The sequence below is a fragment of the Mesorhizobium sp. WSM4846 genome (assembly GCF_055811415.1).
This window is the reverse complement of the sequence record NZ_JBVVPZ010000002.1, coordinates 229,303-286,506: the sequence shown is the minus strand read 5'-3', so window position 1 is coordinate 286,506 and position 57,204 is coordinate 229,303. Positions and strand designations below refer to the sequence as shown.

Below are 57,204 nucleotides of genomic sequence, written 5' to 3'. Positions count from 1 at the left end.
GCCATCGGGCTCGGCGTGGCGTGGCGCGGCACGGCTGCCGGGCTGCTGGTTGTTGTCGCCGCGCTCGTGTCGGCGTCGACGGCGCTGGTTGGACCGATTGCGTTTCTGGGGCTGCTGGTGGTTTGGCTCACTGGGCGCATCGTCGGCACCGACCGGCACGCCATCCTTCTGCCGGCAGCCGCGCTCACGGCGATAATCGTGCTCGTCGGCGGCCAGACAATCCTCCAGCATGCTCTGGGCGGGGAAGGCAGCCTCGGCATCGTCGTGGAGTTTGTCGGTGGCATCGTGTTCCTCGCCATTCTATTGGCCGGGGGCCGGCGATGATCGAGATTGCAGGCGTCTCCCTGGCTCTTGGCGGCAGCCGCATTCTGGACAATGTCAGCCTGACCGTGCCGAAGGGCGGCGTCACGGCGCTTGTCGGACCGAATGGCGCCGGCAAGTCCAGCCTGTTGTCGTTGATCGCCCGCCTGCGGCCCCTGCAAAGCGGCCGCATCACCGTCGACGGGCTGCCGGTCGACACGACGTCGAGCCGGCAGTTGGCCAGGACCATGGCCATCCTGCGACAGGATCCCGGCGTCGCAAGCCGCCTGCGTGTCGCCGAACTGGTGGGGTTCGGTCGTTTCCCGCACAACCGCGGGCGGCTGACCGCGAAAGACCGCGAAATCATCGCGGCGTCGCTCGAACAGTTCGATCTCAGCGACCTGGCGCTGCGCTTTATCGACACCTTGTCAGGCGGGCAACGGCAGCGCGCCCTCGTCGCCATGACCTTCTGCCAGGGGACGGATTACGTCCTTCTCGACGAGCCGCTGAACAGCCTCGACATGTTTCATGCAAGAAACCTGATGCGGACGCTGAGACGAATCGCCGACGAGCACGGCAAGACGGTGCTCATCGTGCTCCACGACATTAATCATGCAGCCTCGTACGCCGACCGCATCGTCGCGATGAAGGACGGCGCCGTTATCGCATCGGGCGAAACCGGCGACATCATCCGGCCGGATATACTGGAGAGCATTTTTGGCTTCTCGATGCGGGTCGAAAACATCGCCGGTCGACTGACCGTCCTGCATCACGCCTGAGAATCTGCACCACGCTGAGAATGCTTTCGCGACTGCAGCGCTCGAAGAGCGCAGCAGTTACAACGGCTTGCATAACTGGATTTTTATTATCAAGTTTATTGCCGCAGCGCAACCGATGGGTTAAGGCAGTCCCAACAGGCGCGGTTCGCGCCAGCCGGGGCTACCGTATTCGAGGGGATTTAGCCGATGTCATCAGATCTGTTGCGAGCGCTGACCGTCAGCACCGCGATGTCTATTTTCTTGTGTCCCGAAGCGCTGGCGCAGTCTGCCCCCGCCCCGGAAGCGGAAGCCGGGACGAGCACGACCGAAGAAAATGAAACAGCTCAAGTTCCCGGCGGGGGCACGCAACTCGACACCATTCTCGTCGTCGACGTGGGGGCGGGCGCCAACGCGACGGCCGGCGCCAACCTGATCATCATCGACCAGCAGGAGATCGACCGCAAGAAACCGCAGGATTTGAGGGAGGTGTTCTCCGGCGAGCCGCAGATCGCCGTCGGCGGCGCGATCCCCAGCACGCAGAAGATCTACGTCAACGGCGTCGATGAGAACAATCTGGCGGTGACCGTCGACGGGTCGCGACAGAACAACAAGGTGTTCCACCACAACGGCACCTATCTGCTCGACCCGGCACTTCTAAAGGCAGCGTCGGTACAGGCTGGCGTCGCGCCGGCCGACGCCGGTCCGGGCGCACTCGCGGGCTCGCTTGGTTTCGAGACCAAGGATGCGGTCGACCTGCTCGAACCCGGCCGCAATTTTGGCGGTTTCGTCACCGGCATATGGGACACCAACAGCGAGACGTTCACCACCGGCGTGAGCGGCTTCGGCCGGCAGGACGGGTTCGAGTATCTCGGCTACATCAACTACGGCCGTGGCGGCAACTTCACCGCCGGCAACGGCCAGGAGATGCCGGGGACTGGCACCGATCTGATCAGCGGGTTGGCCAAGATCGCCTACGAGAGCGTCGATGGCCATCGCTTCGAGTTCAGCCACGAGCAGGTCCGCGACGACGCGCTGCGCCCCTATCGCGCCAATGTCTATATCAATCGGCCGGGCCGGGAACCCGAATTGCGGAACTACGATCTGCGCCGCCAGAACACGGTCTTTACCTTTACGGATACATCGCCGGAAGGCTGGTGGGACCCCAAGATCGTGCTCGCCTATAGCAAAACGCAGATCGCGGCACCTGAATATTTCGTCGACGTTGTTTCGCCGACGGAAGGCGCGACCAGCAGCTTCAACGGCAAAGTGGAGAACCGTTTCGCGCTCGACATCGGCAGCGTCACTGCCGGCTTCGATTTCTACAACGACAGGGCCGACCTGGACTACATCAACCCGATCGAGCCGTTCTTCACGGACGAGCGCGCCACCAATATCGGCGCCTATGCCCAGGCGCGCCTGGAGCCCTTCGACCGCACCAGGATTTCGTTCGGCGGGCGCGCCGATCACCAATGGTTCACCGGCGTCGACGACTCGGACTGGAACAACGCCGGCATCAGCGGCAACATTTCGGGTGAGTATGACCTTATGCCAGAGTTCCTGACGGTAAAGGCTGGGACCTCGCATGTTTGGGGCGGCGTTCCGTTGGCGGAAAACTATCTGCAGAACCCGCTGTGGACCTATGGCGACGGCCCGGAACCGGTGACGTCAAACAACTATACGGCCGGCCTGGAGGCGCGCTACAACGGCTTCACCTTCGAAGCGAACGTGTTTCGCACCGACATCAACGACGCGCGCCTGCCGGTGTTCGGACGTGGCGCGCCGGTCCCGGAGGTGACATCGATTCGAACGCTCGATCTCGTTTCCAAGGGCTGGGAAATCGGCGGCCGCTATGATTGGGAGGCCAGCTTTGTCAGTGTGAAATATGCCGACATCAATGCCGACGTCGACGGCAAGCCGGCCGATACCGAGATCGGCCGCTATTTGACGACGCCTCTCGGCCAGATAGTGATGATCGGCGCCGGCTACACATTCGACGATTGGGGCGTCAAAGTCGGTGGCGACATCGAAATCGCCTTGAAGACCGACAGGACCCTGGTGCGGCATCCAACCGACCCGGCAAGCGAGAAGAAGGAACTGCCGGGCTATGAGGTGGTGAATGCCTATGTCGAGTGGACGCCGCCTTCGAAGCCGAACTTCACGCTGCGCGCCGACGCGCTCAACATTTTTGACGAGGCCTATACCGACCGCGCGGCCTACGGGCAGGATTTCGACGGGGTGGCGCCGCACTTTGATCCCGGCCGCTCGTTCCGGCTGAGCGCCACCGCGCGCTTCTGATCCCTGGCAAGACGCCGGCCTCGGCAATCGCCCAGCCGGCTGCAAAAACGATGTCTGCGTTGGCGCCTTCGGAACGGATCGTGCGCCAAAGTGCTACAGCGCCCTTTCGGCATCCATAAGGACGCGCGGCGCTGTCGATGCTCAAGCGACGCCGGCGCGAACCGGTGCTTCGCGGTCCGCCCGTAGCAGGCGCATGTTGCGGGCGTCGTTGGCGAGTATGTTGAAGCAGTCGCCGCCGAACCATTCCAGCGAGGCATCCACCTCCTCGCGCTCGAACAATTCGTCGAGGAATTGCAGATAGTCCACCGCGCCGTCGAAAAGCGCGGTCATGCCCGTCCGCTTTCCGGCCGCGGCATAGACGTTTGCCGGCTCGAAGACGGCGAGGTCGGCACGCGAGCGGACATTTTTCAGATGATAGTGCCGGATATGCGGCAACAGGGCGCGATGCGCGGCGACCGGATCGGCGCCGCCTTCCCAGACGTGCAAGGTGTCGAAATTGATGCCCAGCGCCGGATGGTCGACCTCCTCGAGCAGGCGCTGCGTCGACGACAGCGTATCGGCAAGCGTTCCCGGATGTGTCTCCACCAGTAGCTGGCAGCCCTGGTCCTGCGCCATCATGCAGGCGTCCTTGAGCCGCGCCGACAGTCGCCAGCGCGCTTCGGGCGAGGTGTCCCGGCTTGCCGACTTGCCGGCGAACGTGCGCACCTTGCGGGCGCCCCAGCGGCCGGCCAGGCGGCAGAGGTTCGACGTGGCGTGACGCAGCGACGCCAGATCCTCATCGAGAGGCAGATAGTCGCTGAGCATCGGCACCGAAAGGCCGAACGCCGCCATCCAGTCGGCGTTGCGCTCGGTTATATGCTGCATGTTGCGCGCGTGTGCGCCCCAGAGCTCGATGCCTTGGAAATCGTTCGCCGCCGCCCATCGCGCGATGTCCTCCAGCGACAGCAGGTGATGGCGGAAGGTGATCGTGCAGAGCGACAGCCTCATGCGACGGCGTCTTCGACATCGTGGCGCGGCGCGTGCAGGAGGCCGCGCGTGTCGCACCACGCCCGATAGATTTGGGCAAGGCGGCGCTTCAGCGAGCGCTCCATCGCGTCGAGCATGTCGAGTTTTTCGAACACCCGCGACGCCAGGGCTTCGTCGCCTGTCTGGCTGATTTTCATGATGGCGTAGTGAAGCGCCTTGAATTCCTGGATCAGAGATTCGATGTCGTCGCAGATCGTGTCGAACCCGGCGTTGGAAAGCTGCAGCGATCGCCAGAAAAAGGCGAAGCCATGCTCCAGCGCGTATTTGCGGATCGATATGACCGGCAGCTCGCGCAGCGCCATCGACAACTCGGCCAGTTTCAGGCCGTCGCGGCCTTCCAAGTGCGCCCGAACGACTTCGCGCGTTGCGCGCGTCAGCAGATTGTCGTCTTCATGGAAACAGGCAAGGAAATAGTCGCGCAGATCGACGGCGGACGGTTTCCTGATGTCGGCAGCGTCGAAGATGAAGCCGCCGGCAACCGTCGGCTGCATGATCGCATTGATGACTTTCTGCTTCTCGATCCTGCCTTCCCAGCGGAAATCCGGATCGAGGACCATCCACACCGCCGGATCCTCGGTGTGTTCCAACATCAGATAGTGCGGGAACGGGTTCTGGTTGAACTTGTTCTCGCGCTCCGGCAGGTGGAAGAGATCGAGCATGACCATCAGGTACTCGCTCTGCTTCTTGCGATCCAGAAGCTCCAGCATCGTCGCCAGGTTCTCTACCTTGGCTGCGTCCGGCCGATACCATTGGCGGACCTTGGCGCCGTACAGGCGCTCGAACCAATCGCGGAAGAAGTCGTGGTTGATTTCAGGCGCGTGATACGCCAGCCGCCAGCTTTTATCGACGGCGAAACCAGCATCCCAGACGCCGAAGAAGAAAGGTCGATGATCAAGCTGCCTTTGCTTCACCGCGTGGCAGACATTGCTGACGAAGCAATGCACCTTGATGTCGACGAAGTCCTCGCCATGCACGCCGATCCGCTCAACCGCCTCTCTTTCGGCGCGAGCGAGAACAAGTTCCTTTGCCGGCTTAACAAGTGTTCCATTCAGTTCCGAGACGTTGACGAATAGCCGCGCCAGATCGTCCACCGTGTCCAGATCCTGACGGCTGATCACCTCCTCGGGAAGCGCGACACCGTGGTCGAGTTCAAGCGCCAGCATGATCTCGAGAATGATCACGGAATCGAGATACAGATCCTCGTTCAGCCTGGCTTGCGGCGCGAAGTCATCCATGTGCTGGTTGTCGAGTCTGTCGCGCAGGATCGTTCCGATCGCGTCGAGTATTTGATCGTAGGTCATCAGGCTGCCTCCGTCCGTACCGGCGCGAATTCGCCCGTGCCGTAGCGCACAGCCACGTCGCGCCGGCTGATCTTGCCGTTCGCTTGGCGCGGGATCCGCTCCACCTGGACGATCTCGGTTGGCATCTGGTGTGCTGCAAGCCGCTCGGCGCACCATTGCCGAAGCTGCGACCGGTCGACCGCATGTTCGGCGCTGAACAGAAGCGCGACGCGCTCGCCCGCGAACGCATCCTGCTTGCGGAACACAACGGCGTCGCCAATGCCGTCGAATGTCATGACCACGTCCTCGACCTCCTTCGGATAGACGTTGAGGCCCGAGACGTTGATCAGGTCGTCGAGACGCGACAGGAAGACCAGCATGCCGTCGTCGCGGCGGTAGCCGAGGTCGCGCGTCTCGACGACCACGCCTTTGCGCTCGACGGCAATTTCCTTCGGGTCATTGGAAGTGCCGGCGTCTCGCAACGCGAAGCGCGGCAGCACATAGCCGACTTCATTAGCCGCCTGCACATCCGGGTTGATCGCTATGCAGCCGGCTTCCGAGCACCCGTACTGCTGGAACATGTGCCTGGACTTGGCCCTGATCTGCCCGAACCAGGGGTCGGGCAAGAGGGCGCCGGATGTCATCGTTGCGTGGATCTGCTCGCCGGCCGGTAATAGCCTGGCGAGCGTGTGAAGGATGGCCGGCGACGAGATCAGATAGGGGCGCTCCGTTTCGCGCAGCTTGCGCAGCAGGAATTTGGGGTTCCCGGTGTCCAGTATTGCGGGCGGCTGGCCGCGCTTCAGCGCCACCATTACGCCGCAGATCAAGCCGTAGGAATGGGTGGTTGGACCGGCGATCAACGGCGTCATGTCCTTTGGCTCGACAAATGCCGAGGTGTAGCTCTCGATCTCGTCGTCTATGTCGCGCCAGGCGCGCGCGATGCATTTCGGCTCGCCGGTCGTGCCAGAACTCATCTGCAGCAGCTGTCCAGCTTCGCTGGCGCGCTCCTCGCAGATCGGCTCGCCATCCAGCCGGTTGTAGAAAAGCCAGTTGCACTTCGCCGTCTCCGCCTGCCGGCGCGCCGCGGCATATGGCGTCGAGGGATGCAGCGGCAGCACGCTGGCGCCGGCCGCGCGCGCGGCAAAGAAGAACGCCAGCCAATCCTGCGCCTCGGAGAAACAGACCGCAAAACGGTCGCCTGCGCGCTTGTCGAGTTGCACCGCGGCCGCAATGCGATCCGCCGCGTCGCGGAAATAGGTTCGATCAAAGACCGTGTCGTTGATGGTGATCATTTTTCTGTCTCCTTACGCGACTGCAAGGCTGTTTGGGATTTCGTGAGCGCATTCGGTGCCCGGTGGCGCGAGCTTGCGTCGCAGCAGCGATTCCGTGCGGATGCGTGGCTGGAAAAGGCCAAGCGCGGCCTGGCGGTGTGTCAGTCCGAACTGCCGGCAATGGTCCTGCAACTGCCTGCCGACGCCTGACCAGAAGCTGTCTTCGTCGAGGCCGTAAAAATGCCGCAGCAGATGCGAGATCTCGGCGAGGTTGTAGACGAACAGCGCGTCCAGGCAGAGCTCGCCGAGCAAATCGGCGCTCTCCATCCAGTAGTACTGGTTGGGCGCGGCGTCACGATAGGCGGGATTCAAGGCGAGAAAGTCGGGAACAATGGAGGGATCGCGCAGGAAGCCCGGCGCATATTCGACGCTGTCGTGGAAGTCGCGCATCGCCAGCCTCACTGGCAAGCCATCGCGATGGATCAGGATCAAGTTCTGGCCATGCGCTTCCGTGGCGATGCCATGGCCGACGAGCAGGTGAAACACCGGCATTACCACCGTAGCCACAAGCTTGTCGAGCCAGGCGTCCAGCCCGTACTGCTCGACCCAGTCCGCGACGAACGGCCGGCCGTCACTCTCCAAGCCCATCAGCGCGTTGAGCGGCACCGCGGTTTCGCCCGGCTGGAGGCTGCTCGTAACCTCCTCCCGCCAGATCGCGGCGATCTGTCCTGCCAGCGGTCCTTCCCGATCTGCGATCGTGCCGGCATATTCGGCGAGGATCGTGAGCGGATAGCGCGCCTCGAACAGCGTATCGCTGGCGACAATGTCCTTGAGCCAGCGGCTGATCGACGGCGCGCTGCACACCGAATGCGGCTCGATGATGCGCCTGGCCAACGAGTTGACGAGATTCATCGGCAATTTGAGATTGGCGCGTCGCGGGTGATCGCGATTGAACAGCGTCCGCACGGATTGGCTGGCGCTATAGCGATCGCCGGCATGGCCGAGGAAACCGGCGGAGCCCTCCGCCAGCCAGCGCGACAGCTCCGAGCCCTGTAACGCTTTCCATTGCCAGGGATGCAGCGGCATCAGGCCGAACCGCCTTGCATTGTCGCCGAGCCGGGCACGGCGCTCGTCCAGCAGCGCGTAGGTTTCGGTGCCGAGTTCGTGCATCCAGAAAGCCTGCTCGTCCGTGGGAAACGCCGAGTGCAGACGTTCGGGCGCGACCGCCAGCCAGGCCAGTTGGAAGGCGTTGCCTGCTTCCGGGCCGTACGCCGCGTGGTCGGCGTAATCGAAGCCGGTGCGCGCCTTGAAACACGGATGATAGGGATGACCCTCATCGATCGCGCTGTCGAGTTGCGCAAATGGCAGATCGCGGCGCGGTCTGGGCCGGAGATTTAGCTGGTTCCAGGCGCTGAAATCGAGCGTCCGATCCAGTTCGGACGTGAGTTGCGCGCGCCGTTCGGGGCAGGTGTCTATGCTCGCAAGCAGATCGCCGAGCGTCGCCGGGCGCCATTGGTCGGCGCAGCCCCGCTCGATCGTCTCGGCGACAACCCTGACCCGGCCGAAGGCGCCGATCGATCCCTCGCAGCGTATCGAGGCGCCGCCGCAGCGCCATTCGAAGCGGGCTTTCCCGCCGTCTCGCGACACCGCGCAATCGACCAGGCCCTCATAGACCAGGGCTTCCGCGAGCTGGCGCATCACACGCAGCTCGGGGGTGCCGTGGAGATCAAGAGGCAATGGCATGTGCCTGCTCCGCGGCGACAAATAGCCCGACACGGCTGAGTGGATTGGGAAAATGCGTGTAGAGGGCGCTGACGCCCTCGGCCAGCTCATCGACATCCTGCAGCCGGATCGCCAGGTTGGCCTTTGCGGTGATGTGCGGCTTGTCCAGCAGGCTGGTCGCGAATTCCCCGCCTGCGCCAGTAAGCTCTTGCGCCAGCTTCTTGAGCCGCGCACTCAGCATGGCGAGCAGTTCGGCCTCGCTTGCCAGGCCGTCATGCCCGGCGCGAGCGACGACCGAGAAGATCTGGTTGACGATGAGGTAGTAGGAGAGCCGCTCGCGAATCTCTCTGTCATCGAAGAAGAGGCTGCGGATCTGGACAATGTCGGGCATCAGGCAATACCACCGGGCCCTGAAACTGTTCGAGAGGTAGAACCCCTGGCTGTCGCGATAGAGGTATCGGCTGGGCAGCCCCTGCTGCGACAGGTCAAGCAAGCTGTTTTGCTGATGCGCTTCCAGCGCGACGCCGAACCGATCGTAGAGTTTGACCAGCGGATCGAGCGCACAGTCGAGATAGCATTCGAACCAGCGACGGCACGCCTGCCGCACCGAGATATCATGATCCTGTGCGACGCGCCGGACGATGGTTTCGAACAATGAGCTGTGCCCGGGACGTGGTTCGGCCGTCAGTGCCGAAACGGTGACCACGGGGTCGCCGGCGCGGCCCCGGAACGGGTTTTCGCGGAAGATGACTTCGAAACCGCTCTCGGCCTGTCCGGAAAAATCCAGCGTCAGGTATGCGCTGTCGTGGAGAAAGCCGAGGCGCGGCTCGAACATGTCGATCCCGGCGCGTTCGAACAGGCGCGCCACCGCAACGCCTGCCTCCAATTCGTGCCGCCTGTTGACGCGCTTCGAGTTGGTGATGCGGACGGGCAGCGAGAATTTCGGCATCCAGGCGGCATCATCGCTGTAAACCGTGCGCACCGAAGAAGTCGCCGTGAACACCGGCCCTGCCGGGCCGAGATACCGGATCTGCCCTGAATCCATGAGCGCGCGCACCGCCGGGTCGAGCATCAACGCTTGCGCCTGAAGCGGATGCATGGGCAGGAGCATCTCGCCGTTACCTGCGGCGACCTTGCCGGCGTCATTCCCCAGCAGTGAGCTGACGATCGCGGTCACCGCGATGCCGGCGGAATCCTCGCGGGCGAGGTCGGCAGCGGCGGCGAAATAGGCCAGCTGGAAACCGCCGCGCAATTCGGGGGCATAGACATCCTGCTGCCAGTTCGACATGCCTTGCAGGCTCTTGGGCGTCGGATGCAGCGGATGTCCGAAATACAGGGATTGTTCCGCGGCTATAAAGCCGATCGGTGGCGGCGCCCGATCGGCGGCGTCGAGGTAACGCTTCGTCGCCTGACAGCTCTGAAGAATCCGTTCGAGGAGCTCCACATCGGCTTGTCGGTGCGTGGCCGATCCGGCTTCTCTGGCTCCCAGCACAAGCAGATGCACGGCCAGGACCGGTTCTATCTCGTGCCAGTTCGGACCTGCATCCTGACGCATCCAGATCTGTCCGAACAGGTGCATTCCGCAAAGCGATCGGGATTTGATTTCGATGCGCAGCACGGCATGCCGCGACGGCAGGGAAATCTCCACGCAATCGAAGTTCCGTTCTCCGATGCGGTGGAACACCGGGTTCCCGGAATTCAGCTCTCGCAGATAGCTGTTTGCGAAGGCTCGAAACGTTGCCTGTTCTGCAGCAATCTGATTCTTGTCGATCATTCGTTTCGGACGCCATGTCACACAGACGCCGGGCAGGCGCTCTGTGCTGAGTTTCAAAGGTTTTGATGGCGCCGCGCGTGAAGGGCCAGCCTTGCTGCGGCCGCGGCTAAAACTAAACTACGATTGTCATGTTATCCTAGTCAGCTGCGCGGATCAACCTCCGAAGGCGGTCATCTGGGCAATGCCACGGCGGCTCATCTGGACAGTTCGATCTCGGCCGCGATTGCCCTTTTAGCCGAAACGGTTGGCGCGGAAGGTTGCAAGCATGGGGTGCGGATTGCCGGCGGCGATTTCTTTGGCCAGCAATTCGCCGACGATCAGTCCAAGCGTGGCGCCGCTGTGGCTAAAGACGACGTGAAGATCGGCGACGGTCTCGACGGAGCCAAGCACCGGCTCGCCATCGCCGGGGATAGGCTTCGGGCCAACGGCGTAGGTTGCGAGTTGGAGCCGCGGATTGCCGTCGAGCACCGCGCTAGCTTCGTCGAGCAGTCCCTTTACGGTTTTGTCGTGCACGGTGTAGGTGCCGTCTGAGTTGACCACGACTTCTTCCTCCGACCATGCCGAATCCAAAACAAGTGCGCCATCCGGCGTCGGGCGCACCGCAACACGCGGCGTATTCAGCACGGCACGGAGGTCGGTCTTGATCGGTTTGGTCTTCAAGAGAAGTGAAATCGGCGTGGCGTCGGGGACATGGACTCCGATCTCCGCGAGCATGCAAGGCGTCGCTGGCCCTACGGCAAGGACGACTGCATCCGCCTCGACCGGAGTACCGCCAGCAGTGACGACGCCACGTGCGCGACCGCCTGCGGCAACTATCCGCACGCGTCCTGCGTCCTGAACAAGCTTGCCGCCGCGGGAGCGGAATTCATTGAGCAGCAGATCGATCAAAGAGGGCAGGTCAACCCATCCTTCGCCAGGATTGAAGATGGCGCCCTGCGGGGCGATCGCACTGGCATCGATGCCGGGCGTCACTGCGCCAACTTCGGCAGGGTCGAGCAGAAGCGAGGCATAACCTATATCCTGCTCCAACTGCCACATCGACGCGATCTGGTTCGCCTCGTCATCTGCATCCCAGGTGAGGCCGCCGTCAAAGCGAAGCCACGATGCGGCTTCCGGCCTTGTAGCGGCCAGGGTCCGATAACGATCGATGCCTGCAAGCCTCAAGCGGTGATAGGCTGTGTCCGCGCGTCGCGCTGAGTTCAGCCAGGAAAGTGAACGGCCGGATGCACCGTTGGACGGCACGCCGTCGTTGACAATGGTCACATCAAAGCCAAGCCGGGCGAGGTGCAGCGCGGTCGAGGTGCCAAAGATGCCTGCGCCGACAACGACGACATGACGCGGCTTTGGGGATGCAGTCATAGAGAAATCCTTTTACGCGGAAGATGGGCTGGGAGTGTGAGATCGCCACACGCGCGGCGGGACTAGTAGTCCGACAGCTTCTTCATGTAGCGCCGGCCCTCGATCATCGGCCGATCGCGCAAACCGGCCAGCTTGTAGGCAAAACGCCACAGAGTGTCGAAGAAGACCAAAGGCACGAGATAGGGTTTGATGTGTTCGGACATACCGCTGAGGTCGAGTTCGGCTCCATCGAGCACCAGGATGTTTTCCCGGCTGCCGTACTCGATAAGGAAATCGCGGGCGCGTTCGGAAAGGCTCCGCGTCTCGTCCAAACCCAGCAAGACAATGAAGCAAGCATCCTTATCCACGACTTCGAATGGGCCATGAAAGAACTCGTTCGCGTGTATTGCCTGCGAGTCGTACCACTGCATTTCCATGAGCACGCAGATGGCGTAGGAATAGGCCGCACCGTAGCTGGCGCCGCTGGCTAGTGTGTAGATTGCCTCTCGAGGTGCGAAGCGAGGGGCAAACGCCTCGAACCGGTCTGCGTAGGCCCGGTGCGCGCGCTCGATGGCCGGTTGAAGATGGCCCAGGGAGATCAGCAGGTCGTCGGTTAGCCCGCCATCCTCCCGAGCATCGATCAAACCGGCGAGCAGCATGTAGAGCACGCCGTAATTGCTGTAGGCTGCATCGATTGCTTTGCCCGTCGTGTACGAAGCCTGGTAGGCAATCGGGTGGTCGACCGCCCGCGCGAGGGGCGACGTCTGGTCGAGCGTCATGCCGATTGTCGTTGCGCCTCGCGTCCTGGCATGATTGGCCGCCCGCACTGTCTCCTTGGTGGTTCCTGTCTGCGAGCAAAGGACAACGAGCGTGTCAGGTCCCAACCGCCGCGGATCTCGGCAGACGAATTCATCCGCGTTGTAGCTGTCACAGGCGAATGTCCCATTGTGGCGGTCGAGGAAGTATTTGCCTGCCATCATGATCGAGAGCGAGCCGCCGCACGCCACGAGAAAGAGGTGCGAAAACTGCCTGCCCGCGGTGGCGTTCAGAGCGCGTTCTACGTCGGCAGGCAGGGCGGAAATCATGAGCATCCTCGTCTCGTTGACAGAGTTGGGGTCGGCGCGCAATTGACAGGTAGCAGTCATCGTGCGAACGTTATCACATCCTATAAGCTGAAAGTCCTGCAATGGTCAAGATTGCCGCGATGGGCGATAACGTGGTCGATTGCTACCTTGATCGCGGCGAGATGTATCCTGGCGGAAACTGCCTCAATGTTGCAGTCCACCTGAGCCGCTTCGGCGGGCAGTCGGCCTATGTTGGAGCGATCGGAAAAGACCGGGCCGGGGACCTGATCTGCACCGCACTGGCGTCGGAGCGCGTTGACATCACCCGATTGCGGCGCCTCGAAGGGCCGACCGCTTACTGCCTCATAGGTCACCACAACGCCGATCGGATTTTCCTGGATTTCGACCTCGGTGTTTCGATGTTCACGCCGACGCATGAAGATCTGGATTTTCTCTCAGGCTTTCAGGCCGTGCATATCGGCCAGTCCAGCGGATTAGACCCGTGGATTGCCTCAGTGTCAGGTAACTCTCTATTATCTTATGATTTTTCTACGCGACGGGACCCGGAGCACCGGCGCAAGATTGGACCTTTTTGCTATCTGTCTTCCGTCTCAGGGGATGGTCTCGACGACAAGGAATTGGCCGCAATCGTATCCGAGCTGCTTGCATGTGATTCAAAATGGGTTTTGGTGACTCGCGGTCGAGCCGGCGCGGTGCTTCACAGAGACTCTGTCTCCTACCACACTCCGGCGCGGCTGGTCGAACCCGTCGACACCTTGGGCGCGGGCGACACCTTCATCGCCCGAACGCTACTCGGCCTGCTTAACGAAGAGGCGCCTCAGGACATTCTCCGCCATGCCGCAGAGGCGGCGGCTGCAACCTGCCAGTACTACGGCGCGATCGGCCATGCGTCAGCAATAGATATCGGGAACATGACGCCCGAGATCCTTAGCGGGGCCCGGCACGCTCCACCCGGGAAAGCTGTCTAGCCGCGAAATTCTCCGAAACAATTGACGCAAGGAACGGATAATGCTAGGGGAAGTGATAACGTTCTCATCCGCTCAACGAAACGCCGCCTAAGAGCATTTTTGATGGATCAGACGTCGAGTGGAACCGCAAGGCCGGGTTCGGCCGATTAAGAGGAGAAGACATGCAAACAAATTCGAGCAGGCGCCACCTGGTGAAATGCGGTCTGGCGCTGACCGTCGCGTTGGTGACAGGATTTGGCACATTGGCCTGGTCCACGCAGGCAAAGGCGAGCGACAACCCTTACAATCTAATCGACCCGATGGCGATCAGCGTCGGAACGATGGGCGATGCGAAGCCCTACGTCTTCACCGACGCCAATGGAAACTTCACCGGCTTCGATGCTGAACTCTTCCGCGACGTGGCGCGCCGGCTCGGGTTCAAGGAGGAGCAGATTGTTTTCACCGGCCAGGAATTCTCGGCGCTGCTGCCATCCGTCGCCAACGGCCGCTTCGACGTCGCTGTCGCCGCGATTGGCACGACTGCGGAGCGCAAGAAGACCGTGGATTTTAGCGACGGATATATCGCCGGCTATCTGTCGATCATTTCGGCCGATCCGGCTCTGACGAGCAATGAGAGCACCGCCGGAAAGCGCATCGGCGTCATCCAGGGGACGCTGCAGGAAATCTATGCCGAGAAGAATCTGAAGGGCGACATCGTCAAGTTCCCCGATAACAACACCGCAGTGGCGGCGCTGAACAACGGGACGATCGATGGCCATTTCACCGACTATGAGTCGGCCAAGCAGTATGTAGAACGCTACAAGAACCTGAAGATAACAATGAACGTACCGTCCTTCGATGCGCCAGCCGGGTTCGTCGTCAAGAAAGGCAACGATAACTTCCGCGAGGCACTGAACAAGGCGCTGCGCGAGGCCATGGATGATGGCACCTGGAAGCGGCTGCACGAAAAATGGTTCGCGGGCACCCCGATGCCGGATCAATATCTGCCCAAGAAGTGAATTCGAGCGACTTCGCTGTGTTTTCCGGCCGGGCCCGTGAGCAACGGTGCCCGGCCGAGTTATAGATGGACCTGATATGAGCTGGTTCGATACCTTCTCCCGTAGCTTCCTTGATTTCCAGGCGATGGCAGACGTTCTGCCAAACATGGTGATGGTCGGCCTCAAGAACACCCTGATCCTTGCCGTCGCCTCGACGTTTTTCGGGACGCTGATCGGTATCGTCCTCGCCGTGATGGGGATTTCCGAAAACCGGCCGCTGAAACTCCTCGCACGGGTCTACACCGATATCTTTCGTGGGCTTCCCGCCATTGTGACTATTCTGATCATTGGCCAGGGCTTCGCGCGGTTGGGCCGCGATCTGTTCGGTCCATCGCCTTATCCGCTGGGCATTCTGGCACTCAGCCTCATTGCCGGCGCCTACATCGGAGAAATTTTCCGGGCCGGCATTCAGAGCGTCGAGCGTGGTCAGATCGACGCCACCCGTACTCTCGGAATGACGTATGGCCAAGGCATGCGCCTGGTGGTGATCCCGCAAGGCATCCGCCGCGTCCTGCCGGCACTGGTCAACCAGTTCATCGGCAACGTCAAAGACTCCAGCCTGGTCTATTTCCTTGGCCTGCTCGCCTCCGAACGCGAACTGTTCCGTGTCGGCCAGGATCAGGCCGTGCTGACCGGCAATTTGTCACCACTCTTGCTGGCCGGCGTGTTCTATCTCGTGATCACGGTGCCGCTAACCCACCTCGTCAATTACATCGACGCGCGCATGCGCGTCGGCAAGCGTATCAGCGGCGTGCAGAGCGGCCTCAAGGAAGTCGCCGAGCTGGCTCACGCCGGTTTACCGGGCGCAGCCAAGGCGCCCGCACGCTTCAAGGGTGGCAGCATCGAGGTCAAGAAAATCGACATGGCCTACGGCGCCATCCAGGTGCTCCATGACGTCAGTCTGAAAGTGGAGCCCGGGACGGTCACCTGCCTGATCGGGCCATCCGGCTCGGGCAAGTCGACCTTGCTGCGTTGCCTCAACCGCCTCGTCGAGTGTCGAGCCGGGGACATCCTGCTCGATGGCGAAAGCATCTACAGCCAGACCCCTGACCAGCTCCGGCGGCGTGTCGGCATGGTTTTCCAGCAGTTCAACTTGTTCCCCGACCGCAGTGCGCTCGCCAACATCACCCTGGCGTTGCGCAAGGTAAAAGGCATGTCACGCGAGGAGGCTGAGCGCGCGGCCTTAGCGAGGCTGCATGAAGTCGGACTTTTGGAGCGAAAAGACCATCGGCCGGCAAATCTTTCGGGCGGACAGCAGCAGCGGGTGGCCATCGCGCGAGCCCTGGCCCTCGAACCCGAAATTATGCTGTTCGACGAAGTCACCAGCGCCCTCGATCCGGAATTGGTGAAGGGTGTCCTGAACTTGATGGCCGACCTCGGACGGGGCGGGATGACGATGGTCGTCGTTACGCACGAGATGAACTTCGCTCGCAAGGTTGCAAACCAGGTCGTATTCATGGACGAGGGACGGATTGTCGAGGCAGGGCGACCAGCGGACCTTTTCGACAATCCGCAAAGCCCACGTCTTCGGCGCTTTCTGTCTGAGGTGCTCTGATTGCAATAGTGTGTGCAACGGCGAGTGCTGCTGAGTTCGGGCTTGCGGGGCGGGCCTAACTGCCACTAGCTCGTCTTTGCGACGCACGAATGGGCGGCGGGGCTTGCTGAGTGATTCAAAGATCGTCAAAAAACGCAACCATCATAGAGGTTGCTCGCCGCGCCGGGGTCAGTTCCGCCACTGCGGGGCGTGTGCTTGGCGACTATGGCTACAGCAGCCCCGAGGTTCAGGAGAAAGTGCGCGCCGCCGCAACTGCGCTCGGCTATCGCCCCAATCGCCTGGCAAAAGGTCTGATCACCGGTAAGACGCAGACTATCGGAGTTGTGGTCGGCGACATCGAAAGCCCATTCTACGCGAGCGTCTTGCGTGGGATAGGGGATGTTGCGCGCCGTGGCGGCTTCGGGGTTATCGTTACGAATAGTGACGAAAATGCCGAACTCGAGCGAGAGGCAGTGCAACTGCTGCTGGAAAAACAGGTCGACGGTTTGATCGTCTCGTCGACCTTCGCGGATCAGCCGGATCATCTTCGTGAGGCAGTCGCGGCCCGCTGTCCCGTGGTGCAGTTCGACCGCATCGTGGCGGGCCTGGAAACCGATACCGTGGTGGTCGACAACGTGTCTGTAACGCGCAGCAGCATCGCTGCAATGATTGAGGCCGGACACAGCCGCATCGGCATACTGGCCGAACTAGGTCCGGGCCAGCGCGATGATGTCGGCTCGTTTGTGGCGAACGCTGACCTCTCCAGCGCCGAGGTTCGCTACCATCATCCAAGCTGGCAACGGCTGTTGGGTTATCTGGAAGCTCATCGTGCCGCAGGAATCGAGCCGGATCTGCAGTTGATCCGCCGCGTGACGGTCTATTCCAGCGAGGCGGCCCGCAAAGAGGCGCTCGATCTGCTGACGATGCGCAATGCGCCGTCCGCTCTATTCACCGCCGACGGTGTGATGTCGACAGGCGTTCTGGAGGCGACTTCCGCACTGAAGCTTGCGATTCCAGGAGACGTTTCGCTGCTTTGCTTCGACGATCTCGACTGGATGCAGTTCGTGGCACAAGGTATCACAGCCATCGCGCAACCCGCCCATTTGATCGGAGCGGCGGCGGCGGAGCTTCTCTTGAAGAGGCTGGCGGAGGCCACCTTACCTTTCGAGCACCGTGTCCTGGCGGCCCGCTTGGTGGAGCGCAATTCGATTGCCGTGCATGTCTAAGGCTGGACGATCTGAAGTCCCCTGAGAGGGGAAGAAGGCCCGTCCCTGACATTCAATCCCTGCCTGCCTTGACCTACAACGGTCGTAGGTCATTCAGGAAAGCATCGCCAGGTCAGTTGAAACCGCTGACCTGAGCTTGCCTGGCTGTTCAATCACCAACACTGGCGACCCTAACGGCTTCGGCGCCGGTCCTCGTGAACGAGGACGGCCGCTGCGATGGCGACGCTTGTCGTCTCGGTCGGCCAGGCGCACCAAGCAGGCGTGAAATATATTTCTCTATGTGAATTTTATTGACACTCGAGCCAACTGCTGCGAATGATCAACTGCTGGGCCTCGGGAGGAGGTTCGGCCTCATCAACCACAAGCGGCGGCACGCAAGTGTCCGACCGCCCAATTGACCAGGCTTCGGCCGAGGGAGGACTCTTGCGCAAATTTTTGAGCATGCTCGCCATTTCGGCAGCCGCCACCACAGTGTTGGGGGCAAGCCACGCCGCTGCCCAGGCCGCTAACCCGTTCAAGTGCGAGCCGGGTGAAAAATACGTCATGAACGTCATGGTTTCCGGCGTCGAATACTGGTTCCCGGTCTACGAGATGTTCAAGCAGGCTGGAAAACAGTTCGGCTGCGAGACCGAATATACCGGGACCCCCGAATACGACGTGAACAAGCAAATAGCGACGTTCGACCAGGCGCTGGCTCAGAAGCCGGCTGGCATCCTGGTCCATCCGATGAACTCCGATCCCTTCATCGAGCCAATCAATCGGGCCATTGAGCAGGGAACGGCAGTAGTCACATTCGCTGCAGACTCGCCCAACTCCAAACGCGTATCCTACATCACCTCCGACAACGTCGCCGAAGGCACCTATGCTGCCGATGCAGTCGCCAAGGCGATGGACGGCAAGGGCGAATACGCGGTCCTCGAAAACCCCGGACAGGACAATCACGACAAGCGCATTGCCGCCTTCATCGCCCGCATGGAAGCCAAATGGCCGGATATGAAGCTCGTCGGCCGCGCTGCGTCGAACCAGGATGCGACGAAGGCCTATCAGGCCGTGCTCAGCCTTGCTCAGGCGCATCCCGATCTCGGCGCGGTGTTCATGCCGGAAGCCAACTCGGCAATCGGCGCAGCTCAGGCCGCGAAGGAAGGCGGCGGCAAGATCCGGGTCATGCTGGCCGACGTCAACGCCAAGATCCTCGACATGATCAAGGCCGGCGAGATCTTTGGCTCAGTCAACCCGAACCAGGGGATGCAGGGCTATATGGGGTTCATGCTGCTGTGGCTGGCCAAGCATCCTGAACTGATCGATCCGATGAACGACGCCCGGCGGTCGGGCTTCAACGGCATGAGCGTGCCCTTCGTCGACAACGGCTTTTCGATCGTCACCGCGGAAAATGCCGACGATTTCTATTGGGACGCCTACCTCAAGCGGCGCGGCACCAAGGGCATCGAGGAATAAGGCCCGCCGCTCTCGGAACTCCTTCGGAATGCTCGACCGGACGGGGCGGGTTCGCGCCCCGTCGACCCGGGCCATATCATCAATTTCAACGCTGAAGGGGGACGGAGTGACTGCCGCCGCCATTCTTGAAATCCGCGACATCTCGAAATCGTTCGGCGCCATCAAAGCGCTGACCGGGGTCGATTTCACGCTGCAGCGCGGCGAAATTCATGCGCTGTGCGGCGAGAACGGCGCGGGCAAGTCCACGCTGATGAATATCATCGCCGGCATTGTGCAACCCGACGAAGGCGCCATTCGTCTCGAAGGCAAGAACGTCACCATCACATCGCCATCCGCCGCGCAGCGGCTTGGCATAGGCCTCGTCCATCAGGAAATCGCGCTCTGCCAGGATGCCACGGTGGCCGAGAATATCCTCATGGCGGCCGTCAACAATCGGCGCGCGCCGCTGATGAATTTTCGCCGGCTCTACGCCGATGCGCAGAAGATAATGGACCTGCTGGCGCCGATCCCGGTCGAGACGCCGGTCGCCGACCTTTCTATTTCCAACCAGCAACTTGTAGAAATCGCCAAGGCGCTGACGCTCGAATGCCGGGTGCTGATGCTCGACGAGCCGACGGCCGCGCTGACCGAGACCGAGGCGCAGCGCCTTTTCGCAATCGTCCGCGATCTCAAGGCGCGCGGAATTTCAATCATCTACATCAGCCATCGCATGGCGGAGATCTTCAGCCTGTGCGACCGCGTCACGGTGTTTCGTGACGGCAGATACGTAGCGACCGATTCTATCGCTTCGGTCACTCCCAATGATGTCGTGCGCAAGATGGTCGGGCGCGAAATCACGCAGCTTTATCCCGAAAAGCTCTCGCCTGAACGGCGTAGCGACCGCCCTGTGCTGTCGGTCGAAAATCTCGCCTATCGACAGGGTTCCGCTGGCGTTGGGTTCACGCTTCGAGCAGGCGAAATTCTTGGTATCGGCGGGTTGATTGGCGCCGGTCGCAGCGAGATGGTCCAGACCGTTTGCGGCTTGCGCCCGAAAGTGTCGGGATCGGTCGAACTCAACGGCGAGCCGGTCAGCATCAGGACCTACAGCGATGCGGTGCGCGCAGGCCTGGTCTACCTCTCGGAGGACCGCAAGGCGTCCGGCCTGTTCCTCGACCTGTCGGTTGCATCCAATATCTCCGCGCTCGACCTTCGGAAGCTGACCACGCCGCTTGGGCTGCTCGATCGCCGCGCCGAGGCAAAGCAAGCCACCGACCTGGTCCTGCGCCACGGTGTGCGCATGGGCGGCATCGAGACACAGGTGTCGACGCTTAGCGGTGGCAACCAGCAGAAAGTCGCCATCGCCAGGCTTCTGTCAGTCGGCCCCAAAGTGGTCATTCTGGACGAACCCACACGCGGGGTCGATGTCGGCGCCAAAGTGGAAATTCATCGCCTGCTTCGCGATCTCGCCGAGCGGGGCGTCGGCGTCATCGTGATTTCATCCGAGCTTCCGGAATTGATCGGGCTGAGCGACCGGGTGCTTGTCATACACGAAGGTGCCATCGTCGGCGAACTGGGGGCTGACGAATTGACCGAAGAGGCAATCATGCTGCTGGCTTCGGGTCTCCGGCAGCAACGATCAAACGCAAGGCAGGTTCAGAATGTCGCTTAGACAGACCGGAGGAACCCTCATGGACGCCGAAATCAAGGCGAGCGCCCCCGGGCTTGGCGGGCGCAACTGGCTGCGTCTTGGGTCAATGCGCGAGGCGGGGCTGATCGCAATCATGCTGGCGCTGTGCATCGCCATGACATTCGCTTCGCCGCATTTCCTGACCTGGGGAAATTTCCGCGCCATGCTGATGAGCTTCTCCATTGAAGGCATCGTCGTGGTCGGCATGACGATACTCCTCATTGTAGGCGGCATCGACCTTTCCGTCGGGTCGGTGGTCTGCTTCTCCATGGTCGTGTCAGGCGCTCTGTTCCTGATGGGTCTGGACCCATGGACCGCGAGCCTCATCGGCATAGGCGCCAGCGCGCTGATCGGCGCGGTGATGGGTTTCTTCGTGACCGTTATCGGGCTCAATCACTTCATCACGTCGCTGGCGGCGATGGTGATCGTGCGCGGTCTCTGCCTTGTCATCACCAAGGGAACCCCGCTGTCGCTGTTCACCCTGCCGCCCGGGTTCAAGGCGATCGGCCAGGGCAGCTTCGGCAATGTGCCTTATGTCATCGTCATCTTTGTCGTGGTCGTGGCCATCTTCGATTTTCTGCTTCGGCGTGCCACGGCCTTCCGCAAGGTCTTCTATACCGGCAGCAACGAGAAGGCGGCCCAATTTTCGGGCATCAAGACCAAGCAGGTCACATTCTGGGTCACGGTTCTCTGCTCCACCCTCGCGGGTTTTGCAGGCGTCATCTATATGTCACGCTTTGGCGCTGCGACCCCGACCTTCGGCGCTGGCATGGAGCTCAACATCATCGCCGCGGCGGTGATTGGCGGAGCATCGCTCAATGGCGGCTCGGGTACCATCTTCGGCGCCATACTGGGCATGGCGCTGCTCTCGGTCGTCACAAGCTCGCTGATCCTGCTCGACGTTTCCGTCTATTGGCAGGACATGATCAAGGGATGCATCCTGCTCGCGGCGGTATCGATCGACCACTTCCTGCACCGCAGGAAGTCCTGAGCAGCAGCGCGAGAGTTGAGCATCCATCATGTCACCACCCAATTCGCGGGACGACGTCACGATCGTCCGCCAGATGTATCAGGCTCTTGTGCTTCATTACATGGAAGCCAAGACGCAGGCGGAAATCGCCAAGGAGCTCGGCATCTCGCATGCGACCGTCAACCGCCTCATCAAACGCGGTCATCAACTCGGGCTTGTCGAGATCAAGATCAAGTCGCCGGTCGAGCAATTGATCGACATCGAGGCGCGACTTGTCGCGATCGGCGGACTCCAAAGGGCCGTCGTCGTCCCCTCCGTTTCGGACAATCCGCAGACTGCGCTTCAGCGTGTCGGTGAGGCCGCAGCCAGGCTGGTGCTCGAGACGATCAAGGACGGCGACACGATTTCCATTACCGGGGGCAAGGGGGTGAGTGCCGTCGTCGCCGGCCTCAAGCCGAGCCGCGGCTACGACGTCGAGGTAGTTCCCGCGACCGGCCTGGTCCAGGGCAAGCATTACACCGACGTCAATCATGTCGCGTCTCTGATGGCCGACAAGCTCGGCGGCCGCGCCTATCAGATCCACGCGCCGCTGTTTGCCGACAGCCCGGCCCAACGTGACATGCTGATGGGCGTCCGGGCGGTTTCGGACGTCTTCAACAAGGCGCGCGAAGCAACGCTTGCGGTGGTCGGCATCGGCTCCATCCTGGCTGACGATTCGAGCTACTACGATCTGCACCCATCCTCGAGCGCCGACCGGCTGGCCATCGAGCGCTCGGGGGCGGCGGGCGAGCTGCTCGCCCATCTCATAGACGGCGACGGCAAGCTCGCCGACTACAGCCTCAACCGCTCGCTGGTCTCGCTGACGCTCGAGGAATTCGCGACCATTCCGCAGTCGATCGGGGTCGCCAGCGGCGCCAGCAAGGTGGTCCCAATCCTCAGTGCCATGCGCGGCTCTCACCTCGATACTCTCGTCACCGACGAAACCACCGGCTTGAAGATCCTCGAGCTCGCCGAAGGAAATGCAGCATGAATTCTCGACAAATCAACCGCTCAATCGGCAAGTCCGGCGTTGTCGCTTCGGCGGTGGGACTCGGCACCTGGGCCATCGGCGGCTGGATGTGGGGTGGCACGGATGAAGCAGAATCGATCGCCGCCATCCAGGCGTCCATCGATGCCGGCGTCTCGCTGATCGACACTGCGCCGGCTTACGGCCTCGGCCGCAGCGAAGAGATCGTCGGCAAGGCCATCAAGGGCCGGCGCAACCGCGCGGTCATCGCCAGCAAATGCGGCCTGAACTGGCATTCGAAAAAGGGCAACCACTTCTTGGATCAGGATGGAACGCCGGTGAACCGATATCTGGGCGCCGACGGCATCGCTTACGAAGTGGAACAGAGCCTGCGGCGGCTCGGCACCGACTATATCGATCTCTACATCACCCACTGGCAGGACCCGACGACACCCATTGCCGAAACAATGGAAGCGCTCGAACGCCTCAAATCCGCTGGCAAGATCCGCGCCATCGGCGCAAGCAATCTCAATGCTGCCGAGCTGCAGCAGTATGTCGCCGCTGGCCAGCTCGACGCGATCCAGGAAAGATATTCGATGCTGGATCGCGACATCGAGCAGACATTGCTGCCGATCGCGCGCCAGCATCAAGTTGCAGCACTCAGTTACTCGTCGCTTGCACTCGGCCTGCTCTCAGGCGCCATCGATCCGGCGCGTGAGTTCAGCGGCGACGACCAGCGCAAAGACAATCCGCGCTTCTCTCAGGCTAACCGGCGCAAGGTAGCTGCGTTAAAACATGCCCTGACCCCGGTCGCGGAGGTCCACCAGGCAAGCATGGCGCAGATCGTCATCGCCTGGACGCTGGCGCAGCCCGGCATCACCTTCGCGTTGTGTGGAGCGCGAAAGGCCACGCAGGCGCTCGACAACGCCAGGGCAGGGGAGATTTTACTGAGCGCGGCGGAACTGGGGACGATCGATGCGGCGGTGGCCGGGCATCTCGTAGCGATAGACGCGTGATCGAAAGCGCGTCCTGAGATGAATCGCATCCAGACGATCGCCGGCTTGCGCGAGAACCCCGATGTTGACGTCCTCGTCATAGGCGGCGGCATCAACGGCATCAGCGTGTTTCGCGAACTCGCTTTGCAGGGCGTCGATGTCCTGCTCGCCGAAAAGGGTGATTATTGTGGCGGCGCCAGCGCAGCCCTCTCGCGCATGGTTCATGGCGGCTTGCGCTACCTTGAAAACGGCGAGTTCAAGCTGGTTCGCGAATCTCTGCTCGAACGCGATCGGCTATTGAAGAACGCGCCGCATTACGTTGCGCCACTGCCAACCACAGTGCCTATCTTCGACCTGTTCTCAGGCATGGCAAATGGCGCGTTCCGCTTCCTTGGGCTAAGCCGTCGTCCGGGTCGGCGCGGCGCATTGGTCATCAAGACCGGCTTGGCGATGTATGATTTCTTCACCGCCGCACGGCGTATCGTCCCGACGCACAAGTTCAGGAGCCGCGCTGAAACACTCGAGGTCTGGCCCGCAATAAACCCTGCTGTCCGCAATTCGGCGACATATTTTGACGCCTGGGTCAGCCACCCCGAGCGGCTGGGTACCGAGATGCTGCGCGACACCATGAAGGAAAAGCCATCCGCTCGAGCGCTCAACTATGCACGCGTATCGCTCGGTGACGCGGGCCTTGCGCTTAACGACGGACTGTCGGGCGAAACAGTTGCCGTGAAGCCGCGGCTCGTCGTCAACGCCACAGGCGGCTGGATCGACCTGACCAATTCGGCTATCGGAGCCGTTGCGCCCAAGTTTATGGGCGGCACCAAAGGATCGCATCTGATCGTCGATAATCGCGAGCTTCACGACGCCCTCGACGGCCACATGATCTATTACGAGAACGAGGACGGCCGGATCTGCATCCTGTTCCCCTATCTCGGCAATGTGCTGGTCGGCTCGACGGATATCCGTGCCGACGATCCCGACCAGGCGCGCTGCGAGGACGACGAGCGGCAATACATCCGGCAGTCCGTGTCCTTCGTGTTTCCCGGGATCGAGATCGCTGATTGCGACATCGTCTTTCAGTTCACCGGGGTGAGGCCGCTACCGATAAGCCAGGACAGTTTTACCGGGCGCATTCCCCGCGATCATTTCTGCGAGCTCATCGAGGGCGCCGGTATAGTGCCGCCGACGCTGTGCATGATCGGCGGGAAATGGACAACCTTCCGGTCGTTCGGCGAACTGGCAGCGGATATCGTGCTCGGGCGATTGTGCCGACAGCGCATCGTCGGCACCGAAAACATGCCGATCGGCGGCGGCCGGCATTTTCCCATGGCCCCCGAAAAATGGTGCGCAGAGCGCGCGGCGGTGCATGGCCTGTCGCTTGACCGCATGCGCAGCCTCTTCGAGCGCTACGGCACCGTGGCGGATGCCGTCGCCGCCTTTTTGGCAGCGGGACAGGACGAGCTCTTGCCTGGCAGCGACTACTCGGTCCGGGAGATTCAGTATCTCATCGCCAATGAATATGTCGAGCAGTTGGAGGACCTGCTGCTCCGCCGCACGACAATTGCCATCACCGGTGCTCTCTCTTGCGACCTTCTCGATGCGGTTCTCGATATTCTCGCAGTCGAAAAGAGCTGGGACGCTGCGCGCAAGACATTCGAGCGCACCGATTTCCTCGCCCTGCTGCAGCGCCAGCACGGCGTCGATCTCGACCAGCTATCGCAAAAAGACCAAGGAAGGAGCGCCGAATGCGCATCAACAAGAAAGTCCGCATGAACCGGCTGTTCGGCGGGGCGCGTTGTCTCGACGTCGCAATCGACCATGGCGTATGCAACGAGCCGTCGTTCCTGGAGGGGCTGGAGGATATGGCCGGCGTCGTCGGCCAGCTGGTCGCCGCGGGGCCGGACGCCATTCAGATGAATTATGGCCAGGCCGATCTGCTGCAGTCCCTGCCCGGCAAGGACAAGCCGGCATTGGTCATGCGCATAGACATGGGCAATCCATACAACAAAACCCGCCATCGCTCGATGTGGGCCATCCTGCAGAACGAAGCCGAGCCGCTGATCGGCGCGCTGGAGATGGACGCGGCCTGCGTGGTCGTCAATCTATTCATGCTGCCCGACGAGCCGGACCTGTTTCGGCAATGCGTCCACAACATCGCCAGGGTTCGCGCCGACTGTGAAAGATATGGCTTGCCGCTGATGATCGAGCCGCTGGCAATGCTGCCCAATTCAGAACGCGGAGGCTACATGGTCGACGGCGACCCAGAAAAGATCGTCACCCTGACCCGGCTCGCCAGCGAGATGGGCGCCGACATCATCAAGGCGGATCCGACCACCGATCCGAGCGACTTCCACCGGGTCGTGGCGGCGGCGCGCTGTCCTGTCCTTGTGCGCGGTGGGGGCAGGGAGGATTTGCGCACAGTCTTCGACAAGTCGGCGGCGCTGATGGCACAAGGCGCGGCAGGCATGGTCTATGGCCGCAACATATACCAGCATTCCAACCCTCGCGCCGTCGTGAGAGGACTGATGGCGATCATCCATGAGAATGCCGACGGTGCGGCGGCCTGGGAGCTCTACCAGCAACAGTAATCTTTGCAGCTTGGGAGGAGCTTCAATGCAGCGATACATTCTTGGTCTTGATGCGGGCAATACCGTCATCAAGGCCATCATCTTCGACACCGCAGGTCGCGAGATGGCGCTTGCCACTCGCGACGGCCGCTCCTGCATGCCAAAGCCCGGCCATGTCGAGCGAGACCTCGGCGAATTGTGGCGTAACGCCGTCGAGGTCATCCGCCAATGCCTCGACCAATCGGGCATCGACTCTGGCGATATTGCGGTGATCGGCTGCGCCGGCCACGGCAACGGGCTCTACGCGCTGGACCGCGGCGGCGACCCGCTGCTCGGCATCCAGTCGCTCGACACGCGCGGCGTCGGCATCGTCAGCGAGTGGGCGGCCGCAGGCGTTGGCGACCGGACCTATATGCATTGCCTGCAACGGCCCTGGGCGGCGCAGACGCCGACTCTGCTGGCGTGGCTCAAGCGCCATGATCCGGCACTTTTTGCCAAAATAGGCACCGTCTTCCTGTGCAAGGATTTTATCGTCAACCGCCTCACCGGCGCGCGCTCGACCGAGACCTCGGATATGTCGGGCTGCGGGCTTTTGCGCATGCCTGATCGACGCTACGAGCGAGAGTTGCTGGCCGCCTACGGTCTCGACGATTGCATGGAACTGCTGCCGGACGTGCTGGAAGCCTCCGACATCGCCGGCCATATCACGCGCGATGTCGCCGCTGCCACCGGCCTTCTTGCGGGTACGCCTGTGGTGGCGGGCCTGTTCGACGTCGTCGCCAGCGCCATCGGTTCGGGCGTCACCAGCACCGGCGCCGCCTCGATCATTGCCGGCACCTGGAGCATCAATCAGGTTATCACCCAGGAGCCGATCCGCGATCCGTCGATCTTCATGCTGTCGACGTTCGATCCGGTGCGCTATCTCGCCATCGAATCGAGCGCCACTTCGGCCGCAAATCTCGAGTGGATCGTGCGTGAGTTCTTCGAGCATGCGCCGCCGGCAGGCGCATCGCCATTCGAGATCTGCAGCGAGCTTGTTGCTTCCGTCGATCCCGCGGGAGACATGCCGATCTACCACCCATTCCTTTACGGCTCGCAGCAGAACGGCAAGGCGCGTGCCGGTTTCTACGGCATCGCCGGCTGGCACACGCGGGCGCATATGCTGCGCGCACTGTTCGAGGGCGTCGTCTTCGAGCACCGGCGCCATGTCGAGACGCTGCGTCGAGCGGGAGCCATTGTCAGCCAGGCGGTTCTTTCGGGCGGCGGCTCGCGCAGCGCCGTCTGGCCGCAGATATTCGCCGATGTGCTTGATGTGCCGGTGACCGTGGCGCGCGGCCGCGAGACAGGTGCGCTGGGAGCTGCAATTGCAGCTGGGACAGGCGTCGGCTTGTTTGCCGACTTCTCTGCGGGCGCCGCCGCGATGACCGCGCCCGACCGCTGCTACCAGCCCAATAGCGCGATCGCACCGGTTTATGAGCAGCGCTATCGTCTCTATGGCGAGATCAACCAGGCCATGGGCCCGCTATGGGACAGGATGGCAAGCGAACGGACGGCCCATTGACACAGACAGCTGCCGATTTTGGACAGTACGACTTCATCATCGTCGGCGCGGGTTCAGCCGGCTGCGTGCTGGCCAACAGACTGTCGGCCAATCCAGGCATGCGCGTGCTGCTTCTGGAAGCCGGCGGCAGCGACCGCTACCACTGGGTCAACATTCCCATCGGCTATCTCTACTGCATGGGCAACCCGCGCACCGATTGGCTGATGAAGACCGAGCCGGAGCCCGGGCTGAACGGTCGTGCGCTCAACTATCCGCGCGGCAAGCTTCTGGGCGGCTGCTCGTCGATCAACGGCATGATCTACATGCGTGGCCAGGCGGCCGACTATGATGGCTGGCGGCAAGCTGGGAATCTCGGTTGGGGTTGGGATGACGTGCTTCCGTATTTCCGCAAGTCCGAGGACCATTTTGGTGGCGCCAACGACCTCCACGGCGCCGGTGGCGAATGGCGCGTCGAGCGCCAGCGCCTGTCCTGGCCGATCCTGGATGCCTTCCGCGATGCTGCCGAGGAACTCGGCATCCCTCGGACCGAGGATTTCAACGGCGGGACCAACGAAGGGTCGGGCTATTTCGAGGTCAACCAGAGGAAGGGCGTGCGCTGGAATACCTCGAAAGCATTCCTGCGGGGCGTGCTTCGGCGGCCGAATTTGCGCGTCGTCACCGGCGCCGAGACCGAGACGCTGGATTTCGACGGAGCTTGCGTCACAGGCGTCGTCTTTCGCATGGGCGGCCAACTGCATCGTGCGCGGGCAGGCGAGACGATCCTTGCCGCTGGCGCGATCAATTCGCCGAAGCTGCTCGAGCTTTCCGGCGTCGGCCGACCTGCCGTGCTTGGCGCAGCAGGAATCCCGGTTCGCCACGCGCTGGAAGGCGTCGGCGAGAACCTGCAGGATCATCTGCAGATACGCACAGTCTTCAAGGTCGCCAACGCCTCGACGCTAAACCAGCGCTACCACAATCTGTTCAGCCGCGCGGCCATGGGCGTCGAATACGCTATCCGTCGCAGCGGACCGCTGTCGATGGCGCCGAGCCAGCTTGGTATCTTCGCCAGAAGCGACCCACGCCTGGAGACGCCCGATCTCGAATACCATGTCCAGCCGTTGAGCACTGACCGGCTTGGCGAGCCGCTGCATCGTTTCCCCGCGGTCACGGTTTCGGTCTGCAATCTCAGACCGGAAAGCCGCGGCACCGTCCACATGGAGGCGTCCGATCCGCAGGCGGCTCCGAAGATCCGGCCGAACTATTTGTCTACCGGGGGAGACAGGGCTGTGGCTGTAGCATCGCTCCGCCACGTCCGCCGCTTGATGAAGGCGCGCGCCATTGCCCGTTTCGCGCCTGAGGAAATGCTGCCCGGTGCACATTATGAAAGCGACGAAGATCTCGTCCGCAAGGCCGGCGATATCGGCACGACGATTTTCCACCCGGTCGGCACCTGCAAGATGGGCGCAGGCTCGACGGCAGTGGTAAACGGCCGGCTGCGGATGCACGGCATTTTTGGCCTGCGCGTCGTCGACGCTTCGATCATGCCGACGATCGTTTCCGGCAACACCAACTCTCCAGTGGTCATGATCGCGGAGAAGGCATCGGAGATGATCCTGCAGGACGCCAACCAGAAGAAATAATCCGCGGTGGCGCATCTGAGCTGACGCAGACCGGCAGCTATTGCCTGTCGTGCCGCGCCCGCTCCATGCAGCGCCGAGTCGTTTACTGCGGCTTTGTCGCGCAGATCGCGAAGCGGTGTTGAGTGGCGCGTTCGAGCGCCTTGGGCCAACTCATCTGTCGAGCCTGGGCGCGATGGATCGCGCCCAGTTTCCAGTCCACGACCGGCTGCTCGAACCCGGCTTCGGCCAGCAAGCGAACTATCTCGTCCGCCCGTGCGCCGCCTGAGAAATAGACACGGGCAAGAATGTTCTGGTGACGTCTAGCCATGGCGGCGCCGTCATTGTCCGAGACCCGGGACTTGCCGGCCGTGAGCTTCTCCCAAAATTCTCGCAAAAGCGTCGCCCAGTTGCGGCTGACAAAATCGCCGTCGATGACCAGCAGCCTGCCGCCGGGCTTCAGCAGCGAGAACCATTCGGCAAAGGCCGCCTTCGGATCGAGCAGCGTCCAGACCAGGTGACGGGTGACGATGACATCGTAGCTCGCCCTGTCTTCGAGCGTCCGTTCTGCATCCCTCACGATGAAGCGGATATCGGCGCCGCGTTTTTGTGCCTTGGCACGCGCCTTGGCAAGCATGGCTTCCGACCAGTCGAGGCCTGTCACCACAAAGCCCAGATCGTGCATCAGATGCGAAATGACGCCAGTCCCGCAGGCGAGATCCAGAGACGCCCGCCCGGTGCCTGGCCCAAGGTGCGTGGTTAAGAGCGCGTGCCAGGCGGCACGCTCCTGCTCGGAAAAAATCTCGTGGCCGACCTGCAGGTCGAATGTCTCGGCGCGGTCGGACCAATAGTCCCGAATCTCGTCGCGCAGCGAATAGTTTGCGTGAGCCGTCATTGCCCGAAACGCACTCCCCAAAGCGGCTACATTGGAATTGCTCTAAAAGAAAATTCTTGATTATACAATTCATGTTTCTTAAGCGAGGCCGGCAACTGAATTGCGAGAGCCCAATGATTTTGAACTCGATATTTGCGGCCGCGGTCGTGCTGGCGGCCTTGATGCCGCTTACCCCAGGCGCGCGCGCCGAGACCGTCACCGACATTGCCGGCCGCAAGGTCGAGGTGAAGACGCCGGTCGAGAAGGTCATCCTCGGCGAAGGCCGGCAGATCTACCTGATCGCCGCGCTCGATACCGGCAACCCTTTCAAGCGCATCGTTGGCTGGCGCGAGGATTTCTCCCAGGCCGATCCGGACAATTACGCCGTCTATCTGGAAAAATTCCCGTCGATGGCGGCGATACCGACCTTCGGCGGTTTCAAGGACGGCACCTTCGACATCGAGCAGGCCATCGCACTTCAGCCGGACGTGATGATCATGAACATCGAGTCCAAGCAGGCAACCGAGGACGCGCAATACATCGAGAAGCTCGCCGCCGTCGGCATTCCGGTGGTCTATGTCGATTTCCGCGAGCAACCCTTCACCAACACCGAGCCGAGCATGCGCCTGATCGGCAAGCTGCTTGGCCAGGAACAGCGGGCCGAGGCGTTCATCGCCTACCGCGCGGCCCAGATCGCGCGCGTCACCGATGTGATCGCAGAGAAGAACCCCAAGCGCCCGACCGTGTTCATCGATCGCGCCGGGGGCTATTCCGATGATTGCTGCATGAGCTTCGGCAACGACAATTTTGGCAAGTTCGTCGACATGGCCGGCGGGGGCAATATCGCGGCCGACCTGATCCCGGGCACGTTTGGCGCGCTCAATCCCGAACAGATCATCGCCAGCGATCCCGACCAGGTGATTGTGACGGGCGGCAATTGGGAGGCCTATGTGCCGGGCGGCAAATGGGTCGGCGTCGGTCCCGGCGCCGACGAAGCCGCGGCACTGAAGAAACTCAAGGGCCTGACCGAGCGGCCCGCGCTAACCGGCATCAAGGCGGTGGAGAACGGGCAGGTCCACGCCATCTGGCACCAGTTCTACAACAGCCCCTATCAGTTCGTCGCCATACAGCAGATGGCCAAATGGCTGCATCCCGACCTGTTCGCCGATCTCGACGCCGAGGCCACCTTCAAGGAGTTGCACGAGAAGTTCCTGCCGGTCGGGTACAGGCCTGGCCATTGGGTCTCGCTCTCCGATGAGCAGTGAACCGGCCGCACTGTCAGCCAAACAAGGGCGCGGGCTCTACCGCGCCCTTGTCCTGCGCAAGCAGCTGATCCTGGCGGGGCTCGCCCTGGCGCTGCTGCTGAGCCTCTGCATCGACCTCGCGCTCGGGCCCGCAAGCTATAGCCTCGACCAGGTGGTGCTCGCCCTGGTTTCTCCCGGCAGTGTGCCGCTTCAGGTGCGCGTCGTGTTGTGGGACATCCGGCTTCCCATCGCGCTCATGGCAGTGGTCGTCGGCGCAGCACTGTCGGTCGCCGGTGCGCAGATGCAGACCATCCTCAACAATCCGCTCGCCAGCCCGTTCACGCTCGGCATTTCGGCGGCGGCCAGCTTTGGCGCAGCCCTCGCGCTCGCCTTCGGCGTCGCGCTGATCCCGGCGGCGATCGAATATATCGTGCCGCTGAACGCCTTCGTGGTGGCGATGCTGACCGCGCTCGTCATCCACCTTCTGAGCCTCAAGCGCGGCGTGACGGTCGAAACCATCGTGCTTCTCGGCATCGCGCTCGTATTCACCTTCAATGCGCTGCTGTCGCTCGTCCAGTATCTTTCCTCCGAGCAGGCGCTCGCCGCGGTCGTGTTCTGGACGATGGGAAGCCTCACCAAAGCCACCTGGCCCAAGCTCATCATCACCAGCCTCATCCTTCTCGCAACACTTCCGATATTCGTGCGCCGCGCCTGGGCGCTGACGGCGCTGCGGCTAGGCGAAGACAAGGCCGCGAGCTTTGGCGTCAAGGTCGCACGCCTCAGGCTCGAAACCATGATGATGGTGAGCCTCCTTGCTGCCATTCCCGTCGCCTTCGTCGGCACGATCGGCTTCATCGGGCTTGTCGGTCCGCACATCGCCCGCATGCTGATCGGAGAAGATCAGCGCTTCTTCCTGCCCGCCTCGGCGCTTTCGGGGGCGCTCATCCTTTCGGCGAGTTCGGTTGCCAGCAAGTCGCTCGTTCCAGGGACGATCTTCCCGATCGGCATCGTCACCTCGCTTATCGGCATTCCCTTCTTCATCTCGCTTATCCTCTCGAATGTGAGGCGCACATGGTAACGATCAGGCTCGATGGTCTCGGAGCCTTCCACGGGGCGCGGCTCGTCCTTTCGGATGTTTCAACTCCCATTTTCCGGGGTGGCGAGGTTGTCGCCGTGATCGGACCCAACGCAGCGGGCAAGTCGACGCTGTTCAAGCGCATCGCAGGACTTCTGAAGGGCCCGGGACGCGTCTGCCTCGAGGGAGCGGTGAAGGGGCCGGACGGCATCTGCTATATGCCGCAGGATACGGCAGCCAACGCGGTGCTGACCGTCTATGAATCGATTCTGCTCGCCCGCAAGCAGGGCTCGGCATGGTCGGTCAGCGACGGCGACCTCGCACTCATAGACGGCATCCTGGCCGCGCTCAGCATCTCGGATCTTGCCTTTCGCAACGTCGGAGAATTGAGCGGCGGGCAAAGGCAGGTGGTAAGCATTGCCCAGACCCTGGCTCGCGAACCTGAAATCCTGCTGATGGACGAGCCGACGTCCGCGCTTGACTTGCACCGGCAGGTCGAGGTGCTGACCTTCATGCGCGCGCTTGCGCGCAAGCACGGAATTGCGGTGTTGATCGCAATTCACGACCTCAATCAGGCCCTGCGCTTCGCCGACAAATGCATCGTCATCGCCGAGGGGCGGATGGTCGCCTGCGGCGCGCCGGAAGAGGTCGTCACGCCGGCGCTTTTGCGTGATGTGTACCGCGTCGAGGCGAGGATCGAGCGCTGCTCGCGGGGCATCGGTCATGTCATGGTGGACGGCGTCGCCGCCGAAACGGCAGCGACTGCATCGATAGCAGCCTAAGGCATCTGTGGTCGAAAGCCAAAAGCGTAGAAAATAGATCGAAATTATGGCATAAATCTTTGAATCGAATACGTTTTATATCACCATGGCGGCTGCTTTGGCGACGAATGGAGGCATTCACTCACGACCACTGCACGTCCTTCGACGAGCCACTGTCGTACGAGATGCCTTGGGTAGACAGAGGTCATGAAAACGCGCGATAAGGTTAGGCTGCGCTAGATTCAGAGATGGCCGGGGCACCAGATGATGGCACGCCGAATGTGCAACGCAATGCTTGGCTTCGCGGCGCTTGCCATAACCGCGTGCCAATCGGCGCCTGAAACGCCGCGACCCACTGTCGAACCTGCGTTAGGACCTGGACCCATTCCTGCCCAAACCGCCTCGGATCCTGCCGCTGTTCCTTCCGGCTCGGCAATTATTGATCAATCCGTGGCGGTCACTCCCCCTGCCAAGACCGTCCCGACAAAATATGCTGCTTTTTCGGGTCTATGGGCCGGACGATTGGAGGGGATGTATGATGCCAAACTTGCCGTCCAGACAATTTCTTCCAATGGCAAGGTGACGGTCACCTATGCGTGGGGAACTCTGGGCGACAACCATCCGGGAGAGGCCGCCGGCGTTGGAAGAATTGTGGGGACTACGTTGAAGCTCGAGCGCCTGCCGAATGGCGCAGACGTCAGTTTTGTCATGCGGCCCGACAGAACCCTGGCCGGAACCGTCAGGCTTGCCGGCCAGACCTACACGGGCGCGTTCGTCAAGCAATGATCGAAGACATGCCCGGAAGGCTATGTTGCTGTTGCCCGATCAGCCCGCGACGTTCTTCCATGGGCGCCGACTCCTGATCGAGAGATGACCGCGGGCGGTTGGGTTTGTTCGACGCGCGCTTGGTCGCCAGTCTAGCCGCTGTTTGCGCTGACCGCGTCACCAAGCACCCTTGTGCGGGGCTGTATGCGCGCGGCGGCAGGCGCGAACACCGAAATCGCCTTCGGGTGAACCTTGAAATGCGCCGGGGTCGAGGTGACGATCTCACCGTCGGTGTTCACCGGCATCGGCCTTTTCGTCTCGATGTCGAACTCGACGCATCTGGCCGTGCGAACCTCGCTCCAGGCGCCGTGCGTGCCCGAGCGGAACGAACGCAACAAGAGCGCCATCTTCCAGAGATTCGTCATTTCCAGGCTGTACAGGTCGAGATGGCCGTCATCGATCTCCGCGGTCTCCTCGACGACGTTGCCGCCGCCATAGTGGCGGCCGTTGCCGACCGCTATCTGGTAGGTCTTGACTTCGGTCGTTGCGCCCTTTTCGGTAATCCTTGCTTCGAAGTGGCGGGCCTTGGTCAACACTTTCATGGCCGCCAAGGCATAGCCAAACCTGCCGAAACGCTTCTTCAGCGCCGGATCCAGCCCCTGGGCAAGATCGGTGCTGAGGCCGATGCTCGCGACGTTGAAGAAAGCGTGTCCATTAACGGTCCCGATATCGATCAGACGTCGTCCGCCCTCTACTATGACGTCGGCCGCCTTCCCAAGATCCAACGGAATTTCGAGGGTGCGCGCCAGATCGTTCGCCGTCCCCATCGGAATGATGCCCATCGGCAGTCCGCTTTCCATGACCGCGACCGCCGCCGAGGACACCGAGCCATCGCCGCCGCACACGATCACAAGATCGGCCCTATGGCGAAGGCGCACGATGTCGCGTGCTATCTCGGGCAGTGCCTCAAATGTCTCGACGCTGACGCGGAGCCCTCCGGTTTCCAGCCGCTCGACGACCGGTGCGAGAGATTCCTGCCCGCGTCGTGCCTTTGGATTGATGAGTAGAAGCGCGCGTCTGTTCGTGATGTCATTCATGCGGCGTAGATAGGGTGCGTGCCTGCGGATTACGACGTCGACAGGCGCGCCTGGGAAAACAAGTCACAAAATCATGGCTTTGGCAGCCGCTTGCGGAGGTTGAAATTCGCCTGACATGGTAATACCTTGTGGAAAATGGGTATTACCAACGTGCAAGATGAGATGACCAACACAGTCACAGCCAAAGGACAGGTGACCATCCCGAAGCCGGTCCGGGACCTGCTCGGAATCGTTCCGGGCAGCAAGGTTGATTTCCGCCGCACCGATGACGGCAATGTGGTGATTATGCGTAGTGACAAGAAGCAGCCCGTGAGCCGCTTCGCGAAATTGCGCGGCCATGCCGGCAAGGGGCTCGACACCGACGCGATCATGGCACTGACGCGTGGCGACGCGTGACGCTGGTCGACACCAACGTTTTGCTCGATCTTGTCACGGACGATGCGAACTGGGCGGATTGGTCGATCGCCCAGCTTGAGGCGGCAAGCCTCAATGGGCCGTTGTTGATCAACGATGCGCTCTATGCCGAACTTGCCGTCCGCTATGACCGCATCGAGAGTATCGACGCGTTTCTTGACGAAGCCGGTCTCCAAATGGCTCCGATGCCCGGGGCAGCACTGTTCCTCGCCGGAAAAGTCTTTACGCAGTATCGCGAATCGGGCGGATCGCGCACTGGCGTGCTGCCTGACTTCTTCATTGGCGCCCATGCGGCCGTCAATGAACTGCCGCTGTTCACCCGCGACGTTGGCCGCTACCGCACCTATTTTCCATCGCTGAAACTGATCGCACCGGGCGCCTGAACAGCCCGCCTGCCCGAGAAACACGATTTGGCGGCAAGGCAGGAGGCCTTTTGATCGGGTCCGCGTGTGCGCGGGCCCGTGGCTCGGGTCTGCGCCATCGTGGCGAAAAGAATTGCAACTCCACCGAGAATAATCCTGGTTCAACCGCGTTCTCCCCCAGGTAACAGCGCCCCCTTGGTGACCGGACAGACCACAATGGAAATTCTTGACTGCGAACGCATCGCGAAGGCCAAGCGGGCTTTCACGACCCGCCGAATTCCCACTGAGCGCATGCGGAAGTTGCTTTCGCCTCTCGCCGAACCGAAGGCAGGCGACCTGGTGCTCGCGCGGATCGAGGCGCTCGGTCACCACAAGTCGGTCGAGCTGCCCTCGGGACGCAAGGCGGCACTTGCCGCGACGGACGAAGTCGTCCTGGCCTACGGCAACCGCTACGCCCCTGATCAGTTCGAGGCGATCGTTCCGGCAGATCTCGGACCGTGCCATATGGTGGCGGCAGGCGGAGTGGCTTCGCGGGCGTTGGCATGGCACGACAAGACCATGTCTCCGACTGCGATCGTGCCGCTCGGCCTCGTCACCAACTCATGCGGCCGCGTTCTGAACGTTGCAGACTTTGCGGTCGCGCCGCAGCCGGCGCGGCTCACCCCGCCGACAATCGTTGTCTTCGGAACGTCGATGAATTCGGGCAAGACGACAACAGCTGCAAGCCTCGTGCGTGGTTTGACCAGGGCAGGTTTCGCAGTTGGTGCGGCAAAGGTGACCGGAACCGGAGCCGGCAATGATCTCTGGTCGATGATGGATGCCGGAGCATGCGCCGCTCTTGATTTCACTGATGCCAGCTTTGCCACGACCTATCTTGCCCCAATCGATGCCATCGTCGAGGGCGCGCAGCATTTGCTGCATTCTCTTGCCGCCACCGGGGCGGAGATCGCGGTTCTGGAGGTCGCGGATGGGCTATTCCAGTCCGAGACGGCGGCGCTGGCAAAGTCCCCGAAATTCCGCGAGCTGACCGGCGGCGTGCTGTTTGCCGCAGGCGATGCGATGGGGGCGGTGGCGGGCTGCGAAAGGCTGCGCGAGCTTGGATACGACGTGCTCGGGCTCAGCGGGCTTCTGACCTGCTCGCCGCTGGCGCGCCGGGAAGCAGGCGCTGCCAACGCCACTGTCTATGGCGTCAAGGAACTCACCGATCCGGCGACCGCGGCAAGCATAGTCTCAGGGATATTGAACCCGCGCCTGATGGTGATCGCTGGAGGTGCACAATGCCTCTACCAGGAATCCTGATCGGCACGCGACTGGTCGCCCTTGCGGTTCTTGTCGCCATCGGCTTTGCCAAGGCCGCCACGTCGCTCGCTCTTGTCGCCATCGTCGGTGCGGCGGTTTCCGGGGAACCGCAGCCGCTCGGGCAGGGCAGGCTGATCGTGGCCAGCCTTTCGCTCGGCATCGCGCTCTTCGCACTCGGGGTGATGCAGCGCCGACAGGGGGCAGCTTTTGCACTGGACTATGTGCGCGAGGTCCGCAGACTGCTGGTCGAGCAACTCTTCGCGTTGCCGCCTGGCGCCGGCCGGACCGGTCTCGGCCTGGTAATGACCCGCCTTGTCACCGACCTCTCCGCCATCAGATCCTGGCTGGCCGACGGCGTGGCTTCCCTCTTTGTTGCGGGTCCTTCCGTCGTTCTCATCGTGCTTGGCGCATTCTGGCTTGCCCCAGGGGTTGCGCCGTTCCTGCTTTGCGGCGTTCTTGCCTGGTCGATCGTCTGTCTTGTTGCCCTGCCGTTTCTTCACCGGGCCATCCGCGAAAGCCGGCGGAGGCGGGGACGGCTTGCCGGCCGTCTCGGCGACATCGTTGTCGCCCGGGCGGCGTTTGCCCATTTCGGCAAAAGCGGAACGTCCACACGCAAGATCGACCGGATGTCGGAAGCGCTCAACATGTGGCTCGTTCGCCGGGCAGGGTGGTCGGGGGCTGCGCGCGCGTCCAGCGACTTCGTCATGCCCGTGATCGTCGTCATCCTCGTGGCCTATGCGTTTTCGGGCCGCCCGGCGATTCTCGTTGGCGATCTCAGCACGCTATTGCTCCTCGCCGGACTGACGGTTGGCCAGCTTTCCGACCTCGCTCGCGCCGCCGATTATCGGCTTGCCTATGTCGAGTCCCGCCGCCGGATTGCCTCCATCCTGGCAAGGCCGGTCCTTGCGGATCCTGTGAATCCAATTCCCCTGCCGCGCTCGACGTCAGGCCGGCGGCTGCGCATTGAATTTCATTGCCGAAACGGCACGCCGTCAAAAGTGCTGGAGGCCGCGCCCGGCGCCTCGATCCTGCTTGGCGGTGATACGCCTGAAGCACGCAGCGCGCTTTTTTCCAGCATCGCAGGTTTTGAGGAAAACAGCGGCCTGGCGGTTTTCCTTGATGACATCCCCGTCAACAAGATTTCGCAGCGCGACCGGCGCCGGGCAATCACCCTTTTGTCGCCGGCGATCCCGTTGGTGCGGGCAACGATGGTCGACAATATTGCCCTGGGAGCGCCCTCAGCGACCTCTCTGGAAGAGATAATCGCCACGGCCTCGCTGTGCGGCCTGGCAGTCGATAGACCTCCAGACAGCAGCCAGAGGCGACTGGAGCTTGCTCGCGTTAGTGCAATGCAGGCCGCCCGAATCCGTGCCGCACGAGCGCTGGTCCGATCAGCGGCCGTGCTCCTTATCGACGACATCGATGTCTGCAAGGACCGGGACTTGCTTGCGGCCGTTCTTGCACACGCGCGTGCCGCGCAAACGACAGTGATCGTCTCGTGCGAAGCAGCCACTGCGGGCATGGAATTCGATGATACCTGGCTTCTCGATTGCGCGTGATCGAGAGATCGCCCTGCTGCATGTCTTGTTGCTACCCCTCCTGAATAGTCCTGTTTAGGTTCATCGATCCACAATATGGATCGCATTTTCGCCGCAAGTCGCTGATATACAGGCGATTGCATGGCAAAAATCGGTTATGCGAAATTATAGGTCCATAATATAGACCTAAGTGCGAAGATCTGGAACGAGCGGGAGGAGATCGCTTCGTTCCCGATTTCGGCGTGAGCAGGCGTTGTTGCCTGGTCCGAGCGGAGGAGCTTGAAGCATGGCAGCCGCCAGCAACAACACGATGATCGTCGATACGCCGGCCGAGGTGCTGGATGCGCGGCCAGGGTCGCGGCTGATGTGGCCGGTCGAGGCGGTGGCCTCGATCCTGCTCGTCTTCGTCATCGGTCTGCTGCTCGCCGGCGTCATCTCGCGCTACGTGCTATCGCTGCCGATCGTCTGGATCGATGAGGCCGCCTCCATCTCCTTTCTCTGGCTCGCCATGCTCGGCTCGGCGATCGCCATCGACCGCAACGAGCATCTGCGTCTTACCATCTTCCTCAACCTGATCCCCGAGCGCGGCCGCAATTTCGTCAACGCCCTCGCTTTGCTCGTGGTGGCGACGGTGCTGCTCGCGCTGATCGTGCCGGCAAGCCAGTATGTACAGGAAGAGTGGTACGTCACCTCGGCGGCGCTCAACATTCCGATGAGCTTCCGCGCCTCGGCAATTGTCGCCGGGCTGGCATTGATGTCGGTTATCGCCGTGGGCCACGCGATCCGCGCAGCGACGCTCGCCAACCTGGCCGCCGCTGTCGCAGTGATTGCCGCACTGGCCGTGGTCGGCTGGCTGCTTTCGCCATTGTTCCTCACGCTTGGCTACGCCAACATCGTCATCTTTCTCGTCGGTGTGGTGGCGGTCTGCCTTCTGCTCGGCGTGCCGATCGCTTTCTGTTTCGGCGTCGGCACGATCGCCTTCATCGCCTTCAGCACGCACGTGCCGATGATCGTGCTTGTCGGCCGCATCGACGAGGGGATGTCGAGCCTCATCCTGCTGTCGGTGCCGATCTTCGTCCTGCTCGGCTGTGTGCTCGACGCGACAGGCATGGGCAAGGCGATCGTCGAATTCATGGCGTCGCTGCTCGGCCATGTGAAGGCCGGCATGTCTTACGTGCTGCTGGGCTCGATGTTCCTCGTCTCGGGCATTTCCGGTTCGAAGGTTTCCGACATGGCGACTGTCGCTCCGGCACTTTTCCCCGAAATGAAGCGGCGCGGCCACAAGCCCAAGGAGATGATCGCGTTGCTCGCAACCGGCGCTGCGATGGCCGATACGGTGCCGCCATCGATCGTGCTGATTGTGCTCGGCTCAGTCGCCGGCGTTTCGATCGCCGCGCTTTTCACCAGCGGCTTCGTCATCGCCGTGGTTCTGTTGCTCGTCCTTGCGGTGCTCGCGCGCTGGAAGGCTTCGGGCGAAGGCATGGAAGGCGTACATCGCGCTCCGTTCTCGCTCGTCTGGAAGACGCTGCTCGTCTCCGCCCCCGCACTGGTGCTTCCCTTCCTGATCCGCGGCGCCGTCGGCGGCGGCGTCGCCACCGCCACCGAGGTTTCCACAATCGCCGTGCTCTATGCGCTGGTCATCGGCGCGTTGTTTTATGGCGGCATCGGCGCGAAGAAATTCTACGCCATGCTGGTCGAGACGGCGGCGCTGTCCGGCGCTATCCTGCTCATTCTCGGCACCGCCTCGGCAATGGCCTGGGCGCTGACGCAAACCGGCTTCGCCAACCAACTGGCCATCTACATGACCGACCTGCCGGGAGGCTGGTTCTCCTTCATGCTCGTCACCATCGCCGTCTTCATGGTTCTCGGCTGCGTCCTTGAAGGTCTGCCAGCGATCGTTCTGATGGCGCCGATCATGTTTCCGATCGCCGCTCGGCTGGGTATCAACGACGTGCACTATTCGATGGTCGTCGTGACGGCGATGAACATCGGACTCATGGCGCCGCCTATCGGCATCGGCTTCTACATCGCCTGCAAGATCGGCGACGTCTCGCCCGACGAGGCTATGAGCGCCATCTGGCCCTACCTCGGTGCGTTGCTTGCCGGCCTGTTGCTGATCGCCGCCGTCCCGGCGCTGTCGGTAGCCTATCTCTAACCACTCGGATTCAACCAGGAGGAAACACGATGACCATCACCCGCCGCAGCTTGATGATAGGCGCAGCCGCATCCATCCCGCTCGTGAGCACCATCCGCTACGCCGGGGCGCAGGCGGCGGAGTTCAACTACAAATACGCCAACAACCTGCCGCTCACCCACCCGATGAACCTGCGCGCGCAGGAAGCCGTCGAGAAAATCCGCGAGGAGACCGGCGGCCGCGTCGCCATCCAGATATTCCCCAGCAACCAGCTCGGCGCCGACACCGACATGCTGAGCCAGGTTCGCTCGGGCGGCGTCGAATTCTTCACGCTGTCGCCGCTGATCCTTTCCACGCTCGTCGCCAATGCCTCGATCAGCGGCATCGGCTTTGCCTTCTCGGACTACGACGCGGTGTGGGCGGCGATGGATGGCGACCTCGGAAAATATGTGCGCGGCGAGATCGAGAAATCGAACCTGATCGTCATGGAAAAGATCTGGGACAACGGCTTTCGCCAGATCACCAGTTCCGTCGGCCCGATCGAGACGCCCGCGAACCTAGAAAGCTTCAAGATTCGCGTCCCGGTCAGCCCGCTCTGGACCTCGATGTTCACCGCCTTCAAGTCGGCGCCGGCCAGCATCAACTTCGCCGAAGTGTATTCGGCGCTGCAGACGAAGATTGTCGACGGGCAGGAAAACCCACTCGCCATCATCTCCACGGCCAAGCTCTACGAGGTGCAGCAGTTCTGCTCGGTCACCAACCACATGTGGGACGGCTTCTGGTTCCTCGCCAACAAGCGGGCCTGGGAGGCGATGCCGCAGGACATGCGCGAGATCGTCGCCAGGAACCTCAACGAGGCCGGCGTGAAGGAGCGCGAGGACGTCGCCAAGCTCAATGCCACGCTTGAGCAGGAGCTCGCCGCCAAGGGCATGAAGATCAACCATCCGGATGCGGCCCCGTTCCGGCAGACGCTGAAGGACGCCGGCTTCTACTCCGAGTGGAAGGGCAAGTACGGCGACGAAGCCTGGGCCATCCTGGAAAAAGCTGTTGGCGCCAGCCTGACCTGAGCGCAGGGCAGTTCCCGGGCGGGCAGGGCATGTGGCTCAACCGCCCGATAACAGCCGCGATTTTTGTAAGGAATTCCATGGTGGTCGACCGGCTCAGGGGAAAATCCGCAATCGTCTTTGGCGCCGGGTCGTCCGGACCGGGCTGGGGCAACGGCAAGGCAGCCGCGGTCGCCTTCGCGCGCGAAGGCGCGCGCGTCGCCTGCGTCGATCTCGCTGCGGCGGCCGCCGCTGAAACCGCGGCGATCATCCGCGACGAAGGCAACCAGGCGATCGCGTTGTCGGCCGACGTGACCAATCTGGCCTCAGTCGAACTGGCAGCAGCGGCAGCAATGGAGGCGTTCGGCGCCATTGACATCCTGCACAACAATGTCGGCGTGACCCATATGGGTGGTCCCGTTGAACTCGATGAGGACGCGTTCCAGGCCGCCCTCGATCTCAATATCGGACCGGTCTACCGCACCGCCAAGGCGGTGTTGCCGCATATGCTCAAGGCCGGCGGCGGTGCGATCGTCAATATCTCGTCACTCGCCGCGATACGCTACGTCGGTTATCCTTATTTCGCCTATTATGCGGCCAAGGCCGCGGTGAACCAGGCCACCGTGGCGCTGGCCATGCAATATGCCCGGCAAGGTATTCGCGCCAACTGCATCATGCCGGGCCTGATCGACACGCCGATGATCTATCAGCAGATTTCCAGCCAATACGGCTCGGCTGACGAGATGGTGGCCGCCCGCAACGCCATGGTGCCGATGGGCAGGATGGGAACAGCGTGGGACGTCGCTGCGGCGGCCGTGTTTCTTGCCTCCGAGGAGGCGCGCTTCGTCACCGGCGTTTGCCTGCCTGTCGATGGCGGCCAAAGCTGCGCCGTCTGCGAGCTCCGCTGACCATGGACATCGCGCCGCCCCCAGAACGCGATCAGACCGGCTCGCAGAGCGTCGACCGGGCGCTCAGCCTTCTTTCGATGGTCGGCCGGCACGCCGACCGCGGTGTTTCGCTCTCCGATATCGTCGAGGAAAGTGGGCTCAACAAGCCGACAACGCGCCGCCTGCTGCTGGCGCTGATGCGCGCGGGAATGATCGAGCAGGACGAGACGACGCGGCGCTATTATCTCGGCGAGGAGGCTTACGTGCTGGGCAGCCTCGCCTCGCGACGTTTCGGCCTGCTTCAGGTCTCGATGGAAAGTCTGCTGCGCCTTTCGAAGAAGACCGAGGATGCCAGCTTCCTCTCGGTTCGCCGCGATACATACTCAGTCTGCCTCTATCGCGAAGAGGGGACCTACCCGGTCAGGACCCACGCGCTGCAGGCCGGATTCGAGCATCCACTGGGCGTCGGCGCCGGCTCGCTCGCCATGCTCGCCGCACTCCCCGACGAGGAAGTGGAAGCGGTGCTGGCCGCCAACGGCGCGGTGCTCAAATCCGACTACCCAATGCTGCCGGTCGAGCAGATCCGGCGCGACGTCGAAACGACGCGCGCCAACGGCTATTCGCTCAATCCCGGCCGCATCGTCGCCAATTCCTGGGGCGTCGGGGTTGTGCTCCGCAGCGCGGACGCACGGCCAGTCGGCGCACTGTCGATCGCGGCGATCGACAGCCGGATGCAGCCGGCAAGACAAATCGAACTCGTCGGATATCTCATGCTGGAGGCAAAGCGCGTCGAGGAACGGCTTGCCCAGATGTTCGCCTCGCGCGCGCATATGCGCGAGCACCCCACTTTAAAGCCGCGCACCAGGAGGTTGTCACAATGACGGAGGCTCACACCGACGGACGGGCGCATTCCGCGTTAGGAAAGTCGGAATTGGAAAACACCGGGCAGTTGATGGCGACGGCAGCGGCGTCCACGCTTGCTCATGCCGGTGTCGAGCCCTGCGACGTCGCCGCCATCTTCGTCTACGTGTCGTCGCTGGAGCGCGCGAAGTCATGACCATGGCTGCAGGCGGCGTGACGCCTTCCTCCACGCGCGTCATGAACCTCTCGCATTTTTTGACCCAGGCGGCACGCCGCAATCCGCACGATATTGGCTTCGTCTGGCGCGAGCGGCAGTGGACATGGCGCGAGATGGAAGCGCGCGTCAACGCGATGGCCGCTGCACTCCGCGACGCGTTCGGCGTGACAAAGGGCGATCGAATCCTCGTCCAGTCGGCCAATTGCAATCAGATGTTCGAATCTATGTTCGCCTGCTTCCGGCTCGGGGCCGTCTGGGTGCCGGCGAACTACCGCCAGTCGCCGGACGAAGTCGCCTACCTCGCCAAGGCGAGCGGCGCGCGTGGCCTGATCTGCGGCGCGGGCTTCCCGGCTCATGCTGCTGCCTGCCGGGAAACAGCCCCCGGGATCGACTTCGTCCTGTCGATCGGCGCGGCCGAATTCGGCGATGACTACGACGCCGTCGCCGCCCGTTTTGCCGGCCGGACCGTTGCCAGCGTCGCCGTCGATCGCGACGATCCCTGCTGGTTCTTCTTCACCTCCGGCACGACCGGCCGGCCAAAGGCCGCCGTGCTCACGCATGGCCAGATGGGCTTTGTCATCACCAATCATTTGTGCGACCTGATGCCCGCCACGACGCGCGACGACGCCTCGATCGTGGTGGCGCCGCTGTCGCATGGGGCCGGCATTCATCAACTCGTGCAGGTGGCGCACGGCGCCAAGTCTATCCTGCTGCCAACCGACAAGCTCGACGTGCCGACGGTCTGGGCGCTGGTCGAAGAATGGCGGGTGACCAACGCCTTCACCGTGCCGACCATCCTCAAGATGCTGGTCGAGGACGACAGCGTCGACCGGTTCGACCATTCCTCGTTGCGCTATGTCATCTATGCCGGTGCGCCGATGTACCGCGCCGACCAGAAGCGGGCGCTCGAGAAGCTCGGGCCGGTTCTGGTCCAGTATTTTGGCCTGGGGGAAGTCACGGGCAATATCACTGTGCAGCCTCCTTCCTATCATTCCGTCGAGGATGGCCCGCAAGCGCGCATCGGAACCTGCGGTTTCGAGCGCACAGCCATGCAGGTCGAGATCCAGGACGACGCCGGCAATGCCGTCTCGCCGGGCGAAACCGGCGAAATCTGCGTGATCGGGCCTGCAGTCTTCGCCGGCTATTACGACAACCCGCAAGCCAACGCCGCAGCGTTCCGCAACGGCTGGTTCCGCACCGGCGATCTGGGCCACATGTCCGAGGACGGCTTCGTCTACATCACCGGCCGCTCGTCCGACATGTATATCTCCGGCGGCTCCAACATCTTTCCGCGCGAGATCGAGGAGAAGATCCTGCTCCATCCCGACATCAGCGAAGCCGCCGTTCTCGGCATTCCCGATCCCGTCTGGGGCGAGGTCGGCGTCGCGGTTTGCGTCGCCCGCGCCGGCGTTGTGCGCGAAACGATCGCGATTGAGCGCTGGCTGGAAGGCAAGCTCGCCCGCTACAAGATGCCCAAGCGCTTCGTGTGGTGGGAGACGATGCCCAAATCGGCCTATGGCAAGATCGCCAAGAAGTTGATTCGCGAAGAGCTGGAGCGCCGCGGCGAGTTGGGACCGTCCGAGCCGAAGCTCTCGGCATGAGGAGCAGGCGATGAACAGCAGCCACCAAAGCCGCGCCGTGGCGATCACCGGCGGCGCATCGGGCATCGGCCTTGAGACGGCGCGCCTGCTGACCGAGCGCGGCTTCGAGGTCTTCCTCCTCGACCTCGCCGCGCCAGCGCTGGGTTCGGCCTGCACGGATCTCGGCCTCAGCGAGCAACGCGGCATCGTCTGCAACGTCGTCGACGAAGCGGCTGTCGACGAGGCCATCGGCCGGATCACCGCCGCGCACAGCATCGCCGCGGTCGTGAACTGCGCCGGCATAGCGATGGACCGGCCGTCGGTCGAGACCAGCGTCGAGGATTTCCGCCGGATTGTCGACGTGAACCTCACCGGAACGTTCATTGTCTCGCGGGCTGCGGCGCGCTACTGGCTTGAACGGGAGCTGCCGGGGGCGATTGTCAATATCACCTCTGTTTCTGGTCTTTGCGGCAACAAGGGCCGCAGCGCCTACGGCGCATCGAAGGGCGGTCAGAATCTGCTCACGCTCGTCATGGCCAATGAGCTCGGCGTCGATGGCATCCGCGTCAACGCCGTCGCACCCGGGCCGATCCAAACGCCGTTGACGCAGGCTGTCCACACCGAGGATGTTCGTCGGCAGTGGTTGGAGCGCGTGCCGCAGCGCCGCTACGGCACGCCGCGCGAGATCGCGGGAGCGGTGGCTTTCCTGATTTCAGACGAGGCCAGCTACATCAACGGCCAGATTCTCGCCGTCGATGGCGGCTTCATCCATGCCGGCCTTGTCGCTTGAGATGGCTCCGATGCGCAGCATCCGCCATCCCGGTCCGATCGCATCGGAACGTTTCGCAGCGATGCCCTGCGCCGCAGAGCCGCTGACGCTGCGGCTTGAAGCCGGCAGCTCGATCAATGACGCCGTGGCGCAGGCCCTCGCGGTCGCCGGATTCAGCAGCGGATATATCCGCCTGCGCAACGCGCGGGTTGACCCAATGCGCTACGTCGTCCCCGCCGCCTCTCCAGATGGCACGCACGCCGCGTGGTACAGCGATATATCAGCACCGGAAGGCATAACGGTCATCGAGGATGCGGGCCTCGTCGCCGGCCGGCGCGACGAGCGGGCATTTTTTCATTGCCATGGCATCTGGCGCACCCCCGACGGCGTGCGCCGCATGGGCCATCTCCTGCCGCTCGACTCGCGCTTGGCGGAGCCGGTTGAGGTCACCGCCTGGGGTATCGAGGGCGCGCTGTTCGACGTGCGCGACGACGCCGAGACGAATTTTCGCCTTTTCGCGCCGATCAGGGCTCCGCTCCTGGGTGAGCGCCGCGGCCGCCGCGCCGCCATCTGCACGGTAAGGCCCAACGAGGATATCGGCCAGGCGATCGAAGCCCTTTGCCGACGGCACGGCTTTGACCACGCCTGGATCCAGGGCATCGGCAGCCTGGTCGGCGCGGATTTCGACGACGGCTCGGCGGTCTCCTCCTATGCGACGGAAGTTCTTGTCACGGACGGCGCCGTGCGCTCCGGTCGTTGCACGCTCGACATCGCGCTGGTCGGCATGGACGGTGTGATATCAGCAGGTCGCCTTCGCCGCGACGCTAACCCCGTCTGCGTGACGTTCGAACTGCTGGTTGTCGCATCCGATGAGAAATCTGCCTAGTTGAGGATGCTGACCACGCTGTGTGCCGTGTCGCTGCGGCCCCACTTGGTCGACCGTGGATCAGGATCATCCGAAATTTAGGTTTCACGACCCGGTCAGAGCGGTTTTCGCATCCATTTTGCCAGGACCCCAACGATGCCTTCCCGGAACGACAGCACCGCGACAACGAAGATGATGCCTTGGCCGATCGTGACCCAGTCGCCGAATGTGGCGAGGTAGTTCTGCATCGTGACGATGACTGCCGCGCCGACGATCGGTCCGAACACCGTGCCCATGCCGCCCAACAGCGTCATCAGCACGACTTCGCCGGACATCGTCCAGTAGACGTCGGTAAGCGACGCCAACTGGAACACGATGGCCTTGGTTGCGCCGGCGACGCCGGCGAGCGTGGCCGACAGCACGAATACGGCGAGCTTGTAGCGGTTGACCCGATAGCCCAGCGAGATCGCGCGCGGCTCGTTCTCGCGGATCGCCTTCAATACCTGGCCAAACGGCGAATGGATGATCCGATAGATCAGCAATATGCCGGCGAAGAAGATGGCGAGCACGAAGAAATAGAGAACTTCGCTCGAACGCAGGTCGATCAGGCCGAACAGATGGCCGCGCGGCACGGCCTGGATGCCGTCCTCGCCGCCGGTAAACGCCGCCTGCAGTGAGAAGAAATAGATCATCTGCGCAAAAGCCAGCGTCACCATGGCGAAATAGATGCCGTGGCGGCGAATGGCGAGGGAGCCGATGGCGAGACCGAGCACGGCTGCCACCAGCGTGCCCGCGATAATGGCAAGTTCAGGCGTCAGGCCCCACACCTTTGCCGCATGGGCCGAGACGTAGCTCGCCATGCCGAAGTAGGCTGCGTGGCCGAAGGACAGGAGACCGCCAAAGCCGAGCAACAGGTTGAAGGCGCAGGCAAACAGCGCGAAGCACAGCACCTTCATGACAAAGATCGGATAGAGCAGAAATGGCGCGGCGATGAGGAAGACGAAGAGCGCGGCGAAGATCGCAAGATGATGACGAGGCATGCCCGCGGCGCCGACGGAGGTTATGGCCGCCATGGCGATCGGGTTGGTGTCGGTTGTCATCACAGACTCCGTCCAAACAGGCCCGCGGGCTTGACCAGCAGCACGAGCGCCATGATGACAAAGATCACCACGGCCGAGCCTTCCGGATAGAACACGCGGGTCAAACCCTCGATCAGCCCAAGCCCGAAGCCGGTGAGGATCGAGCCGAGGATCGAGCCCATGCCGCCGATGACGACGACGGCGAAGACGACAATGATCAGGTCTGCCCCCATGTTCGGGTTGACTGCATATATCGGCGCGGCGAGCACGCCGGCGAAACCCGCGAGCGCGACGCCAAAGCCATAGGTGAGCGTGACCAGCAGCGGCACGTTGATGCCGAACGCGCCGACCATGGTCGGGTTCTCGGTCGCAGCCCTGAGATAGGCGCCAAGCCGGGTCTTTTCGATGATGAACCAGGTCGCGAGGCACACCATGAGGGAAGCCACGATCACCCAGGCGCGCGAATTGGGCAGGTACATGAAGCCGAGATTGTACCCGCCGTTCAGAAGCGGCGGCGGCGGGTACGGCAGGCCGGATACGCCGAAAAACTGGCGGAAGAAGCCGACGATGATCAGCGCCAGGCCGAAAGTGAGAAGCAGCCCGTAGAGATGGTCGAGGTGATAGAGCCGTCGGATCAGGACGCGCTCGAGCACGATGCCAGTGACGCCGACGATCGGCGGAACGATGAACACAGCCCACCAGTAACCGACGCCGAGATAGTTGAGCAGCATCCAGGCGCCGAAGGCGCCCAGCATGTACTGGGCGCCATGCGTGAAATTGATGATGTTCAGGAGACCGAAGATGACCGCCAGCCCGAGGCTCAGAACCGCATAGAAGGAGCCATTGATCAGCCCGAGCAGCAATTGCCCGAACAGGACCTGAGGCGGAATTCCAAGCAGTTCGAACATGGTCGCTCCAGCTGACTTATCGACAAAACAACGCGCCGAGCTGTTCGGCGCATCGTTGGCGAGGCTCGCTTACTTGACGAGCGAACAGCCGCCTTCGGCGAGCGGGCGGAACGCCTTGTCGGCCGGAATGGTGGCCACCGTCTCGAAATAGTCCCATGGAGCCTTCGATTGGTCCGGCTTCTTGACGCGGAACAGATACATGTCGTGCAGCTTGCGCCCGTCGGCGCGGATGGTGCCCTTGCCGAACAGCGGATCCTCGGTCGGCATTTCCTTCATTTTGGCCATCACCTTGGCCGCATCCTTGTCGCCGACGGCCTCGACGGCCTTAAGATAATGCAGGACAGAAGCGTAGACTCCGGCCTCGATCATCGAAGGCTTTTGTCCGGCATTCCGCTCCTGGAAACGGGCAGAGAACTCCCGCGTTTGATCGTTCTTGTCCCAGTAGAACGCGCTGGTGAGCACGAGGCCTTGCGCCACTTCGAGGCCAAGCGCATGCACGTCATTGATGAACATCAGCAGGGCGGCGAGCGCCTGGCCACCCTGGGTGATGCCAAATTCCGACGCCTGCTTGACGGCGTTGATCGTGTCGCCGCCGGCATTGGCGAGGCCGACGACCTTGGCGCCCGACCCTTGCGCCTGCAGCAGGAAGGACGAAAAATCCTGGCCGGGGAAAGGATGACGGACGGCGCCGAGAACCTTGCCGCCCGATGCTTCGACGACCGCCGTCGTATCGCGCTCGAGCGCGTGGCCGAAGGCGTAGTCGGCTGTAACGAAGAACCAGCTGTCGCCGCCCTGTGCGACCATGGCCGAGCCTGTGCCGTTGGCAAGCGCCCAGGTGTCGTAGGTCCAGTGGACGGTGTTGGGCGAACAGGCTTTGCCGGTGAGGTCGGACGAGGCCGGACCCGAGGCGAGGAAGATCTTGTTTTTCTCCTTGGTGATCTCGTTGACGGCGAGCGCCACCGAGGAGGTTGGCACATCGGCGATTACATCGACATTTTCGGTGTCGTACCACTGGCGGGCGATGTTCGAGCCGACGTCCGGCTTGTTCTGGTGGTCGGCGGAGACGATCGACACATTGATGCCCTTGTCCGTCGCCTTGAAGTCTTCGACCGCCATCTGGGCCGCGATGACCGAGCCTTCGCCAGCGATGTCTGCATAGATGCCGGAACGGTCATTCAGAACGCCGATCTTGACATCTGTGGCGTAGGCCGCGCCGGCCATCAGCAGGCTCGCCGTCGAAGCCAGGACAAATCCCATTTTTCTCATCGCTATTTCCCTCCAATTGCGGCGCAACGCGCCGTTGATGATTGTCTAGACACCGAGATAGGCGTGCAGCTTATCGATATTGGCGTCGAGTTCGCGGTTGGGGATGGTGTCGATCACGCGCCCCTGTTCCACCACGTAATGACGGTCCGCGACCAACGCGGCGAAATGAAAATTCTGTTCGACGAGCACGATCGTGAATCCCTCGTCCTTGAGCCGGGCAATGGTGCGGCCGATCTGCTGCACGATGACCGGCGCAAGCCCTTCGGTCGGCTCATCGAGCAGCAAGAGCTTGGCGCCCGTCCGCAGGATTCGGCCGATGGCGAGCATCTGCTGTTCGCCGCCCGATAGTTTTGTGCCCTGGCTCGAAAGCCGTTCCTTCAGGTTCGGGAAGAGCTCGAAAATCTGCTCGACGGTGAGCCCACCAGGGCGCACCTGCGGCGGCAGCATCAAATTCTCCTCGACAGAGAGGCTGGAAAAGATCGCCCGCTCCTCGGGGCAGTAGGCGATGCCCATCTGTGCGATCAACCGCGACGGCAGCTTGATCGTCTCCCGACCCTCGTAGGTGACCGAGCCCGAGCGCCTGGAGAGAATTCCCATGATCGCCTTCAACGTCGTCGTCTTGCCGGCGCCATTGCGGCCGAGCAGCGTCACCACTTCGCCTTCGCCAACCTCGAAACTCACGCCGTGAAGCACATGGCTCTCGCCGTACCAGCCCTGCAGGTTATCGACGCGAAGCAGGGGTCTCGTCGAGGGACCAGCAGCCGGCCTGCTTGCAAGTTCAACTTCAGGCATGTCCGGCCCCGATATAGGCTTCGATGACGCGCGGATCCTTGGAAACCGCAGCATAGTCGCCTTCGGCGAGGACTTTGCCGCGCGCGAGCACGGTGATGCGGTTCGACAGCGAGGCGACGACCGACAGATTGTGCTCAACCATCAAAATGGTGCGGTTCTTGGCGATGCGCCGGATCAGCGCCGAGATGCGCTCGATGTCTTCCTGCGCCATGCCGGCCATGGGCTCATCGAGAAGCAGCATTTCAGGGTTCAGCGCCAGCGTCGTCGCGATTTCAAGCGCGCGCTTGCGGCCGTAGGACAGATCGCTGGCGCGGATGTCTGAAAACGCGGTCAGGCCGACATCGGCGAGAAGCGCCGCACCCTCGCTGTTGAACCTGGAGAGCACTGTTTCGGAGCGCCAGAAATCGAAACTGTCGCCGCGCCGGCGCTGCAGCGCGATGCGGACATTCTCGAGTGCCGTCATGTGCGGAAACACCGCCGATATCTGAAAGGAGCGCACAAGGCCCAGCCGCGCGATGTCGGCCGGCTGCATCCTGGTGATGTCGCGGCCCTGGTAGCGGATCGCGCCGCGCGTCGGCTGGAGGAATTTGGTCAGCAAGTTGAAGAGGGTCGTCTTGCCTGCGCCGTTGGGGCCGATCAGCGCGTGGATCGATCCTCGCTCCACCGTCAGGTCGACATTGTTGACGGCGACAAAGCCCCCAAATTCCTTAGTCAATCCCGCCGCTTCGAGGATCGCCCCGGAATTCATGCGCGGCAGCCCTCGCCGGTCATCGGCGTGAAAACGTGGAACCGCGCTGCGAGGCCATCCGCCCCCAGGGTGACTTCCATAGTTTCCTCCCGTGGCACTTCCGCCCGCAACAAACGACCTAATGCACATCGCGTCAAGGCCGCAATTGCCGGCGCTGTGGCACGCAGCCTTCGATCATTTTCGAATTGCAATGTCGAAGCGGCGCAAACGACAGGCGTGACGTGCCGTAATCCGAACCTATCCCAATCCGAACCCATCCAGCCGAGCCGTTCGAAATTCCGCCCGACTGATTGGGCCGACTGATTGGATGAATGCGAAAAGCTCAGCTGCGCTGGCTCGAGTTGGGGTTTTCCCGGTCTGCCCGGGTGGTCTTGTCTTTCGACGCTTTCGATCCGCCGCCCCATTCCTGGGCGTTCCTGGCCTGCGCCCCGCCCTTGGCCGGTTGCTTGGCCTTGTCGCTGCCGCTTGCCCTCTTTCCCGATACAGGCTGGTTGGTTTTCGCAGACAAGTTGGTCTTTGCCATGTGTCACTCCTCTCGATGGTCGCAGCCATTATTGTCCGCCGCCGGGGCAGGGCGTCGGTTAGTCCTTGCCGCGCCTTGGGTCCTTGCCGGCAGCCTGGCTGCTCTTTTGCGGCTTGTCCTTCTTGTCCTGATTGCCAGCGCGGTTGCCGCCGTGCTCGCTGCTCGATCCCTTGACGGCTTTTGTGTCCTGAAGCTTCGTAGCCATTCTGGTTCTCCTTTGGTCCCTAGTTGAACTCGCCTGACGTGGCGATTGTTCCCGCCGGGAACATATCGACCCTTCGAGAGTTGGCCCGGGAGGACCGCACTGCAATGAACGCGAGGAAGGGGATTGCCGTCGGAGCTTTTTGAAGGATGACCTTCGCTTTCGAGAAGTGCTGCAGATGAAAATTGCCCAGATCGCCCCCCTTACCGAAGCCGTGCCGCCGCGGACCTATGGCGGGACCGAGCGGATAGTTTCATATCTGACTGAGGAGCTTGTTCGACAGGGGCATGACGTGACGTTGTTCGCCAGCGGTGATTCACGCACCTCTGCCGAATTGGTCCCGTGTTGCGATATTGCACTGCGCCTGAATCCCAGGGTCCGGCACGACATTCCCCACCACGTGATGATGCTTGAACAGGTGCGCAGGCGGGCCGATGAATTCGACGTGCTGCATTTTCACATCGATATTTTCCACTTCCCGGTAGTCCGGGACTTTGCCGAGCGAACCGTTACGACGCTCCATGGACGGCTCGACCTCCCCGACCTGGCTCAGCTTTATTCGATGTTTGATGACATTCCGCTGGTTTCGATTTCTTACGATCAACGCTGGCCCATGCCGCCTGTCCGTTGGGCCGGAACGGTGTATCACGGTCTGCCTCGCGATCTTCTGCCGTTTCGCCCGAAAGCCTCCGGCTATCTCGCATTCCTCGGCCGCATCTCTCCGGAAAAGGGGCCGGAAACGGCCATTGAGATCGCTGCGCGTAGCGGAATGCCGCTGAAGATCGCCGCCAAGATCGACAAGGTAGACCAATCCTACTGGAAGGAGACGGTCGAACCCCAGGTGCTTCGAAATTCGAACGTGGAATTCATCGGCGAGATCGACGAACGGCGAAAAGCAGACTTTTTGGGCAATGCGGCAGCGCTTTTGTTCCCCATCGACTGGCCGGAACCCTTCGGACTCGTAACGATCGAGGCGATGGCCTGTGGCACGCCTGTGATAGCGTTCAGGCGCGGTGCCGTTCCGGAGGTCATCGACGATTGTGTTTCCGGGTTGATCGTCGACACGCTGGACGCAGCTGTGGATGCGGTACGGCGGATAAACGGCCTCGATCGTGCAAAGGTGCGACGGACTTTTGAAGAGCGATTCACGGTCGAGCGCATGTGCCGCGACTACGTGGCGATCTATGGCTCGCTCTCGGAGGACATAACGAAAGCACTTGGCTCTCAAAACGAGCGCGCTAAAAATGCCGCAATGATGACTATGTCTACCTGACCGAGCAAGGCGACGGCTCGGCTGTTCGATCAGCGCCTGAGCCGCCTTGGTCGCTTCTGGACGGGAGGGGTTGACCATGACCACTCAACTCGAAGACCGCAAGATTGATCCTGCCGTGGCGCTCCCGGCAATCGACGAAACGGCGCCGCGCGAGCCGCATCGGCAATTTGCGTTAAAACACGAGGATTGCTTCGTCGTCGCAGACAGCTACGGCGACATACGCGGCACCGGCGACGGGCTTTTCCGTGATGACACGCGTGTTTTGTCGCGCTTCCGCCTGTTCATCGGCGGCCGGATGCCGTCGCTGCTCGGCGCCTCGCTTTCACAGGACAACATCCTGTTCACCGCCAATCTCACCAATTTGGCCACTATCGGGCCGAATGGCAGCGAAGCCTTGCCGGGGGTCGTCCACGTCGATCGGACGCGGTTCATCTGGCAGGACCGCATGTTCGAACGCATCAAGTTCACTAACTACTCCGCGCGCGAGGTGGTTCTGCCGGTCCGGCTCGACTTCGACGCCGATTTCCGTGACATGTTCGAGGTGCGCGGCACTACGCGTAGCCGCCGCGGTCGCGCCCATGACGCGCTGGTCGGCGAGGCGAGCGTAACGTTCCGATATGAAGGTCTCGACAATGTGGCGCGTCAATCGGTCATCGCATTCTCGATCAAGCCAGATCAGGTGCACCCCGATCACGCCGATTTCCTCATTGTCGTGGCAAGGCGTGACAGCAGAGCATTGTACCTGGAGGTGGGCCACAGCGAAGAGACCCCCTCCAGCGACCGCTTTCGCGCCGCCGCTGCGCGAGCCCGCTTTGCCATGCGCTCAAAGCGCCGGCAGGGCGCCACCGTGTTCAGCTCCGGCCGCGTGTTCAACGACTGGCTGACACGCACGCGCGCCGACATCGCGCTGCTGACGACCGATCTGGAGACCGGGCCATACCCCTACGCCGGCATCCCCTGGTTTTCGACGGCTTTCGGCCGCGATGGCGTGATTTCCGCCTTGCAGATGCTCTGGCTCAATCCGGACCTTGCTCGTGGGGTGCTGGCCTTCCTGGCCCACTATCAGTCGACCGAGACCTCTGTGTTCGACGATGCCGAACCTGGCAAGATCATGCATGAAACCCGCAAGGGCGAAATGGCGGTGCTGCGCGAGTTGCCGTTCGGCCGCTACTATGGCGGCGTCGACACCACGCCACTCTATGTCTATCTGGCTTCATCCTACGCTGAACGCACCGGGGACGAGGCGTTCGTCGACCGTATGTGGGACTCGCTGGGCGCTGCCACTGCCTGGATGGAAGAAGTCGGAGCCCGCAACGGCGAAGGTTTTGTGACCTACAACAGGGCGGCCGACACGGGTCTGTTCAACCAAGGCTGGAAGGACAGTTCCGATGCCGTATTCCATGCCGACGGCACCATCCCCAGAGGGCCGATCGCATTGGTCGAGGTGCAAGGTTATGCCTTCGCTGCGTATCTAGGGATGGCGGCGCTGGCCGCCAGGCGCGGCGACGACGCCAAGGCGGCGCACTGGAGCGTCCTGGCAGAGAGGATCCGTAAGGCGGTCGAGACGCATTTCTGGATGCCGGATCGCGATTTCTATGCTTTGGCGATCGACGGAGAAGGCAAGCAATGCGCGGTCCGCACGTCCAACGCCGGTCACCTGCTTTATGTCGGGCTGCCGTCGGCGGAACGGGCGCAGGCACTTGCCAGCCAGTTGCTCTCTGCTCATCTTCATAGTGGCTGGGGCGTTCGCACACTGGCCGACGACGAGATCCCATTCAACCCGATGTCATATCATAATGGCTCGATCTGGCCACACGACACCGCGCTCTGCGCCTCCGGGCTCGCCCGCTATCACGAACGAGACAGCGTCGTGAAGCTGATGAGCGGTATGTTTGAGGCGGCGGTCCGTTTCAACATGCGGCTGCCGGAGCTGTTCTGCGGCTTTACACGTGCGGCCAGCGATTCACCGGTGGCCTACCCGGTCGCCTGCCTGCCGCAAGCCTGGTCGGCTGGCTCCGCTTTCATGATGCTGCAGGCTTGCCTGGGCATTCGGGTTGACGGCTGGAAACGCGAGATCACTGTGGAACGCCCGCGGCTGCCTATCGGCATCGACAATATTGTTATCCGCCACCTGGCCATTGGCGAGGCGAAAGTCGATCTCATCTTCGAACGCATTGGCGACCGTGTTGTGTGTTATCTCGACCACCGCCATGAGGGTCTTGTGCCTCTGGTGGTGCGCTCATAACTAAGGCCGGCAAGCGGCCACTGGCGTCAGCTGCAGAGGGCCAGCAAGCGCACGCCGCCCAGGCTCGTCTTGAACCACCTCCCGGAACGCAATGTCGCGGCAAACGTTGCAAAGACAATCGATCGTCTTTGAGGGATGCCATGGCGATCCGTCGAAAAGCTGAGGAAGCTGGCATTTTCGATCCGTCCGAGTTGGCTCTGCTGGCTCGAGCGTTCGAACAGCTCAAGGTTGAAGGTCAATCGACTGGTCAGCGCGAGGCGCTCGCGTCTCGGATTATTGCCAATTACATGGCCGGCGTGACCGACGAGACAGAACTGATTTCCCTATCAAGGCAGCCGTTGGGCCGATAGCGCCGCCCGCCCTGCTGCGGCGCCGGAATGGGCATGCACAGCCAGCTCTGCGCAAACCTGTACGGCGAATCCGCCTGAAAGCTCCTTCCGAGCTATGGCTTTCGAGCGCAATTGATTGGTCGTGAGTTTAGTTGGTCTTCAACTGGCCGACGCGATTTTCGGCAATCCAGCGGGCGGCAAGCACCAATGCGCCCATACTGAAATCCTTGCCGTGCTTGGCCACCATTTCTTCCGACAGGTTGGCAAGCCGTTCGAAGAATTCGTCCTTGCTCTCGTCCTCGGGGGTGAGTTCAGTTTGCATTTTATGCTCCTTTTGCATGCGGCCTGCCTTTGAGTTTGAACATCTGTGCGGGAAAGGTGACGATCGCGGCGGTGCCGTCGACGGCGCCCACTGCCAGGTGGCGTCCGTCGCCGGACCAGGCAAGCGCGGTAACCGCGCTGCCCAGCGGCCTGACGAGGAGTTCGTCTCGCGCGCCGATCTGGGCGATGGTGATCCGGCCATCGGCATAGCCGGCCGCAATCAGTTTTTTCTCCGGGTGCGCAGCCACTGTCTCGACCGGAACCAGCCCGGCTCGGCCAGTCTCCAGCGCGCCCGAGGTGT

General features: G+C 62.3%; 54 protein-coding genes (2 of these 54 cut by a window edge). 36 read left to right on the top strand and 18 right to left on the bottom strand.

Going from position 1 to position 57,204, the window contains the following annotated elements; translation table 11 throughout:
* From AC0L15_RS03620 to AC0L15_RS03610, 3 genes are all read left to right on the top strand, one after another.
* A protein-coding gene (locus tag AC0L15_RS03620) for an iron chelate uptake ABC transporter family permease subunit (protein ID WP_287244895.1) crosses the window boundary here: on the top strand, positions 1-324 show its end. The gene continues 651 nt to the left of window position 1, outside the view; the window shows 324 of its 975 coding nt (coding positions 652-975); its start codon lies off the left edge, out of view; it ends in the stop codon at positions 322-324.
* The gene (locus tag AC0L15_RS03615; RefSeq protein ID WP_287244893.1) at positions 321-1,079 is read left to right on the top strand and encodes an iron ABC transporter ATP-binding protein; all 759 of its coding nucleotides are present in this window, start codon (positions 321-323) and stop codon (positions 1,077-1,079) included. The genes AC0L15_RS03620 and AC0L15_RS03615 overlap by 4 nt, the downstream gene beginning before the upstream one ends.
* 186 nt (positions 1,080-1,265) lie before the next feature.
* Positions 1,266-3,353, top strand: coding sequence for a TonB-dependent receptor domain-containing protein (locus tag AC0L15_RS03610; RefSeq protein ID WP_473495901.1), 2,088 nt, complete (start codon positions 1,266-1,268; stop codon positions 3,351-3,353).
* 141 nt (positions 3,354-3,494) lie between these two features.
* On the opposite strand, the gene AC0L15_RS03605 is transcribed toward AC0L15_RS03610, so the two are convergent.
* Genes AC0L15_RS03605 through AC0L15_RS03585 form a run of 5 tightly spaced genes read right to left on the bottom strand, consistent with a single transcriptional unit; the run spans position 3,495 to position 9,949 of the window.
* Positions 3,495-4,340, bottom strand: coding sequence for a sugar phosphate isomerase/epimerase family protein (locus AC0L15_RS03605; protein WP_287172681.1), 846 nt, complete (start codon positions 4,338-4,340; stop codon positions 3,495-3,497).
* Positions 4,337-5,680: a DUF6005 family protein gene (locus AC0L15_RS03600; protein ID WP_287244889.1), complete on the bottom strand. Its 1,344-nt coding sequence runs from the start codon at positions 5,678-5,680 to the stop codon at positions 4,337-4,339. The genes AC0L15_RS03605 and AC0L15_RS03600 overlap by 4 nt, the downstream gene beginning before the upstream one ends.
* Positions 5,680-6,951: an AMP-binding protein gene (locus AC0L15_RS03595; protein WP_287244887.1), complete on the bottom strand. Its 1,272-nt coding sequence runs from the start codon at positions 6,949-6,951 to the stop codon at positions 5,680-5,682. Before AC0L15_RS03595 ends, AC0L15_RS03600 begins: the two co-directional genes overlap by 1 nt.
* A gap of 12 nt (positions 6,952-6,963) precedes the next feature.
* Positions 6,964-8,673 (bottom strand): IucA/IucC family protein, encoded by a 1,710-nt coding sequence (locus tag AC0L15_RS03590; RefSeq protein WP_473495900.1) that lies wholly within the window; start codon positions 8,671-8,673, stop codon positions 6,964-6,966.
* Positions 8,657-9,949 carry an IucA/IucC family protein gene (locus AC0L15_RS03585; RefSeq protein WP_287245648.1) on the bottom strand — a complete coding sequence of 431 codons (1,293 nt, stop codon included), beginning with the start codon at positions 9,947-9,949 and terminating at the stop codon, positions 8,657-8,659. The genes AC0L15_RS03590 and AC0L15_RS03585 overlap by 17 nt, the downstream gene beginning before the upstream one ends.
* A 24-nt stretch (positions 9,950-9,973) precedes the next feature.
* On the opposite strand from AC0L15_RS03585, the gene AC0L15_RS03580 reads away from it, so the two are divergent.
* Positions 9,974-10,492: a hypothetical protein gene (locus tag AC0L15_RS03580; RefSeq protein WP_287245691.1), complete on the top strand. Its 519-nt coding sequence runs from the start codon at positions 9,974-9,976 to the stop codon at positions 10,490-10,492.
* 165 nt (positions 10,493-10,657) lie between these two features.
* Here AC0L15_RS03580 and AC0L15_RS03575 read toward each other — a convergent pair whose 3' ends face one another.
* Together AC0L15_RS03575 and AC0L15_RS03570 are read right to left on the bottom strand one after the other, a co-directional pair.
* A complete protein-coding gene (locus AC0L15_RS03575; protein WP_287244882.1) occupies positions 10,658-11,785 on the bottom strand; it encodes an NAD(P)/FAD-dependent oxidoreductase in 1,128 nt (375 codons plus the stop codon).
* A gap of 62 nt (positions 11,786-11,847) precedes the next feature.
* Entirely contained in the window at positions 11,848-12,855 is a 1,008-nt protein-coding gene (locus AC0L15_RS03570) for an SIS domain-containing protein (RefSeq protein ID WP_473495899.1), read from the bottom strand.
* Positions 12,856-12,950: 95 nt separating this feature from the next.
* On the opposite strand from AC0L15_RS03570, the gene AC0L15_RS03565 reads away from it, so the two are divergent.
* The 13 genes from AC0L15_RS03565 (at position 12,951) to AC0L15_RS03505 (ending at position 29,456) form a co-directional block, all read left to right on the top strand.
* Complete coding sequence (locus AC0L15_RS03565) at positions 12,951-13,817, top strand: PfkB family carbohydrate kinase (protein WP_287244879.1); 867 nt, start codon at positions 12,951-12,953, stop codon at positions 13,815-13,817.
* Between the two features lie 161 nt (positions 13,818-13,978).
* Entirely contained in the window at positions 13,979-14,815 is an 837-nt protein-coding gene (locus tag AC0L15_RS03560) for an ABC transporter substrate-binding protein (protein ID WP_287244877.1), read from the top strand.
* 76 nt (positions 14,816-14,891) lie between these two features.
* The gene (locus tag AC0L15_RS03555; RefSeq protein WP_287244874.1) at positions 14,892-16,409 is read left to right on the top strand and encodes an amino acid ABC transporter permease/ATP-binding protein; all 1,518 of its coding nucleotides are present in this window, start codon (positions 14,892-14,894) and stop codon (positions 16,407-16,409) included.
* Positions 16,410-16,519: 110 nt separating this feature from the next.
* Positions 16,520-17,614: a LacI family DNA-binding transcriptional regulator gene (locus AC0L15_RS03550; RefSeq protein WP_287244872.1), complete on the top strand. Its 1,095-nt coding sequence runs from the start codon at positions 16,520-16,522 to the stop codon at positions 17,612-17,614.
* Between the two features lie 423 nt (positions 17,615-18,037).
* The gene (locus tag AC0L15_RS03545) at positions 18,038-19,069 is read left to right on the top strand and encodes a substrate-binding domain-containing protein (protein ID WP_027156384.1); all 1,032 of its coding nucleotides are present in this window, start codon (positions 18,038-18,040) and stop codon (positions 19,067-19,069) included.
* 106 nt (positions 19,070-19,175) lie between these two features.
* A complete protein-coding gene (locus AC0L15_RS03540; protein WP_287244869.1) occupies positions 19,176-20,717 on the top strand; it encodes a sugar ABC transporter ATP-binding protein in 1,542 nt (513 codons plus the stop codon).
* Between the two features lie 19 nt (positions 20,718-20,736).
* The gene (locus AC0L15_RS03535; RefSeq protein WP_287244866.1) at positions 20,737-21,726 is read left to right on the top strand and encodes an ABC transporter permease; all 990 of its coding nucleotides are present in this window, start codon (positions 20,737-20,739) and stop codon (positions 21,724-21,726) included.
* A gap of 28 nt (positions 21,727-21,754) precedes the next feature.
* Positions 21,755-22,735 (top strand): sugar-binding transcriptional regulator, encoded by a 981-nt coding sequence (locus AC0L15_RS03530; protein WP_023799691.1) that lies wholly within the window; start codon positions 21,755-21,757, stop codon positions 22,733-22,735.
* Positions 22,732-23,727 (top strand): aldo/keto reductase, encoded by a 996-nt coding sequence (locus tag AC0L15_RS03525; protein WP_287244864.1) that lies wholly within the window; start codon positions 22,732-22,734, stop codon positions 23,725-23,727. Before AC0L15_RS03530 ends, AC0L15_RS03525 begins: the two co-directional genes overlap by 4 nt.
* A gap of 18 nt (positions 23,728-23,745) precedes the next feature.
* Positions 23,746-25,482: a glycerol-3-phosphate dehydrogenase/oxidase gene (locus AC0L15_RS03520; RefSeq protein WP_287244862.1), complete on the top strand. Its 1,737-nt coding sequence runs from the start codon at positions 23,746-23,748 to the stop codon at positions 25,480-25,482.
* A complete protein-coding gene (locus AC0L15_RS03515) occupies positions 25,455-26,297 on the top strand; it encodes a class I fructose-bisphosphate aldolase (protein WP_287244859.1) in 843 nt (280 codons plus the stop codon). The genes AC0L15_RS03520 and AC0L15_RS03515 overlap by 28 nt, the downstream gene beginning before the upstream one ends.
* 25 nt (positions 26,298-26,322) lie before the next feature.
* The gene (locus AC0L15_RS03510) at positions 26,323-27,837 is read left to right on the top strand and encodes an FGGY-family carbohydrate kinase (protein ID WP_287244857.1); all 1,515 of its coding nucleotides are present in this window, start codon (positions 26,323-26,325) and stop codon (positions 27,835-27,837) included.
* Complete coding sequence (locus AC0L15_RS03505; protein WP_287244855.1) at positions 27,834-29,456, top strand: GMC family oxidoreductase; 1,623 nt, start codon at positions 27,834-27,836, stop codon at positions 29,454-29,456. The genes AC0L15_RS03510 and AC0L15_RS03505 overlap by 4 nt, the downstream gene beginning before the upstream one ends.
* Before the next feature lie 82 nt (positions 29,457-29,538).
* On the opposite strand, the gene AC0L15_RS03500 is transcribed toward AC0L15_RS03505, so the two are convergent.
* The gene (locus tag AC0L15_RS03500) at positions 29,539-30,327 is read right to left on the bottom strand and encodes a class I SAM-dependent methyltransferase (RefSeq protein ID WP_287244853.1); all 789 of its coding nucleotides are present in this window, start codon (positions 30,325-30,327) and stop codon (positions 29,539-29,541) included.
* 113 nt (positions 30,328-30,440) lie between these two features.
* Here AC0L15_RS03500 and AC0L15_RS03495 point away from each other — a divergent pair, with 113 nt between their 5' ends.
* From AC0L15_RS03495 to AC0L15_RS03480, 4 genes are all read left to right on the top strand, one after another.
* The gene (locus AC0L15_RS03495; protein ID WP_473495898.1) at positions 30,441-31,571 is read left to right on the top strand and encodes an ABC transporter substrate-binding protein; all 1,131 of its coding nucleotides are present in this window, start codon (positions 30,441-30,443) and stop codon (positions 31,569-31,571) included.
* On the top strand, positions 31,561-32,628 hold the full coding sequence (locus AC0L15_RS03490; RefSeq protein WP_128245204.1) for a FecCD family ABC transporter permease: 1,068 nt from the start codon (positions 31,561-31,563) through the stop codon (positions 32,626-32,628). Before AC0L15_RS03495 ends, AC0L15_RS03490 begins: the two co-directional genes overlap by 11 nt.
* Positions 32,622-33,407, top strand: a complete 786-nt coding sequence (locus AC0L15_RS03485; RefSeq protein ID WP_128167883.1) for an ABC transporter ATP-binding protein — start codon at positions 32,622-32,624, stop codon at positions 33,405-33,407. The genes AC0L15_RS03490 and AC0L15_RS03485 overlap by 7 nt, the downstream gene beginning before the upstream one ends.
* 270 nt (positions 33,408-33,677) lie before the next feature.
* Complete coding sequence (locus AC0L15_RS03480) at positions 33,678-34,172, top strand: hypothetical protein (RefSeq protein WP_287244851.1); 495 nt, start codon at positions 33,678-33,680, stop codon at positions 34,170-34,172.
* A gap of 131 nt (positions 34,173-34,303) precedes the next feature.
* Here AC0L15_RS03480 and AC0L15_RS03475 read toward each other — a convergent pair whose 3' ends face one another.
* A complete protein-coding gene (locus AC0L15_RS03475; protein ID WP_287244848.1) occupies positions 34,304-35,248 on the bottom strand; it encodes a lipid kinase in 945 nt (314 codons plus the stop codon).
* 162 nt (positions 35,249-35,410) lie between these two features.
* Between AC0L15_RS03475 and AC0L15_RS03470 the strand changes: the two genes are divergently transcribed.
* The 12 genes from AC0L15_RS03470 to AC0L15_RS03415 all read left to right on the top strand — a co-directional run bounded on the left by AC0L15_RS03470 (position 35,411) and on the right by AC0L15_RS03415 (position 47,238).
* Positions 35,411-35,644, top strand: coding sequence for an AbrB/MazE/SpoVT family DNA-binding domain-containing protein (locus AC0L15_RS03470; protein ID WP_287245640.1), 234 nt, complete (start codon positions 35,411-35,413; stop codon positions 35,642-35,644).
* Complete coding sequence (locus AC0L15_RS03465) at positions 35,641-36,045, top strand: type II toxin-antitoxin system VapC family toxin (protein WP_287244846.1); 405 nt, start codon at positions 35,641-35,643, stop codon at positions 36,043-36,045. Before AC0L15_RS03470 ends, AC0L15_RS03465 begins: the two co-directional genes overlap by 4 nt.
* Before the next feature lie 195 nt (positions 36,046-36,240).
* On the top strand, positions 36,241-37,323 hold the full coding sequence (locus tag AC0L15_RS03460) for a P-loop NTPase family protein (protein WP_287244844.1): 1,083 nt from the start codon (positions 36,241-36,243) through the stop codon (positions 37,321-37,323).
* Positions 37,302-38,882: an ABC transporter transmembrane domain-containing protein gene (locus AC0L15_RS03455; RefSeq protein ID WP_287244841.1), complete on the top strand. Its 1,581-nt coding sequence runs from the start codon at positions 37,302-37,304 to the stop codon at positions 38,880-38,882. The genes AC0L15_RS03460 and AC0L15_RS03455 overlap by 22 nt, the downstream gene beginning before the upstream one ends.
* 289 nt (positions 38,883-39,171) lie before the next feature.
* On the top strand, positions 39,172-41,016 hold the full coding sequence (locus AC0L15_RS03450; RefSeq protein ID WP_473495928.1) for a TRAP transporter large permease: 1,845 nt from the start codon (positions 39,172-39,174) through the stop codon (positions 41,014-41,016).
* A gap of 29 nt (positions 41,017-41,045) precedes the next feature.
* A complete protein-coding gene (locus AC0L15_RS03445; protein WP_287244838.1) occupies positions 41,046-42,062 on the top strand; it encodes a TRAP transporter substrate-binding protein in 1,017 nt (338 codons plus the stop codon).
* Between the two features lie 80 nt (positions 42,063-42,142).
* Entirely contained in the window at positions 42,143-42,946 is an 804-nt protein-coding gene (locus tag AC0L15_RS03440) for an SDR family NAD(P)-dependent oxidoreductase (RefSeq protein WP_287245635.1), read from the top strand.
* A gap of 8 nt (positions 42,947-42,954) precedes the next feature.
* On the top strand, positions 42,955-43,806 hold the full coding sequence (locus tag AC0L15_RS03435; protein ID WP_287245633.1) for an IclR family transcriptional regulator: 852 nt from the start codon (positions 42,955-42,957) through the stop codon (positions 43,804-43,806).
* Entirely contained in the window at positions 43,803-43,982 is a 180-nt protein-coding gene (locus tag AC0L15_RS03430; protein WP_128167876.1) for a hypothetical protein, read from the top strand. The genes AC0L15_RS03435 and AC0L15_RS03430 overlap by 4 nt, the downstream gene beginning before the upstream one ends.
* On the top strand, positions 43,979-45,604 hold the full coding sequence (locus AC0L15_RS03425) for an acyl-CoA synthetase (protein WP_287244835.1): 1,626 nt from the start codon (positions 43,979-43,981) through the stop codon (positions 45,602-45,604). Before AC0L15_RS03430 ends, AC0L15_RS03425 begins: the two co-directional genes overlap by 4 nt.
* A 10-nt stretch (positions 45,605-45,614) precedes the next feature.
* Entirely contained in the window at positions 45,615-46,373 is a 759-nt protein-coding gene (locus tag AC0L15_RS03420; RefSeq protein ID WP_287244832.1) for an SDR family NAD(P)-dependent oxidoreductase, read from the top strand.
* A gap of 10 nt (positions 46,374-46,383) precedes the next feature.
* Positions 46,384-47,238, top strand: coding sequence for a PCC domain-containing protein (locus tag AC0L15_RS03415; RefSeq protein ID WP_473495897.1), 855 nt, complete (start codon positions 46,384-46,386; stop codon positions 47,236-47,238).
* Between the two features lie 95 nt (positions 47,239-47,333).
* On the opposite strand, the gene AC0L15_RS03410 is transcribed toward AC0L15_RS03415, so the two are convergent.
* The 7 genes from AC0L15_RS03410 to AC0L15_RS03380 form a co-directional block, all read right to left on the bottom strand.
* Positions 47,334-48,317, bottom strand: coding sequence for a branched-chain amino acid ABC transporter permease (locus tag AC0L15_RS03410; RefSeq protein ID WP_473495896.1), 984 nt, complete (start codon positions 48,315-48,317; stop codon positions 47,334-47,336).
* Positions 48,317-49,204: a branched-chain amino acid ABC transporter permease gene (locus tag AC0L15_RS03405; protein WP_473495895.1), complete on the bottom strand. Its 888-nt coding sequence runs from the start codon at positions 49,202-49,204 to the stop codon at positions 48,317-48,319. The genes AC0L15_RS03410 and AC0L15_RS03405 overlap by 1 nt, the downstream gene beginning before the upstream one ends.
* A gap of 69 nt (positions 49,205-49,273) precedes the next feature.
* Positions 49,274-50,461 carry an ABC transporter substrate-binding protein gene (locus AC0L15_RS03400; protein ID WP_413468402.1) on the bottom strand — a complete coding sequence of 396 codons (1,188 nt, stop codon included), beginning with the start codon at positions 50,459-50,461 and terminating at the stop codon, positions 49,274-49,276.
* Between the two features lie 54 nt (positions 50,462-50,515).
* Entirely contained in the window at positions 50,516-51,262 is a 747-nt protein-coding gene (locus AC0L15_RS03395; RefSeq protein WP_287244826.1) for an ABC transporter ATP-binding protein, read from the bottom strand.
* Positions 51,255-52,010, bottom strand: coding sequence for an ABC transporter ATP-binding protein (locus tag AC0L15_RS03390; protein WP_287061335.1), 756 nt, complete (start codon positions 52,008-52,010; stop codon positions 51,255-51,257). Before AC0L15_RS03390 ends, AC0L15_RS03395 begins: the two co-directional genes overlap by 8 nt.
* Before the next feature lie 322 nt (positions 52,011-52,332).
* A complete protein-coding gene (locus tag AC0L15_RS03385; protein ID WP_287244823.1) occupies positions 52,333-52,533 on the bottom strand; it encodes a hypothetical protein in 201 nt (66 codons plus the stop codon).
* A gap of 58 nt (positions 52,534-52,591) precedes the next feature.
* Positions 52,592-52,738 (bottom strand): hypothetical protein, encoded by a 147-nt coding sequence (locus AC0L15_RS03380; protein WP_023799660.1) that lies wholly within the window; start codon positions 52,736-52,738, stop codon positions 52,592-52,594.
* A gap of 175 nt (positions 52,739-52,913) precedes the next feature.
* Here AC0L15_RS03380 and AC0L15_RS03375 point away from each other — a divergent pair, with 175 nt between their 5' ends.
* The 3 genes from AC0L15_RS03375 (at position 52,914) to AC0L15_RS03365 (ending at position 56,603) form a co-directional block, all read left to right on the top strand.
* Positions 52,914-54,008: a glycosyltransferase family 4 protein gene (locus AC0L15_RS03375; protein ID WP_287245631.1), complete on the top strand. Its 1,095-nt coding sequence runs from the start codon at positions 52,914-52,916 to the stop codon at positions 54,006-54,008.
* 76 nt (positions 54,009-54,084) lie between these two features.
* Entirely contained in the window at positions 54,085-56,253 is a 2,169-nt protein-coding gene (locus AC0L15_RS03370; RefSeq protein ID WP_287244820.1) for an amylo-alpha-1,6-glucosidase, read from the top strand.
* 140 nt (positions 56,254-56,393) lie between these two features.
* Positions 56,394-56,603, top strand: coding sequence for a hypothetical protein (locus AC0L15_RS03365; protein ID WP_287244817.1), 210 nt, complete (start codon positions 56,394-56,396; stop codon positions 56,601-56,603).
* A gap of 127 nt (positions 56,604-56,730) precedes the next feature.
* On the opposite strand, the gene AC0L15_RS03360 is transcribed toward AC0L15_RS03365, so the two are convergent.
* Entirely contained in the window at positions 56,731-56,904 is a 174-nt protein-coding gene (locus tag AC0L15_RS03360; protein WP_287244816.1) for a hypothetical protein, read from the bottom strand.
* A gap of 1 nt (position 56,905) precedes the next feature.
* Positions 56,906-57,204 carry the 3' portion of a WD40 repeat domain-containing protein gene (locus AC0L15_RS03355; protein ID WP_287244814.1) on the bottom strand. 859 nt of this gene lie beyond the right edge of the window, so the window shows 299 of its 1,158 coding nt (coding positions 860-1,158); its start codon lies beyond the right edge, outside the window — the gene reads right to left on this strand; it ends in the stop codon at positions 56,906-56,908.

Bases quoted from the DNA above. Each gene is read 5' to 3' on its own strand.
- AC0L15_RS03615 (WP_287244893.1), top strand. From the start codon at position 321: ATGATCGAGATTGCAGGCGTCTCCCTGGCTCTTGGCGGCAGCCGCATT.
- AC0L15_RS03610 (WP_473495901.1), top strand. From the start codon at position 1,266: ATGTCATCAGATCTGTTGCGAGCGCTGACCGTCAGCACCGCGATGTCT.
- AC0L15_RS03605 (WP_287172681.1), bottom strand. From the start codon at position 4,340: ATGAGGCTGTCGCTCTGCACGATCACCTTCCGCCATCACCTGCTGTCG.
- AC0L15_RS03600 (WP_287244889.1), bottom strand. From the start codon at position 5,680: ATGACCTACGATCAAATACTCGACGCGATCGGAACGATCCTGCGCGAC.
- AC0L15_RS03595 (WP_287244887.1), bottom strand. From the start codon at position 6,951: ATGATCACCATCAACGACACGGTCTTTGATCGAACCTATTTCCGCGAC.
- AC0L15_RS03590 (WP_473495900.1), bottom strand. From the start codon at position 8,673: ATGCCATTGCCTCTTGATCTCCACGGCACCCCCGAGCTGCGTGTGATG.
- AC0L15_RS03580 (WP_287245691.1), top strand. From the start codon at position 9,974: ATGTCCGAAATACAGGGATTGTTCCGCGGCTATAAAGCCGATCGGTGG.
- AC0L15_RS03575 (WP_287244882.1), bottom strand. From the start codon at position 11,785: ATGACTGCATCCCCAAAGCCGCGTCATGTCGTCGTTGTCGGCGCAGGC.
- AC0L15_RS03570 (WP_473495899.1), bottom strand. From the start codon at position 12,855: ATGCTCATGATTTCCGCCCTGCCTGCCGACGTAGAACGCGCTCTGAAC.
- AC0L15_RS03565 (WP_287244879.1), top strand. From the start codon at position 12,951: ATGGTCAAGATTGCCGCGATGGGCGATAACGTGGTCGATTGCTACCTT.
- AC0L15_RS03560 (WP_287244877.1), top strand. From the start codon at position 13,979: ATGCAAACAAATTCGAGCAGGCGCCACCTGGTGAAATGCGGTCTGGCG.
- AC0L15_RS03555 (WP_287244874.1), top strand. From the start codon at position 14,892: ATGAGCTGGTTCGATACCTTCTCCCGTAGCTTCCTTGATTTCCAGGCG.
- AC0L15_RS03535 (WP_287244866.1), top strand. From the start codon at position 20,737: ATGGACGCCGAAATCAAGGCGAGCGCCCCCGGGCTTGGCGGGCGCAAC.
- AC0L15_RS03530 (WP_023799691.1), top strand. From the start codon at position 21,755: ATGTCACCACCCAATTCGCGGGACGACGTCACGATCGTCCGCCAGATG.
- AC0L15_RS03525 (WP_287244864.1), top strand. From the start codon at position 22,732: ATGAATTCTCGACAAATCAACCGCTCAATCGGCAAGTCCGGCGTTGTC.
- AC0L15_RS03520 (WP_287244862.1), top strand. From the start codon at position 23,746: ATGAATCGCATCCAGACGATCGCCGGCTTGCGCGAGAACCCCGATGTT.
- AC0L15_RS03515 (WP_287244859.1), top strand. From the start codon at position 25,455: ATGCGCATCAACAAGAAAGTCCGCATGAACCGGCTGTTCGGCGGGGCG.
- AC0L15_RS03510 (WP_287244857.1), top strand. From the start codon at position 26,323: ATGCAGCGATACATTCTTGGTCTTGATGCGGGCAATACCGTCATCAAG.
- AC0L15_RS03500 (WP_287244853.1), bottom strand. From the start codon at position 30,327: ATGACGGCTCACGCAAACTATTCGCTGCGCGACGAGATTCGGGACTAT.
- AC0L15_RS03495 (WP_473495898.1), top strand. From the start codon at position 30,441: ATGATTTTGAACTCGATATTTGCGGCCGCGGTCGTGCTGGCGGCCTTG.
- AC0L15_RS03490 (WP_128245204.1), top strand. From the start codon at position 31,561: ATGAGCAGTGAACCGGCCGCACTGTCAGCCAAACAAGGGCGCGGGCTC.
- AC0L15_RS03485 (WP_128167883.1), top strand. From the start codon at position 32,622: ATGGTAACGATCAGGCTCGATGGTCTCGGAGCCTTCCACGGGGCGCGG.
- AC0L15_RS03480 (WP_287244851.1), top strand. From the start codon at position 33,678: ATGCTTGGCTTCGCGGCGCTTGCCATAACCGCGTGCCAATCGGCGCCT.
- AC0L15_RS03475 (WP_287244848.1), bottom strand. From the start codon at position 35,248: ATGAATGACATCACGAACAGACGCGCGCTTCTACTCATCAATCCAAAG.
- AC0L15_RS03470 (WP_287245640.1), top strand. From the start codon at position 35,411: ATGACCAACACAGTCACAGCCAAAGGACAGGTGACCATCCCGAAGCCG.
- AC0L15_RS03460 (WP_287244844.1), top strand. From the start codon at position 36,241: ATGGAAATTCTTGACTGCGAACGCATCGCGAAGGCCAAGCGGGCTTTC.
- AC0L15_RS03455 (WP_287244841.1), top strand. From the start codon at position 37,302: ATGCCTCTACCAGGAATCCTGATCGGCACGCGACTGGTCGCCCTTGCG.
- AC0L15_RS03450 (WP_473495928.1), top strand. From the start codon at position 39,172: ATGATCGTCGATACGCCGGCCGAGGTGCTGGATGCGCGGCCAGGGTCG.
- AC0L15_RS03445 (WP_287244838.1), top strand. From the start codon at position 41,046: ATGACCATCACCCGCCGCAGCTTGATGATAGGCGCAGCCGCATCCATC.
- AC0L15_RS03430 (WP_128167876.1), top strand. From the start codon at position 43,803: ATGACGGAGGCTCACACCGACGGACGGGCGCATTCCGCGTTAGGAAAG.
- AC0L15_RS03425 (WP_287244835.1), top strand. From the start codon at position 43,979: ATGACCATGGCTGCAGGCGGCGTGACGCCTTCCTCCACGCGCGTCATG.
- AC0L15_RS03420 (WP_287244832.1), top strand. From the start codon at position 45,615: ATGAACAGCAGCCACCAAAGCCGCGCCGTGGCGATCACCGGCGGCGCA.
- AC0L15_RS03415 (WP_473495897.1), top strand. From the start codon at position 46,384: ATGCGCAGCATCCGCCATCCCGGTCCGATCGCATCGGAACGTTTCGCA.
- AC0L15_RS03410 (WP_473495896.1), bottom strand. From the start codon at position 48,317: ATGACAACCGACACCAACCCGATCGCCATGGCGGCCATAACCTCCGTC.
- AC0L15_RS03405 (WP_473495895.1), bottom strand. From the start codon at position 49,204: ATGTTCGAACTGCTTGGAATTCCGCCTCAGGTCCTGTTCGGGCAATTG.
- AC0L15_RS03400 (WP_413468402.1), bottom strand. From the start codon at position 50,461: ATGGGATTTGTCCTGGCTTCGACGGCGAGCCTGCTGATGGCCGGCGCG.
- AC0L15_RS03395 (WP_287244826.1), bottom strand. From the start codon at position 51,262: ATGCCTGAAGTTGAACTTGCAAGCAGGCCGGCTGCTGGTCCCTCGACG.
- AC0L15_RS03390 (WP_287061335.1), bottom strand. From the start codon at position 52,010: ATGAATTCCGGGGCGATCCTCGAAGCGGCGGGATTGACTAAGGAATTT.
- AC0L15_RS03385 (WP_287244823.1), bottom strand. From the start codon at position 52,533: ATGGCAAAGACCAACTTGTCTGCGAAAACCAACCAGCCTGTATCGGGA.
- AC0L15_RS03380 (WP_023799660.1), bottom strand. From the start codon at position 52,738: ATGGCTACGAAGCTTCAGGACACAAAAGCCGTCAAGGGATCGAGCAGC.
- AC0L15_RS03375 (WP_287245631.1), top strand. From the start codon at position 52,914: ATGAAAATTGCCCAGATCGCCCCCCTTACCGAAGCCGTGCCGCCGCGG.
- AC0L15_RS03370 (WP_287244820.1), top strand. From the start codon at position 54,085: ATGACCACTCAACTCGAAGACCGCAAGATTGATCCTGCCGTGGCGCTC.
- AC0L15_RS03365 (WP_287244817.1), top strand. From the start codon at position 56,394: ATGGCGATCCGTCGAAAAGCTGAGGAAGCTGGCATTTTCGATCCGTCC.
- AC0L15_RS03360 (WP_287244816.1), bottom strand. From the start codon at position 56,904: ATGCAAACTGAACTCACCCCCGAGGACGAGAGCAAGGACGAATTCTTC.